Raw genomic sequence first — 57,671 nt, forward strand, 5'->3', positions numbered from 1 at the left:
AGGCCGTTACCCCACCAACTACCTAATCAGACGCGGGTCCATCTCATACCACCGGAGTTTTTCACACTGCACCATGCGGTGCTGTATGCTTATGCGGTATTAGCAGTCATTTCTAACTGTTATCCCCCTGTATGAGGCAGGTTACCCACGCGTTACTCACCCGTCCGCCACTCAGTCACTATGCTCTTCCTCCGAAGATTCAAAGCAAGGTGCTTCGTTCGACTTGCATGTGTTAAGCACGCCGCCAGCGTTCATCCTGAGCCAGGATCAAACTCTCGTTAAAAGTGTTTTCCCGTTCAAGAATCACTACTAGCAATTCTATCCCTTTTACTGTTTGGTTCGTCAGATCTCTCTGATTCGTTCTGTTTATTTCTCTTAGAAATTTTCAGGTTCGTTGTCTATTGTTTAATTATCAATGTTCTGTTTTTCTTTCGCTCTCTTGCGACAGCCATATTAGAATATCATATCCATTCTTCTTTGTCAACAACTTTTTTCATTTTTTTGAAATTTGTTTTTGACTTGTCTGCCCGTTTCTCGAGTGCTTGTCTATAATATCATCCCTTCCTGCATATGTCAACATCTTTTTTCATTTTTTTTATTTTTTTCAGTCTTACAAAAAACAGATACCGTAGTTACTCTAAATGAGAATTACATTACAACAAATATCTTTGCAGCCACTTCAAGTACATGACCGCAAAGACATCCCCATAATTAAATATTTCCCTACTTAAATAAATTGAACTGCTTCATTTATATTTTTCACACCGACAATTTCTATACCTTTGATATTATTTACAGACTCTAGGGATACTGCCGGAACTATGCACGTTTGAAAACCAAGTTTTTTTGCTTCAGACACTCTCTGCTCAGGCATACTGACTGCACGAACTTCCCCGCTTAGACCTACTTCTCCAAAAGCAATCACTTTATCACCGATAGGTTTATTCTTATAACTTGATACAATTGCCAATATAATTCCCAAATCAATGGCAGGTTCATTCATTTTAATTCCACCGGCTATATTTACATAAGCATCATAATTAAATAACGGAAGCCCCATTCTCTTTTCTAAAACTGCCATAAGCAGATTTACTCTGTTATAATCCGTCCCCGCCGCCGTTCTCCTTGGCATACCGAAGCCGCTCTGACAGACAAGAGCTTGGATTTCCAAAAGAATCGGACGTGTTCCTTCCATAGAACAAGCAACAACTGAACCCGACGCTCCCTCTGGTTTTCCGTTTAACATAAATTCCGAAGGATTTTTCACTTCCTGCAAACCGGATTGTCGCATTTCAAACACACCGATTTCGTTTGTTGAACCAAAACGATTTTTCACCCCACGCAAAATACGATAAGATGCGTGTCTATCTCCTTCAAAATATAGCACCGTATCCACCATATGCTCCAGCACTCGAGGACCTGCAACTGTTCCTTCTTTCGTTACATGGCCCACAATAAAAATAGAAATATTTAAACCTTTTGACAACTGCATCAAAACATTTGTAGACTCTCGTACCTGCGAAACACTCCCCGGAGCTGATGTGACGTCTTCACTGTACATTGTCTGTATAGAATCAATGATAACTATTTCCGGCTTACACCTTTCAATCACGCCGCGTATTATATTGAGATTTGTTTCACATAAAAGCGAAAGTTCATCTGTAAATTCTCCCATTCGCATCGCCCGTAATTTAATCTGTTTGAGAGATTCTTCCCCTGAAATATAGAGAACCTGATGTTTTTTTCCGGAAAGTTTTTGACAAACTTGAAGAAGAAGAGTTGATTTACCAATTCCCGGATCACCACCAACCAAAATAAGTGATCCTTGTACAATTCCGCCACCAAGCACCCTGTCCAATTCTGCTATCCCTGTTTGCGTCCTCTCTTCTGAATCTGTTTTCACGCTGGATAATGTAACAACATCCGCACGGCTGACTGTTTTTGAAAAACGCACACCCTCTGAAATTGTTTCCTCTACAAATGTATTCCATTCTTTACACATCGGACATTGACCGAGCCATTTTTTCTCCTCATGCCCACAATTTTGACAGAAAAACACACTTTTCTTTCCTTTTGCCATGTCTGTTCCTTTCTATATAAGAAAGAAGAGCCACAAATCGTCTTGCAACTCTTCTTTATAATTTCTTGTTATGCTCTTACTACCTTGATTTCTACCGGTATGTTTTCAGTAAGTTCTGTACTGATGCTTAATTTCCCACTTAAATTTGTTGTCATTCTTCCAACATTTGTGTCATCCATATACACTGTATATTCTGTATCTGCCTCTAGTTCTAACGTAAACTGTACGTCCTGTTTTCCCGAAACATTGAAAGACACTGTATCTTCTGTCACTTTCAAATGTTCTACTGCTGTTCCCGGCACAGATTCATATAGAAACATTCCGTTTCTCTCTAATTTTGTAATCTCTGCAAATGTCTTAACTTTATATAAATCTCCCTGAAACTCAAAATCTTCCAGTTTTGTCTTCTTATCCAGTGTGTAATCTCCAAAACTAAGTGTTCCGTCTTCTTCTACACGCAATAGTTCTTTCACCGCAGCCATTTTGTAAATCCTCCTATGGTATTCTTTTGTTGTTCCTCTATTATATAATAACTTCTATTCTTTTACCAGTTCTTTATCCGGTTTCACTATAAATTTTATTTCTTTTTTCGCCATTCCTACTTCTACCTGTGTGCCGGATTTAATTTCCCCATCCAAAATTGCATCTGCCATTTTATCTTCTAATATATTTTGCATTGCTCTTCTGAGCGGTCTTGCACCATATTTTAAATCTGTTCCCTGTTCTACAATTTCTTTTTTCACGGAATCGCGTATAATCAATTTAATATTTAACTGCTTTCTTACTCGTTCCGTAAGTTCTTTGCACATCAAATTGACAATTTTTTTCATTTGTTCCTTAGTCAAAGCATGGAATACAATAATCTCATCTATTCTATTTAAAAATTCAGGTTTAAACAATTGTTTCACTTCGTCCATTACATTGGATTTCATTTTTTTGTAATCACTGTCCGCATCTTCATTAGTGATAAATCCAAGTTTTTTCGGTTCTACAATCGCTTTCGCCCCCGCATTCGATGTCATGATAATCACCGTATTTTTGAAATCCACTTTTCTTCCCTGCGAATCTGTAATATGTCCGTCATCAAGTACTTGTAATAAAATATTGAACACATCAGGATGTGCTTTTTCAATTTCATCAAACAGAATGACAGAGTATGGATTACGGCGGACTTTTTCACTCAGTTGTCCTCCGTCATCATGTCCCACATACCCCGGCGGTGATCCGATCATCTTGGAAACACTATGTTTTTCCATGTATTCAGACATATCTACACGGATGAGCGCATCCTCATTTCCGAATAACGCCTCTGCCAACGCTTTTGATAATTCTGTTTTTCCTACTCCGGTAGGTCCTAAAAACAGAAACGAACCAATTGGACGGTTTGGATCTTTTAATCCCACTCTTCCTCTTTTTACTGCTTTTGTCACTGCTGTAACCGCTTCTTCCTGTCCGACAACTCGCTTGTGAAGTATCTTATCCAATTTTAGTAAACGTGCCGTTTCACTTTCCGCCAATTTCTGTACCGGAATTTTCGTCCACGCAGAAACTACTTCTGCAACAGCCGACTCAGTGACACAAATCTGTTTTTTCTTATTTGCACGCTGGAAACGTTTTCTTGCATTTTCCAGTTTTTCTCTTACGGCTCCCTGTTCATGATTTAAAAGAGATGCCTCCTGCATCTGACCATTTCTTATTGCATCTTCTTTTTCTTTCGCAAGATTTTCCAACGTTTCTTCCAGTTCGTGAATATGTTCCGGCACTTTAAATCCCGCAAGACTGACTTTTGAACACGCCTCATCCAAAATATCAATCGCTTTATCCGGAAGATTTCTATCTGTTACATAACGCTTCGATAATTCCACCGTCGCCTCAAGAGCCTCATTTTCAATATAGACCTCATGATGCGATTCGTATTTTGATTTAATCCCCTCCAAAATTGCCATACATTGTTCTTTTGTCGGCTCTTCTACCATGATAGGTTGGAAACGCCTTTCTAATGCTGCATCTTTTTCAATATATTTACGATATTCAGCAATGGTTGTCGCACCAATCAACTGAATTTCTCCTCGTGCCAGTGACGGTTTCAACATATTTGAAGCATCAATCGCTCCTTCCGCACCGCCTGCTCCAATGATTGTATGAACTTCATCCAAAAACAGAATGACATTTCCTACTGCCTTCACTTCCTGAATCAATTTTTTCATTCTGTCCTCAAACTCACCTCTATATTTTGAGCCGGCAACCATTCCCGCCAAATCAAGAGTTAAAATTTTCTTATTTTTCATTGCATCCGGAACGATTCCATTTGCAATACGAAGGGCTAGCCCCTCCACAATCGCAGTTTTACCCACGCCGGTTTCTCCAATCAAACATGGGTTATTTTTCGTACGCCTGCTTAAAATCTGCATAATTCTAGCGATTTCTTCTTCACGCCCAATGACCGTATCTAATTTTCCTTCCATTGCCTGACGGGTCAAATCCGTACTATATTGTTCCAAAATACCGGTCTGACTTTTCTCGCCTCCTTGAAACAATTTATACTCTTCCGGTTCTGCTCCAACCGCCTGCAAAATGTCTTCTATAATTTTCTGTGGTTGTATATTTAATGTGGCTAAAATTCTTGCTCCAACACACTCCGTATCTTCCAAAATCGCCAAAAGCATATGTTCTGTTCCGATTTCTCTTGCGTGCAGACGCATTGCCTGTGCCTTGCTATTCTCTAAAATATAACTCAATCTTGGACTTTCCTCAGGTTTCACCACTTCCTGTTTCTCTCCAATCGGCGAAACAAGTTCATTGACAACCTTAATCAAATCTTCCTCTTTCACCCCATTCTGAGCCAAAACCTGCCCTGCTACTCCGCGATATACTTTTCTCAGCGCCACAAGCAAATGTTCCGTCCCCACATACCTGTTGCCCATCTTCTTCGCCAATGTTTTTGCAGTCTTCAATACCTCTTCTGCCTGTTTTGTATAATAACCCTGCATTGCATTCTCCTATTCTTTCTATAATAATTAGCAATATTCTTTAAAAATCTCCTCCACAAGTTCATGCACTTCGTCCTTCGTAATATTTTTACATCGTCCCTTTGCTAAAATTATGCGAAGTTGATTTTTCATATCTTCCAGTGCCTGCATTTTATTCACATCTAATGAAATAACGGCGCCCTTCCTTCTGTCCAGTTGGATAAACCCCTCCTGCTTCAAAACAGAATACGCTTTATTTACCGTGTGCATATTTATCCCTATATTTTCGGCAAGTTGTCTGACAGATGGGAGGCTATCACCTTCCTGAATTTCTGCTGTTGCAATTCCCATAATAATTCTATTACGCAATTGTAAATAAATCGCCTCATCACTGTTAAAATCAATTTCAATCAGCATACACTCACCCTTTCTCTTTATGTATTTTCTGTTATATTCATATTATAACACAGGTACTCTCTTGTCAATCATTTATCCCTATTGACTTTTCTATTTCTATATGATATAACAAAGATAAACAAATTACTATGTTATGCAAAGTATTATGTTATATAAAGTAGGTGTTAAAATGTACGACAAGTCACAATTACTAAAAGGTTTACAAGAAGGATGCGTATTACAAATTATAAACACAAAGGATACTTATGGATATGAAATCGTTACTACACTGCAAAGAAAAGGTTTCCACTCCGTAAAAGAAGGAACAATATATCCTTTACTTCTCCGCCTAGAAAAAAACGGATATATTTCCTCTAGTTTTCGCGTTTCCGAAAGAGGACCTGCTCGAAAATATTATCAAATTACAGATTTTGGAAGGGAATATCTCGCTGAATTTGTTTTAGCATGGCAAGAGGTTACACAATTAGTTGATTTTGTTTTTTCCGATGAAAAAGGGGAAGAAAAATGACAAACGAATTAAAATTATTAAAAAAAGAAAACGTACTAAGGGCATCCTGTCTATCCGTACAAAGTCAGGATGCACTCCAAAAATGGCGGGAATATGCAAAACTTTCCGACATTAATCCTTATGACTTTGAACTTTGCTATAAAGAATTAATCGGAATCGCCTCCCAGAAAGAGTTAGAAGGAAGTAATCTAAAAGAATTTTTCGGCGAAAATATGCAGACGGTGACGGAGGATATTTTACAAAATTGCCCGAAAAAATATTTAAAAGACTATCTCCTATTCGACTTTAGAGATATGATGGGAAATCTTTGTATTGGTTTTACTCTTATGTACTTTGTCTGCGGAATACTTTGGAAAGAAATCACGCTTGCCAGTTTCCTTGGGCATATTATTCTCATCGGAATATGGTTCATTTATTTGAGATTTATCACCGGTGATAGACATAGAAGCGGATTTTTTACACCAAAACTAAATCAAAAAATCGTGAAAACATTTTCTGTTTATTTTATGTTCCTTGCCGTCACTGTAATTATTTCATACGGCATTACTAAACTGCTTTCTTTTGTTTCATTACACATACCAAATGCGTTTTTGTGTGTAATCTACGGCATGTTTTGGGTTGTACTCACTGTGTGGAGAAATAGGTACATTAAGGAAATGAGCATGCGGAAACGGTGGGATGATTAACAATCGGGGACGTAGTGTTTTTACATTTCACTACGTCCCCGATTGTACTTTGCCCTGTCCCTTTTCTTAGTTCCCCCTGTCCCCAATGTAAAAAACAGCCATTTTTATGGTCAAATTTAAAAAAGGGACACACTAAAACGCAATTGGGGACGTAGTATTTTCTAATTTTACTACGTCCCCAATTGCGAAAATCTACACCTCGTCGATCGCTTTTCCGATATCGTTTCTCTTATATTTATTCGCAAACTGTACCCACTCAGTTGCTTTATATGCGTTGGCTCTCGCCTCTTTTAAATCCGCACCTTTCGCAGTTACACCAAGCACACGTCCACCGTTTGTTACGATTTTACCATCTTGCCATTTTGTTCCGGCATGGAAACAATAGTAACCGTCATGTTTTTTGAATTCTTCTAAACCTGTGATTTCAAATCCTTTTTCATATGACAATGGGTATCCTTCTGATGCCAACACAACACAAACTGCCGCATTGTCTTCAAATTCCAATTCAATCGTATCCAGTGTTCCGTCAATACAAGCCTCAAATACATCAATAATGTCTGTTTTCATTCTTGGCAATACAACTTGTGTTTCTGGATCTCCAAATCTTGCATTGTATTCCAATACTTTTGGTCCATCCTCCGTAAGCATTAATCCGAAGAAGATAATTCCTTTAAATTCTCTTCCTTCTTCTCTCATGGCATCTACAGTTGCCTGATATACATATTTTTCACAAAATTCTTCTACCTCTTTTGTATAGAAAGGACTTGGTGAAAATGTTCCCATTCCGCCTGTGTTAAGACCTTCATCTCCGTCTTTTGCACGTTTGTGGTCCTGTGCAGATGTCATTGTTTTGATTGTTTTTCCGTCTACAAACGAGAGTACGGAAACTTCACGCCCTGTCATAAATTCTTCTATAACCATTGTGTTTCCGGCAGTTCCGAATTTTTTATCCATCATAATGGATTTTACACCGTCTTTTGCTTCCTCTAATGTATTACAAATCAAAACACCTTTTCCAAGTGCAAGCCCGTCTGCTTTTAATACAATTGGAAATTTTGCTGTTTCTAAATAAGCAAGTGCATCTTCCGGATTATCAAAATTTTCATATGCCGCTGTCGGAATGTTATATTTTTTCATTAAATCTTTTGAAAATGCTTTTGAACCTTCCAAAATGGCAGCCACTTTATTTGGTCCGAATACACGAAGTCCTTCTGCTTCAAAGGCATCAACAACTCCGGCTACAAGAGGGTCATCCATACCGATTACAGTCAAGTCAATTTCTTTTTCTTTTGCAAATTGCACCAATTTATCAAATTCCATTGCCCCGATATTTACACATTCTGCATATTCCGCAATGCCTGCATTTCCCGGTGCACAGTAAATTTTGTCTACTTTATCGCTTTTTGCCACGCTCCACGCAATTGCGTGTTCTCTTCCACCGCTACCAACGATTAATACTTTCATCGTATCCTCCTTATGATTCAATTTGAACCTGTCCATTTTCTACTTTTATTTTTCCATTTGCAATTAAATGTATTGCCTCAGGAAGAATTTTCCATTCCGCTTCTTCCATTACCCTGCGCTGAAGGATTTCAGGTGTATCACCCTGCTGAACCGATACCGCTTTCTGCAAAATAATTGGTCCTGTGTCCGTTCCCTCATCCACAAAATGCACTGTTGCCCCGACAACTTTTACCCCTCGTTCCAATGCTTTTTCATGCACCTTCAAACCGTAATATCCTTTTCCGCAAAAAGCAGGAATTAAGGATGGGTGAATATTAATAATCCTATTTTCGTACTGTTTTATCATTTCTTTCGGTATAACAACAAGAAAACCTGCAAGAACAATCAAATCCGGATTTAACCCGTTAAGTTCTTCAAGGAAAGCATCATTAAATGCTTCCCTTGTATCATAGTCCTTTGGAGAAATACATTTTGCAAAAATACCGTGTTGCTTTGCTCTCTCTAAAGCATATGCATTTTTGTTATTGCTGATTACTCCGATAATCTCCGTATTTGTAATTGTCTTCGCCTCGACTGCATCTATAATTGCCTGCAGATTTGTTCCTCCGCCCGAAACTAATACAACTACTTTTAGCATAAAGTTACTCCTTTATCGCCGGCTTCAATATGTCCGACTACATATCCTTCTTCTCCTGCTGCCTTGATTGCCTCCAATGTACTTTCTACATCTTTTTCATCTACTGCCACAATCATACCAAGTCCCATGTTAAATGTATTGTACATCATTTCTTCCGCAATATCTCCATGTTCTGCTAACATTGGGAAAATTGGCAACATAGGATAACTGTCTTTTTTCACTACTGCGTGTGTTCCCTCTTTTAACATACGAGGAATATTTTCGTAGAAACCGCCACCTGTAATATGGCTACAGGCTTTCACACGTACACCTGCATCTTTAATAGATTTAAGTGCTTTCACATAAATTTTTGTTGGAGCTAACAATGCTTCTCCAAGTGTGCAGCCCAATCTGTCATAATATGTATTTAATGATTCTTCGCTCATTTCAAACACTTTACGAACTAATGAAAATCCGTTACTGTGAACTCCTGATGATGCCATACCAATAAGTACATCTCCGGCTTTTAATTCCTGACCTGTAATCATTTCTTTTTTGTCACATACACCTACTGCAAATCCGGCAAGATCATAATCTTCTTCCGGCATAAGTCCCGGATGTTCTGCTGTTTCGCCACCGATTAAAGCCGCTCCTGACTGAAGACATCCTTCTGCCACACCACTTACGATTGTCGCAATTTTTTCCGGTTCATTTTTTCCGCAGGCAATATAATCAAGGAAGAATAACGGTTCTCCGCCTGCACAGGCAATATCATTTACACACATTGCTACTGCGTCAATTCCGATTGTATCATGTTTATCTAAAATCATTGCAAGTTTCACTTTTGTTCCGCATCCATCTGTACCAGATAACAGTACAGGTTCTTCCATTTCTTTAATTTTCTCTAAAGAAAATGCTCCTGAAAATCCTCCAAGACCTCCGAGTACTCCCGGACGCATTGTTTTCTTTACGTGTTCCTTCATCAGTTCTACTGATTTATAACCTGCTTCAATATCAACGCCTGCATTCTTGTAATCCATATTATACCTCCACTTATCTTCATCTCATTCGTAACTGTGTTTTACATTTGTTTTAAGTATTCTTTATGTCCTAATTTTTCAAGTTTTTCTGCTTTCGCCTGTACAGTTTCTTTCATTTCCTGTGTATAGGCTTTTAATCTTTCTAATAACTCTGCATCTGATGCAGCAAGAATTTTTGCAGCTAAAATAGCAGCGTTTGCTCCACCGTCAATTGCTACTGTAGCAACAGGAATTCCCGGCGGCATCTGTACGATAGAGTACAGCGCGTCTACACCGTCTAAGTTTTTGCTTGACATTGGAATCCCAATAACAGGCATTGGAAAGATTGCAGCACACATTCCCGGCAAGTGTGCAGCCATTCCCGCACCTGCGATAATTACTTTAAAGCCTTTTTCTTCCGCTGATTTCGCATAGTCATAAAATACATCCGGTTCACGATGTGCTGAAATAATAGTCATTTCATAATCTACGCCAAGTTTTTCTAACATATCGGCTGCTTTACTCATTACTTTCATATCTGAGTCGCTGCCCATCACAATTCCTACTTTTGCCATAGTTTTCTTCCCTTCTCTGTATTACATTATTTATAAGTTTTACAAATAAATCTTTTCTATTTATAAGTTATTTTACTTATACCCTTACGAGATGTCAACACATGAACGCCGAATTACTGATTATAAATACTTATAACAATTAATTCAGTTCAGCCAACGGTTCGTTCAACATTTCCGTTCCTTCGAGAACAAATCTTGTGTCTTTTAAAATCACGATTTTCTCTCCGTCCGGTTTCACAACAGAAATTTCTTCCAACTCCTCATATGGAATTGTAATATCTGTATGACACTGGAAATATGCTTTGCTTACATCTTCTTTTCTTAAAATGGAAACCGAATTATCTTTTGCTACGATTTCTTTTCCATTTTGATTGTAAATTCTGTTATCCTCGCTCCAACTGTAGCATGTATCTCCAACTGCAAAATGCGGTCCCATTTTTTCCGCAATCAAAATAGGCATTTTATCTTCAATTCCATATCTTTTAGCCACAACATACGCCGTTGTATTTGTGCCGATAGCAAATTCACCGAGAGGAAGTGTTTCGTGGTTAAACAAAATATTTGTATGAATATATTTTTTATTTTCTTCCTCCTCTGCAAAATTACTGCAAGTGTAATCCTGAATTTTTCCGTCTTTAAATTGAATTTCCAAATCTCTGTACTGAAGTTCGTTTAAATAAACTTTACTTACATATAAAGTTCCTTCTGTTCCCTCTAGTACAGGAGAGGTGAATACTTCTCCTACCGGAATATTGGCATCCGCCACACAGTTTTCAAAAATTGTTTCTTTCTCAGGATTTTCTAATTTGTGTAACTGTACTTTTAAATCTGTTTTATTTTCACCTTTTCCGAGAATATGAACATATTCGCCTTTATCAAGCGCATCAATAATTGTCTGCTGTACTTTCTCATAAAGACTTGCATCCAACGTATTAATACGGACAACTTCATCAAAAATTTCTTCATAATTATCTGCAATCTCCGGTACCGGATAAGCAATAATCGTAAATCCTCTTTCTTCGCCTTTGATGTATTCATTTGTAATCTGACCTGATTTGTTGTCATATAAAAGTTCCAACTGTTCTTGTTTTTCCGTTAAATGAACAGCATTCTTCTTGCTTTCCGGCGCAAACGGCGCTTCTCCAAATACCTCCATAACTGCCGGTCCCGCCATTTTTCCCGCCAGTTCTTTATGCTTCTCGTATGTGTTTTTTAATACGTCCAATTTGCGTTCCACAAATTTTTTATCTAAAAATAGTCCCGCATCTGCACCGTGGTCATACTCATACTGTTTGTTTGCGATTGCCCCATAATATCCTGTTTTAAAATGTTTACGTTTTGTCAGAACGCTGACGCCTGCACGGAAAATAACAGGCTTTAATCCCATTTTCTCAAAGTTTTCAATGGCTTTTCTGACAACTCTCTCAAATCCTAATGTATAACGTACATTTACCGAACCTTTCTTCGATAAATCTTTTCTTCCGTTTACAAAGCACATACGGTATCCTTCCGTATATGTGTCAGCCATTTTGCAAATAATTTCTTCTGAAAGTTCATTCATATGCTCTGCTGTTCTTCTCTCGTTTTCGGAAACATATTCCCCATATGAGTAAAGATAACGCAGGTCTTCCAAATCACTCTCCATAATAATGCGTGTTGCGAAATCCTTCTCCCAGTCAATCTGATCCACAATTCTGTCTGCCATAAATACGTCCGCATAATCACTTGCATACCAGTAAACAATCTCTTTTAACGATTCATAAGAAGGTTCTTCCCCTTCAAAACAGTTGTACATCTCAATAAATAATTCATTGCATATTGTCAGATATAATTGTTTTCTCTCAAAGACATAGGCTATTTCCCCACGCATTTCCGTATATAAGAAACTGAGTATCTTTCCATACTCCTCACCAAGCATTTCTACCGCATAGTCCGGATTTGCATAACTTTTCGCATAATTTTCAGGTAAAATGTCCTCATACAATTTTCTATTTTCTCTCTGCATTTCTTCAAATGACAAAGTTTTCCACTCATCATTTTTCAACAGTTGATTTACCCTGTCAATTTCTAAAAGAAATCCGGCAACTTTTACGAAAAAGTCCTGAAACTTCTCTCCCACTGTTTTCTCTGTTTCGATTTTTCTTATTCTTTCTATCGAAAGTGTGTAACGTTCCTGAATCTGTTCTTCCATTCTATAAAAAACCTCCTAAAAAGAATATCAATAAGCTTACTAAAAAGAATATATTTAATCCTATTCCTACTTTGCAGGTAAGATAATCTTTGTCACGTTCTTTAAGTCCACGAATTCCCTGCATAATTCCGGCTCCTGCAAAAAGCAAGGCACTCACACCAAGGCCTCCTATATATCCTGCCGCCTTTCCCTTATACAAATAGGTAATCACAACTGACGAAAGAATAACTACTGCAACTGCCCCCGCAATCACACAAGATATAATTCCTTTCTTGGAATGCTTTAATTTTGCCTGTCCGTATTTTCGATTTCCACGTTTTTTCTTATCCCTTTTTCTGTCCCGCTCTCTGTTCCTTTCTTTCGTTCTGTCATTTTTTCTGTCTTTTTCTCTATCTTTTCGCACTAAATTTTCTCCTTATTCTATCACATAGTATAAATAGCATATAACCCAGAACACTTCCGACTGTATTTAGCAACAAATCATCCACGTCAAAACTTCCTACTTTTATCACAAGTTGAAAAAGTTCTACGCATAAACTGATTCCGAACCCATAAAATGCAGTTGCAAGAAAACTTCTGAATCTACTCCCTATCGGCATAAAAAATCCGAAAGGAACAAAAATTAATACGTTTCCAAGCAAATTGCTCATCACCGCCATAACACCCAGTTGCTCTCTGTAATTCCAAAATCTTTTAATTTCTTTAAAAAGAACAAGGTTGTAGTGATATACTTTCAATTCCTGTCCTCGCCCGTACCAGTCCGAAAATAGAAGAAAATAAAAAATGAATATGATATATAGTATAAAGAATACTTTCCCAAACATTTTGATGCGTTTTTTATTTTTCGCTTTCAATCCCGTATTCCTTCTCTAAAACATTATTTTCTTTCTTCCTGCCAAAAGTCTTCCGCCGCCTACGATAGTAAGTACTCCTGCAACAACTCCTGTTACAATCATAATAATTCCAAGTGCAATGTTGCCCGCTCCGACAGTTCCTATTGTTTTATATAACTTTTCCATTCTCAACTTCCTTTCACTTATTTCGCACCATACTGTTCATAGTATGCGTCAATCGCTGCTTTTATTGTATCATCAATAACAATTTCTCCATTACACTCTCTATTATACAAATGTTCTACAACTTCAGCCATTGTAACAATTGCATTTGTCTTAAATCCATATAAGTCTTTTACTTCTTCCAAAGCACATTTTTCTCCGCCTTTTCCAACTTCCATACGGTCAAGTGAAACGATAAGCCCAACGATTTCCACATCTGCCGCACCTTTTACTTTCGGTACTGTTTCCTCCATTGATTTTCCTGATGTTGTTACGTCCTCAATCATAATGACACGGTCACCGTCCTGAAGTTTACTTCCAAGAAAACTTCCTTTATCTGCGCCGTGATCTTTCTCTTCTTTTCTGTCTGAACAATAACGTACTTCTTTTCCGTATAATTCGCTGTATGCGATTGCCGTTACAACTCCAAGTGGAATACCTTTGTATGCCGGTCCAAATAAAACATCAAAATCATCTCCGTATTTATCGTGAATTGCTTTTGCATAGTATTCTCCAAGTCTTTTCAACTGTGAACCTGTCACATATCCGCCTGCATTCATAAAGAATGGGGATTTTCTTCCGCTCTTTAATGTAAATTCTCCAAATTTAAGTACTTTGCTCTCTACCATAAAATCAATAAATTCTCTCTTATACTGTTCCATATTCTTAAAACCTCCATCTGTATATCATTATTTTCTTTTTATCTTGTATTATCCGAAGATACCTTTTAATCCTTTCAATTTTATCACAATTTTAAGGTTATTTCAATTAATGAAGAAAGGGAACTTTAAGGTTTTCACCCTAAGTTCCCTTGTGATTACTTTTATTATCTTTTAAATGTTTCTATCATCTGTTCTCTGTCACTGACTATGACTTTATCTTCCATGGAAATAAAAAAATCATTTCCCTACTGAATAAATTTTTCTAAAACAGTGCCTTTCTTTATTTTGATTTTTTTCTATCCCCAATAAGCAGCACCACTCCGATAACACCTGTTATCCCTGCAAGAACATAAAATACAGTTCCTCCTGTATTAAATATTTCATATTTCTCCTGATTCGCACCAATCCTTCCTGATGATGTGGATTGAAATTTCCCATTAATCATTATTCCCGTCGTTGCTCCTACTCCCTGCTGTTTTTTTGCTGTAGACTTGAAGACCCCTCCAAGTATCAGAAAACACACTGCCATAACCAACATACAATTTCTAATTACTTTCTTAGACATCTCTTCTCTCCCTTTCCTTTTAAAACTATTTTATTATTTTATAACAATATATTAGTAAAGATATTTACTAAAGTCAATAGTAAACTTCTTTACTATGATATGCTTAGCAAATGAAAGCAGAAAATCTAACCCATACTTATATATCACGAATAAGAAATTTAAGAGAAGACCATGATAAATCGCAACAGGAAGTTGCCGATTATCTTGGCACATCGCAGACTATGTATGCTCGTTATGAGAGAGGTGCTAATGAGATGCCTGTTCGTCATATTATCGCACTATGCAAGTATTATCATGTCAGCGCGGACTATATTCTCGGCTTATCCGATATAAAACAGCCGATTAATCATACAAAAAGTGACGTATGATTTCAAATATCATATGCCATAATATATTTAAACAAAGAATGAGATTATTCATTCCATGCAGATACCCACTTTCCGTTATCGGATTAAGTATAACAGCATATTACAGGGAGATTGCCTCACGACAATCTCCCTGTTTTTTATAAACTATATATTTATTTTCTTCTTCCACTGATTACTTTAACTGCTCCAAGCATTCCCGCTAACCAAAGAAGAATATGGAAATCGTCAGAAGTTTTCGGCACTTCCGTTCCATTACCATGACTATTTTGTCCGTCATTTATATTTCCCGAACCATTATTGTCACTGCCACTTCCATCATTGTTTCCGCCGTTATTTTCATGAGAACTGCCGTTTTGGTCTTCACCTTCATTGCCGTTATCCTCATTGTCGTTTCCGTCGGTTTCTTTCTCCTTAAGTTGCTTCATTGCCTCTTCTACACTTTGGATTGCCTGTTTTACTTCTTCCTCAGTAGCATCCTTATCTTCTACAACTTCCCATGCTTTTGCAAGTACATCGTTTAAAGCAGATACGGATTCATTTGTATATTTCCCTGATGCAGCCTTATCTTTTGCCTGTGTAATAACGTCTTTTAACGCCTCTTTGTCCACCTCAGGTTTTGTAGGTTCTTCTTTTACTGTTACTTCGACAACCGCTTTCAAACCATTTGTATTTGCTATGCCGTCAATTAAAACTATTTTTCCTGAAAGTCTGTATGTATTGGCCACATTTCCATTATATGAAGATGTATCCCACTGTACAGAAAGTGTTCTTTCTTCCTGATTATCTAACTGTACTTTTACCGTCTGTGGAAGTTCCAATTCTAATACAGTTGTTCCAAATTCCACTTCTTTATCAGAAATAGTTTCTACGGAAACGATTTCATTTACCTGAATTGGTTTTTCCGTTACCGTCAATACCGCTTCCTCTGTAATAGCCTGTTTTGTTTCCATGCCTTCTTTTGTATTTACAACAAGACATCTGAATTTCATTCCGTTTTCTTTTAACGATACATTTTCTTTTGTATAAGTCGGATTTGTCGCTCCCTCAATATTTTGCCAATCCGCACCGTCTTTTACCTGCCATTGATATGTAAGGTTGCCACCGTCATTTACCTCTGCCTCTACTGTAAACACAACATTTTCTCCAACCTCTACCGTCTGAGATTTTGGCTGAGATGTGATAACCGGAATTTCTGTATTTTTCTGAAGTTCAACAACAACTGTCGCATTTTTCTTGTCATCTGTCAATTTTACTCCGGAAATTTCTTCAAGAGTTCCTCTAACGATTACCTCTCCTTCTTTTATTTTGTTGTAGTCTGCCTCGTTCCATTTCACCGGAAGCGTAGTTTTAATACCGTCTTCCAGTACTACATCCACTTCTTTTGGCAACTGTAACTGCGCAAATTCTGTTCCTACGAAAGCGGTTACCTTGTCAACCGCTTTTACTTCTGCCACCTGACGTCCTGTCGGAACAGGTGCATACGCATCAAATAAACCAAATCCCTGCTCACTTGTTCTTTCTTTCGGAAGACGAACTCGGATATAACGTGCAGTTTCTTTTACAGATTCGTACGGTCTGATTGCATTTGTTCCTTCTTTACTTCTGTCTGCAATCGTTGTCCAATTCTTTCCATCTGTTGAAATGTCGATGAAATATTTATGTGTTTCTTCAGCATTCCATGTCATCTGTACATTATCAATGTCGTAAATTCCTTTTGTATCAATATACCACCATTCATCTCCCATTGTTGCCGGGTACCAATACCAGCCCGGAACACCATTACTTCCGTGTCCTGCTTCTGCGCCTTCTTTGCATGAAGATGCAAATGCTTCTTTTTCCCTTGACACGCTGGAAAGTGTGTAATCTACTTTTTCTCCGTATGCTTCGATTTCACATACTGCCGGCCATTGATTTGCCATATCTCTTGTTGTAATGTCCTGTATTCTCAAGTATCTTACATACTCATCGGAAGAAATTGTAACTTCTTTTCCGCATCCTTCTCCGTTTCTAAAATCTTTCATATCTGCATAGTGTTCTCCGTCTGTTGAACCCTGTACGACAAATTTATAAGCAGCATCCGCTTTTTCAAATGTCAGTTTTACTTCTGAAAGTTTGTAAGTATTCTTTAAGTCTACCTGTATCCAGTGATTTTTTGTGTTTGCTCCACCTTTTGCACACCACCATGTGTCTTTCTTTCCATCAACGGCATACTCTGCCTTTTCCACTTTGCCACCTTGACCTGTATTTACGGTACTTGCTTTTACCGGCTTGCCCAGTGCGATATTATCTGTTTCTCCTGTTCCCGAAACATCTCGCAATACTGCCCATTCTCTGTTAGTTGCCTCCGTAAATGTCACACGCACATAACGTCCCTTCACTTTTCCTTTTTCAAATGCCAGTTCTGTATCTGCACTTCCCTTGCTATTGTCCACCACAATATGTTTTTCGTAAGTTTCATCTGTCATCGGATTTTCTGAAACGGCTATTGTATAATGATAAGCACTTCCTGCTGTTTCAAACGACAATTTCATTGTATCTAAATTATATGATGCTCCTAAATCAACTTCCCACCACTGAGGATACGAACCGCTGTTTGCACACCATTTTGTATTATCGTTTCCGTCATTTCCGTTTTCTTTGACTTCATTTTTATTATTTGCCGTATTTTCCGTACTTGCTCTGGAAGATTTATTTAAGAAAATGTTGCTTTCCTGTGTTTCTTCCTGTGTTTTGTTATACTCGTATTCATCTGCATCTGAACCTTCCGCTGCTGCAGGCAAACCTTCTACTTTACTTGTAGGAATGGTAACTTCCGCAGTCTTTAATCCATCTGCTGATGCTTTTAATGTAATGTTGCCTTCGCCACGTTTACTTCTCACCCATACAGCCAGTTGTCCGCCTTTTGTTGTAATTGTTTTCGGACCAACCACAAGTCCCGGTCCTTCCACTTCCAGTTTTACATCCGTGTAAGCACTCGGTACAACTGTACCATTTTCATCTGTAATATCAACCCAAACCAGTTTCGCACTACTTCCGTCCAATGCAACTTTTGCGTTACTTTCCGGACGAAGTTTAATCTGCGATGCCGTTTCAGGAGATTTTCTTACATATTCCGCTACCTCTTTCCCTTTGATTTTTCCAATCGCTTTTAATTCGCCTTTTTCATATTTTTCTAAATCAAATGTAATCGGTGCATTTCTTATTGCATCTGCACTGATTTCTTTTCCTGAATTTGCTGAAGGATGTTTACTTGGATCTACATCTCCGTGAGGACCCCAAATTGTTTTGTCGTGTCCTTTTTCTCCCAGGCTCTTTCCATTTAAAAATAACTCTACAGTATCACAGTTACTGAAAATACGAACTTCCTTTTTCGCTTTTGAATCCCAAGTATTTGCAACATATACCATTGGTCCGGTTTTTATTCCGTACTCACTCATATCTATACTTGCATCTTTTTGACTCTGATAAAAATATGCGCTATGTTTTGGAATTCTGTGCACATCCACAACTCCGCAATATGTCAGCATACCTGCATCAAAACCTGCATAATCTGCATAATCCCAGTACATAGATGCACCCAACCAGTTTTTCCCGCGTGAACGAATTGTCTGTACGCTTTCCTGAGCGTTATCCGACTGAATTAGCATTCCTTCATCTCCGCCTTTTTTTCCGGCATCGTTTTTATCTTCTCTTGTTACACGGGTTGTAGAGCTTGAACCACCATATGTCCAGTCACCGTATTCAGCGATAATCATCGGTTTGTCTTTATATTTTGGATTTTCCGCACCTTCATTTCCAGTACCAAAAATACCTGCCTGCGGGGTAGAAAGTCCGATGTCCCACACATCCCACTGATAGCAACCTGCCGTGTAACCATATGACGCCTTGTCTTTTGGATACTCTTCTTTTACAATACGGTTCATCTCCGTTGCCCATTCTCTATTGTAACTGCTCTCATTCAAACTTGATTCCCAAGCAACGATAGACGGATGATTTCTTTTATGTCTGATGTCTGTCTTCAATTCTTTGTAAGTACTTTCTTTAAACGCCTGAGAATTACTGAAATACTGCCAACCTGATGCACACTCTACAATCATAACTCCATATTTATCGCAAGCATCATAATATGCCTGACGATGAGGATAATGGGACATTCTCACAATATCAAATCCATTTTCTTTAAAACGTTTTACTTCCTCATAAATGGCATTGTCCGGAATAGCATTTCCAAGCATATATGTTTCCGCATGGAGATTTGCACCTTCTGTTTCTGTCTTTTTATCATTGATATAAAGGCCATCTCTTCTCCACTCTACTTTTCGGATACCATATGTTGTTTCCACAACGTCTTTTACAACACCATCCGCTTTAACTGTAGAACGTACCGTATATAATTCCGGTGTGTCCGGTGACCATAATCTTGGATTTGTCACCTGTAAAGATTGATTAAAATATTTCTTTTCGCCACCGGCAATAGAAACTTTATCCTCTTGTGATGCAACTACTTCTCCGCTCTCACCCACGATTTCCGTAAGAAGTGTTGTTTCTTTGCTTTCTTTTCCCTCATTTTCTACATGAGTTTTCACTTTAACCGTTGCTCTGTCTTTGGCAACCTCAGGTGCGGTGATAAACACACCTCCTCCTGCTGTTTCATTTGCTTCCACTGCATCCGTAATGTGTAACTCATCTGTAACGGTAATATAGGAATTACCATAAATTCCTCCGAAATACTGGAAATCCGGTTTATCTTTTCCCGGTGCAACATTTCTGTCCGGACGGCTGTCAATTTTTACTGCGATTGTATTTTTTTCCCCATAATTTACCTTGTCCGTAATATCAATCACAAATGGAATATAACCGCCCGCATGGGTTGTCACTTTCTGCCCGTTAATATACACCTCTGCTTTTTGCATGGCTGCTTCAAATGTGAGCATCAATCTTTTTCCCTTTAAATTGTTATCCACCTGAAAATCTTTCCGATACCAACTAATTCCAAGATAAGCATCCTTATTCTCTGCCGTATAAAATGTTGTTGTGTGCGGAAGATTCACATATACCCATTTATCATCGGCAAAATCAACCTTTTCTCCCCCCGCTACATCTCCTTTTTTGTAATGCCAATCCGTATTGAAATTAATAACATTACGGTCCGTACTCTGCACACTCTCCCTTTCCATATTGACTTCCGGCGCTGCCTGCGTCTTCACAAGACAATACGGGCTGACAAGTCCGCCAATCAGACTTAAGGCAGTGAGCAGTGCTACTACTTTTCTTTTCATACCTCATGCCTCCCTTAAAATATACATTATCGTTTATTATTTTATCTCGGTCACGTATTAAAGTATGTAGTATTTTTTATCTTTTTGGTGCAATTTTTTACACAAAAAGTTGTGAAGAAAGTGTGAAAGGGGACGTAGTATTTTTCAATTTTACTACGTCCCCTTTCACACTTATTTCACAATTCCAACCATATCCTGTACGCTTTTAAAGCCATAACGTTCCATATATTTGTCAATACCCTCCGCAATTTCCATTGTAACCGAAGGATTAATAAAATTAGCAGTTCCGACCGCAACTGCTGTAGCGCCTGCCAAGATAAATTCAATTGCATCTTCCGCTGTTGCAATTCCTCCCATTGCAATTATCGGGAGTTTAATTGCATTCGCCGTTTGATAAACCATACGGACTGCAATAGGTTTGATTGCAGGACCTGATACTCCGCCTGTTTTATTTGCAAGTGCAAATGCTCTCTTATGTACATCTATTTTCATTCCTGTTAATGTATTGATAAGAGAAACAGCGTCCGCTCCACCCGCTTCTACCGCTCTTGCCATTTCTGTAATATCTGTTACGTTCGGACTTAATTTCATAATAACCGGTTGTTTTGCATATTTTTTGATTTCTCTTGTGATTGCCTCCGCCGATTTTGGATTTTGTCCGAAAGCAATTCCTCCTTCTTTTACGTTTGGACAGGAAATATTGATTTCCAGCATATCCACATCTTCGTGAGATAAACGTTCCACCACTTCACAATAATCTTCCGTCGTTCTTCCGCAAACATTTACAATAATTTTTGTGTCATACTGACGTAAAAATGGTATATCTCTTTTGCAGAAAACATCAATCCCCGGATTTTGTAAACCTACCGCATTCATCATTCCGCCATATGTTTCTGCGATACGAGGAGTCGGATTTCCTTCCCACGCAACATTTGCCACACCTTTTGTTGTCACCGCACCGATTTTATTTAAATCAACAAACTCGGCAAATTCCGCACCTGAGCCGAACGTTCCCGATGCTGTTGTTACCGGATTTTTCCATTCTACTCCCGCAATATTGATTTTTGTGTTCATTATAAATCCACCTCCGTTGCCAAAAAGACCGGACCGTCTTTGCAGATTCGTTTGTTATGTACATTTGTGTGATGGTCTTTTTCTTTTGATTTGCATACGCAGGCAAGACACGCACCAATTCCACACGCCATTCTTTCTTCCATAGAAATATAGCATTCGATATTATTTTCTTCTGCATATGCTTTTAATGCACGAAGCATCGGTGTAGGACCGCAAGCATAAATAATATCCGCTGTTAATCCATTTTCACGGATAGCGTCCAATACATTTCCTTTTGTTCCCGCACTTCCGTCTTCTGTTGCTACATAAACTTTTCCATTTTCAGAAAGTTCTTCTGTTAAAAACAACTCATCACGATAGCCAACAACAATCTTTTTCTCTGCGTCTAACTGTTTTGCTAATTCAAGCATCGGAGGAATACCGATGCCCCCGCCAATCAAAAACGCTTTCTTTTCTTTTAACGGAAAACCGTTTCCAAGAGGTCCTAAAATTTCAATTTCATCACCTGACACTAGTTTAGAAAATTGTTCTGTTCCCGTATTCTCTCCCGTAACTCTGTAAACAACCCGTAACTGTTTATTTTCTTTGTCAATTTCACAGATACTGATTGGACGAGGCAATAATTTTCCGCTGTCATTTGTATACATAGAAATAAACTGTCCGGCTTTTGCTGAAACGGCAGCCTCTGCACAAATCCATAAACTGTAAATATCCGTTGCTATCTTTTCCTGTGATACAACAACCGCTCTTTCTTTTTCTCTCTTTTCCATTTTCGTTCTCCCCTATCTGTTTTCCAACGCTCCGTTAATATCGGCAATCATTGTTTCAACTGCTTTTCTTGATGCATCTGCGAAATTCTCTTCTCCAAACTCAGCATATGCTTCCTGTTTATAAGCAGCAATAATTCCTCTTGAAGAATTTACGATTGCACCTAAACCGTCCTCATTGAAGAAGTGTACAAGGTCTTTTCCCTGTCCTCCCTGTGCACCATAACCCGGAACAAGAATATAAGATTTTGGCATAACTTTTCGGAGAACTTTTCCCATTTCCGGATAAGTTGCACCTACAACTGCACCGATATAACTGTATTCATCACCCATATGGTTTTCGCCCCACTGTGCTACTTTTTCTCCAACCAATTCATATAACGGTCTTCCGTCAACAAGTCTGTCCTGAAATTCTCCACTTGACGGATTTGATGTCTTCACCAAAATAAATAATCCTTTATTTTCTTCCTTACATACATCAATAAATGGATTAATTCCGTCTGAACCTAAATACGGATTAACTGTGGCAAAATCTTCGTCAAACGGAACATAAGATTTGCTTCCAACCTGTACATGACCAAGATGTCCTACAGCATACGCTGAAGAAGTTGAACCAATATCGCCTCTCTTAATGTCCCCGATTACTACTAAACCTTTTTCTTTACAATAATCTACTGTCTTTTTAAATGCAACAAGTCCCGGAATACCGAACTGTTCATACATAGCAATCTGTGGTTTTACCGCAGGAATTAAATCATATGTTTTATCAATAATTTCTTTATTAAACTGCCAGATTGCTTCCCCTGCTCCTTCTAGTGTTTCTCCAAATTCTGCAAACGCTTTCTTTTGAATGTGCTGTGGAATGTAATTTAGCATTGGGTCTAACCCCACTACGATTGGTGCTTTCGTTCTTTTAATGTTTTCTACTAATTTGTTAATCATGTTTTCTTCCTCCTAGTATGCTGTATTTTCATAAACCATTTTTCCGCCGACAAATGTATAACGCACGTCACCTTTTACCTCATAATTGTCAAACGGTGTGTTTTTCCCTTTTGAAAAGAATGTGTTTTTATCAATTCGATATTCTCGTTTTGGATCAAAAATAACAATATCCGCAACCATTCCCTCGGAAACCGAACCTTTTTCGTCAGCAATTCCAAGTATCTTTGCCGGATTATAACTCATTTTTTCTGCCATCTGCATCGGTGTTAAAATCCCCTTATCCACTAATTCCGTATAAGTAAGGGCAGCAGATGTTTCCAACCCTACGATGCCAAACATGGCGTCTTTCATGGATTTATTTTTTTCCTCAGCCGAATGTGGTGCATGGTCTGTGGCAATGACGTCCATAATGTTATTTTTCAAGCCTTCTTTTAATGCTTCCACATCCTCTCTGCTACGAAGCGGAGGATTCATCTTATAGTTTCCATCATCTTCCGGTATATCCTCTGTCGTTAATATAAAATGATGTGGGCAAACTTCAGCCGTCACAGGAAGTCCATCCTTTTTCGCTTCCGCAACCATTTTCACACTGTCCGCTGTGGAACAGTGACACAAATGTAACTGTACACCGGTTTCCTTGGCAAGCAAAATATCTCTCGCTACAATTACGTCTTCCACTGCATTTGTAATTCCTTTTAGACCTAATTCTTTTGCTTTCTCATCTTCATTCATCACTCCGCCTTCTACCATTGTGATGTCTTCACAGTGAGCAAAAATAGAAATCTCATTTTCTTTTGCCATTCTCATCGCCTGACGATAGAGCGAAGCATTCATCACGGATTTACCGTCTTCGCTGATTGCATGACACCCCGCTTTTGCCATACCTTCAATATCCGCCAACTCTTCACCTTTCTGTCCTACGGTAATTGCACCCAGTTGGATAACATTTACCGGTGATTCTGTCTTGGCACGGCGGTGTACTTCCGCAACTTGTTCTCCCGCATCCGTAACCGGTTTTGTGTTTGGCATTGCACAAATGGTAGTAACTCCTCCTCTTGCACCTGCCTGTCCACCCGTCTGCAATGTTTCCTTATATTCTAGTCCCGGATCTCTTAAATGAACGTGCAAATCAATAAATCCAGGCATAACATAGCATCCTGACGCATCAACTGTTTTGTCCGCTTCATCGGCAATATCCTTGTCTACTTTTACAATCCTTTCATTTTCAATCAACACATCGCAAATTTCGTCACGCTGTGTTTTCGGGTCTAATACATGACCATGTTTAATTAATGTTCTCATTATTTTACAACCTTTCTGCAAAATTACATATAGTTTTATTTTACCATAGGCTAACCAAAAAAGGAATGCAAAAATTTGCATTCCTTTCCGCTTACTGTTTCATTTTTTCTTTTAATACTTCCACAGCTTTCTCTAACTGATTATCTGCCTCTGCATTATTCTTATCATATTTATATTCTACCTCTACATCCGGTTTAATTCCTTTTCCATGGATATTTCTTCCATTAGGAGTAAAATATTCTGCAATAGTCAATTTCAGACAAGTTCCGTCTTTCAAGTCAAACAACTGTTGTACAACCCCTTTGCCGTAAGTTGTTGTTCCAACAAGTGTACCAGCCTTATGATCCTGAACTGCTCCCGCAAAAATCTCTGATGCGCTAGCGCTTCTGCCGTCCACTAAAACGGTCATTGGTATTTCCAGTTTATGTTCCTCGTCCGAAGTCATCACTTCACGTTTACCGTCTTTGTCCTCTGTATACACAATCAGCCCTTCCGGCAAAACATAATCCAACATCTGACATACAGTCGAAAGATTTCCTCCCGGATTTCCACGAAGGTCGATGACCATTCCTTTCATTCCCTGTTTCTTTAAATCCGTTATTGCCTCTACGAACTGATTATATGTAACCATATCAAATTCAGTAATACGAATATAACCAATCTGAGCTTCCTTCATCTCATACTCAACCGTATGCGCTTCCAGTTTTTCACGCACCGCTGTCGCCTCAAACTCTTTTCCGTCACGGAGAACCGTTATCGTTACTTCCGTTCCCTCTTCTCCTTTGATTTTATTGACAACTTTACTGAGATCTTCACTGGAAATATCTTTCCCATTAACCTTATAAAGAATATCGTTATTCTTAAACCCTGCCTTTTCCGCCGGAGAGTTTTCATATATATTCACCATTGTAATCACTCCGGTTTCAAGATTCTGGGACATTACCGCCCCAATTCCACTGTACTCTCCCTCCGTTGTTTCATACAGTTCTTTCGTTTCTTTTTCATTATAATATACGGAATAAGGGTCTTTCAAACCATTCACATAACCTTTCAGAAGATAATCAGACAAATCTTTATTCTTAATTTCATCTTCTTTCAGATAAGTTTCATCAATAAGATACCTTATCTTTTCTAACTTATGTGCTGTTTCTTTATCAATAGTTGTTCCATATCCGGCATTTTTCAAATATATGCCCGCTGCTCCCGCAATGACTAAAGTAACGAGGGTGCCACAAAGCACCCCCTTTAAAAATCCTTTTTTATTTCCCATATATGAGTCCTATCTATAAATATTTTCTTGGGTCTACTAACTTTCCGCTCGGCTCTTCCACAATAAAATGTAAATGAGGTCCGCTTACTCGTCCTGTTCTTCCAACCGTGGCAATATTCTGTCCTCTGCTGACTTTCTGTCCCTGTCTGACAAAAATGTCCGTGCAATGCTGATACCATGTCGTAAGACCGTTCGGATGTCTGATAACAACATAGTTTCCGCGAACCGCCTGATTTCCCGTGCGGATTACTGTACCTTCCGCTGCCGCATAAATAGGGGTTCCTGACGGTGCGCCGTAGTCGCGCCCTTCATGGAATGTACTTGCTCCCGGAACAGGAGCTTTACGCGGTCCAAACTCACTTGTAATTCTTCCCGCCGGACAAGGATTGGAAAGATAACCGTTTCCTCCCGTAATCACAGGACCTGTCGGTCTGTTTCCCGACGGTCTTTTATTTGTATTAGCCGCCTCCTGCTTTCTTCTCTCAGCCTCTTTCGCTTTTGCAATCAAATCATTCAGTGTTTTCATGTTCTCGCCGATTTGTGCGTCTAATTTCGCAATTTCCTCTTTCTTTGAATCAAGCAGTGTCTGTACTTCTTTCTGCTTTGTTTCCAAATCTTTCTGAAGAGAAACAAGACTTTCTTTTTCTTTCTTTAAAGCCTGTTCTTTCTTCTCTACTTCTTTTACCAGTTTTGCGAACTGTTCAAGCATCTTTCTGTCATATTTTGAAACCTGCTCCACATACTCTGTTTTATTGAGAAAATCTGCCATGCTTTCTGCTTCAAACAATATTTCCATCATTTCCGCATTACCATTTTCATATACATACTTAATGCGGATTAGCATACTTTCATATTGTTTGTTTTCTTTTATTTGTGCTTCTACAAGTTCATCTTCAGCCAATGCTATTTCATCTTCCTTTTTCTCAACATTGGTCTGTGCAGTCTGCATTTCCGTTATAATACTATTCAGACGTTCATTCAAAGATTCCTGCTCTTTTTGTGCTTGTTTTTTCTGTTGTTCCAACTGCTGTCCCTTTTTCTCTGCCGAATGAATACTGTCTGCATGAACCGGTTTAAAAATACTTCCTGCAACAAGAACTGTTACTAAAACTAAACTGATTGCTTTTTTACCTGCCATTCTATTACCTCTTACTTAAATTATACCTTTAAGTGTTTACGAATTGTTAAGAAACTTCCGACAAAACCGATTCCGATTCCCAGTGCAATACCGATTGGTAATAGCGTCTTATACACTTCTGTTACCGGAAGGAATGTAAGAAGGTTGTTTAATATTTTAAATTTAATCAGAATATATCCTACTGCCTTTTCATATAAGAAATAAAGTGCCGTAAGTGGAATAATAGCTCCCACAAGTCCGATCAGAAGACCTTCTATAATAAACGGCATTCTGACAAAAGCGTCTTTTGCTCCTATATATTTCATAATCGCAATTTCTTCACGTCTAATGGAAATCCCCATTGTAACCGTATTACTGATTAAGAAAATAGAAACGGCAAGTAAAATAATAATAATTGCTCCTGATACATATAAAATCAATTTGTTAATGCCTGACAATGTCTTTGCCACTGTGTCAGATTTATTTACCTGACGAACTCCTTCAAGTCCACTTACATATTTTACTAACGCTTTCTGCTTAGAAACGTCTTTCATGTATACTTGATAGTTATCGGAATTTACAAGTGGATTATCTGCGAAACCTTCTGCAAGGTATTCTTTATTGCCAAAATATTTCTTTTTATAACTTTCCCATGCTTCTTCACCGGACGTGTATTCTACTCTGGCAACTTCTTTTCTGTCTTTAATAAGATTACCTATTTCATCAATGCGTTTCTGTTCTAGTCCTTCATCGAAAAATACGGTAATTGCAACGCCTTCTTCTGCACTTTTTACGATATTCTGAAAGTTTACAATAATCGAGAAAAACAATCCGAACATAAAAATACAAGCCGACATCGTTGCAATAGATGCAAGGGAAAACATCTTATTTCTGCCAATATTTTTAACCCCTTGTTTCATTGTATATCCTACTGTACTTATTCTCATTTTTCTACTCGCCCTCTTTCTCGTCGCTGACAATGACTCCCTTTTGCATTGTAATGACACGTTTCTTCATTTCTGCTACAATCTCATGATTATGTGTAACTACGATTACTGTAGTACCTCTCTCGTTTGCCTCCTCAAGAAGTTTCATAATCTCCCATGCATTTGTTGGGTCAAGATTCCCTGTTGGTTCATCAGCAAGCAAAATCGCAGGTTCATTTACAACCGCTCTTGCTATAGCAACTCTCTGTTGCTCTCCACCTGATAACTGTTTTGGATAAGCTTTATATTTCTGGGCCAATCCTACAAGGGAAAGCGCTGCCGGAACTTTCTGTTTCAGCACACGTGTCGGAGTTTCAATTACCCTCTGTGCAAAAGCAATATTTTCATAAATATTTCTATCTTTTAACAAACGGAAGTCTTGAAATACAACCCCTAAATGTCTTCTGTATTTTGCAATATGTTTATGTTTCATTCTATTGAGGTTAATTCCATTTACAATGATTGTACCTGACGTTGGGTCTAACTCTTTCATCAAAAGACGAATTAATGTGGATTTTCCCGAACCACTGTCACCTACAATAAATACGAACTCTCCCTGTTCAATTTTCAAATTAATTCCGTTCAAGGCTGCAACGCCTTTGGAATATTCCTTTGTGACGTCCTTTAATTCAATCATATATTCCTCCTAAATTAACTACTAATACTCCAGTGTTTCCATATACTTCATGTATTTCACAACCATTAACGCAATTTTAAATGTAATGGCATCTTCAAACACTCTCAAATCCAGCCCTGTGCTTTTTTGCAGTTTATCTAATCTGTAAACAAGAGTATTTCTGTGAATGTATAACTGTCTTGATGTTTCTGATACATTTAGACTATTTTCAAAGAATTTATTGATTGTTGTCAATGTTTCCTCATCAAATTCGTCCGGAGATTTCCCCTCAAAAATCTCTCGAATAAACATCTTACAAAGAGGAAGTGGAAGTTGGTAAATCAGTCTTCCTATACCGAGTGTACTGTATGCCACAATATCTTTCTCGTTAAAGAAAATTTTCCCTACATCCAATGCAAGTTTCGCTTCTTTATATGATTTTGATACTTCTTTAATATCATTTACAATTGTTCCATATGCAATGTGAACTTCTTCTCCCTCTGCCTTTAAGATTTCCAAAATCTCATTGGCAACTTTCTCCATCTCAGGATAACCTTCATTGGCGCTAAGTTCTTTCACAATGATAATGTTTCTCTCATCAACTGCAGTCACAAAATCTTTTGATTTCATGCCGAGTAATGAACGGATATGTTCCATTGTACTCGTGTCTTTCTCACGCGCCGTTTCAATAACGATAATAACGCGTCTTACATCTGTTTCAATATGTAATTTCTTTGCACGGTTATAAATATCCACCAGCAAAAGATTGTCCAGCAATAAATTTTTAATAAAATTATCTTTATCAAAACGTTCCTTATATGCTACCAACAGGTTTTGAATCTGAAAGGCTGCAATCTTACCCACCATGTAAACATCATCACTACTGCCATTTACTACCAATATATACTCTAACTGGTGTTCATCAAAGATTTTAAAGAACTGATAGCCCTGAATAACCTGACTGTCTGCCGGTGACTCTACGAAAGAATCCAGCGAATTTTCATAATGCTCCTGTTCTACAAATGTGCTTGCCAATACTTTGCCGTCTGTATCCAGAATACATAAATCTATTCTTGTAATCGCCTTCAATCCTTCAATTGTGTTCTGAAGTATTTGATTTGATATCATACTTTTGCTCCTTATCTTTATTAATTTTAACAGTAGTTTCCCCATTAAAAAACTGTATATTCATTCTACATTTTAATACAATTAACCAAAAAAATAAAGAGGAAATAGTTTAAATTTATACATTTCCTCTTTTTTGTCTTTCTTTCTCCACTTCACGCTTGAGGAAACGTTTAATCATAAACTCCCTTATCGGCTTTTTCCCTTTCTTCTTTCCAAGCGGAAGAGGTGTATTTTTCCCTAATCCCAACCACATACGCGTATTTAACAAAATGCGATTTCTCACTACAAATGCTTCTTGAAACGGAGAAGAAATCATGGACAATACACAATCTGCTTCCGCACCGTTCACACTGTTTAAAATCATATCATCTGCCGAAGAATTTGTCGGAACAATCTCCTCACCTACTATCTGAATACCCTGATAATTTTCCTCCAAATATTCTTTCAGATGTCTTTTCTCTTCTTCTGACTCCGTCAATAAAAAAAGTCTGTGATGATTTTTATGAAAAAAGCGTAAAAGCATTTTCACAAAAAGCTGCGAACCTGCCTCTTGTAATTTCTTACGCTCCGTAACTTCCGCAACTTCCAATACTGCCTGCTCTCCTGCAAGAACTAAATCCGCCTGTGCAATATTGTCTTTAAGCGTTACATCATCTTTACTCTTTACCAGTGTATCTGCACTGATAATCTCAACAATATTCATCGGTTCAGTCTGCATATACTCCATAACTTTCTGCATGGCCTCTTTCGCCGTATTGTTATTCAATTCAATTTCTAACACATTTACTCTACTTTTCATAACCCTCTCCGTTATCTTCCTCAATTGAAGGATTATAGCAGACTTATCGTTATTTTTCAACCCACGTTACAAATTGTTCATATTTTCTCATTTATCCGATCATTTCTGCTGACGCTTTTTCTTTGTAATCAAACCTCCGATTCTTCCTGTTTCTTTCGATGTAAGAGAACGCCAGCCTTCCGATAGAACTTTGTCCAGAAGTCCGAGTTCTTCTGCAATTTCATATTTCAGTTTATCCTCCGGTTCAATCTCACTTAACACAATCGGTAATTTTTCTTTCTTTGCCATGATGATTACCCCTTTCTTCTTTATAAAATAAGGATTGCCCGGAATTTTCGTTTTATTCGGGGACGTAGTATTTTCTTATTTTACCACGTCCCTTTTTAAGTTTTACTGTGTCCCAAATCACCAAAAGGGGTGTCCCTTTTTTAGATATATCTATACAAAGCCTATAATACTGCGGTTTAGCAACATATTGATTAATTTTTCTTAAAATAGTCAACTATATTTGGAGATTTATAGCGTATTTATGGACTTTGCATTATGTTATTCATTTATAGTTTTACTTGTCCTAAAAAAAGGGACAGGGGATTTCTAGAAAAGGGACGGGGGAAATGCGAATTGGGGACGTAGTCTTTTTGTAAAAGACTACGTCCCCAATTCTACCTATCCGGAATAATAACCGCTGCCACAAAATAGCCAAAAATCATTGTGCCGAAACTACAACAAGTTGCAAGTACCATTCCCAAGCGTACTAACGTAGGATCAATATTAAAATACTCTGCTACTCCCGCACACACTCCGCAAATTTTACGGTCTGTTGCTGAACGATATAATCTCTTCATTTTTCTTACCTCCTGTCCTACTGACCAAATATAACATTTACTTTTCCTGTCGCACAATCAATTCCCATCTCTTTTACAGCATGATTGTTGATTGTTTTTTCTACTGCCAATCCCGAAAATTTTTGTCCGTCGAAATTTACCTCTCCTGCACCTACTTCAATTTCATAATTGTAATCTGCCTGTTTTCCTTTTGTTTCAAGATTTATCACACCGACTCCACACTCTAAATCTACATCTCTTTGTGTAGTTCCTTTTATATTTGCCACACCCTGTCCGCAAGAAACACTTAATTCTCCCGTTACAAAGTCTGTCGCTATGATTTCTCCTCTGCCTATTTCTAAATCCACTTCATTTGTCCGTATTCCATTTAGATTTATCTTTCCGTTACCATTTTGAATACTTATTTCCGGCAATTGTATATTTCTTGGAATATAAAGAGTCAATTTTCCCCCATTATTTATTCCTTTTGTATTTCCTGTCGCTTTAATTTCTATTGAATCCTCATCTTCATTCACCGCAAGTCCGACTTCTTTTGTTGTAGCATTTTCCATACGAACTGTTCCATCGTCTGTAGCAACAACTTCTACCAGTACTTTGTTGACTTCCACATCTATTCCTTTTGTATTTGAAAGTTCCATTGAATTTGTCACCTGAATATCGTCATGTTCCATTCTATCATCAAAATCATCATCAAAATCGTCATCACGAATAAAACCAATTCCTCTATGCACGGCACTTCTGACATCTTCGTCCGTTACCCCTACGGCAAATCCTGCAACACATAAAACAATTCCAATCCCTGCCAATACGGCACAAATAATTGCAAATATTTTCCAACCTTTTTTCATTATTTGTTCTCCTTTCCATGAACGAATCTTCTGAAAATGTTTACCAATCCTCTAAATAGAATCGGGAATACAATCATACACGCTTTTACCATTAACACTGTAGCAACAAGTCCTGCAACGAAAGCCAAAATTCCTCCCCCCATAACAACAAGCGCCAGTGCTGGAAAATGAAACATTTCCAATACACCGCATATTGTTACGAGAAATCCGCAAATCATTACAACAACCGCTAACAATACGAGTGTTCCCAAAATGGCAAATCCAGAAACGGCTATTGCTAATATAAGTGCAACTCCTGCCAACACAAGTGGAAAGACAATCGGTAAAGTACAAATGGCTATTGCGATAATAAGAAGAATTTTTAACAGACTGCTATTTTTCTTCGGTTTACTTTCTTCTCTGTTTTCTCTTTTTGCCAAAATTTCCTTCTCCTCAAATCTTGTATCTGTATACCCTGTTTCTCTGTATTCGCTACTTTCCTCTTCTTTTCCCCGAAGTCCCGCTTTTATTGTCTGGGCAACTTTTTTCGGACTTTCTAATTCCGCAATGATGTGCTGTTCGTTTTCCAGTCCCGCATCAGCAAAATAGTCCTCATAATATTGTATTGCTTCCCTACGTTCTTCTTCCGGTATTTCTTTTAGCAGCCTCTCCAGTTCCGTCATAAATTCTATACGATTCATACTGCTGCACCTCCCTCAAACATCTCACTAATCTTTTTTGAATAATTTTTCCATTCTATCCGATACAGATTTAACTGTGCCATTCCTTTTTCCGTTACTTTATAGTATCTTCGATTTCTCCCGTCAAACTGCATATCATAAACTTCCAGACATTCGTCTTTCTGTAACCGTCTAAGTACCGGATATAAAGTGGATTCAGAAACGTCCAACGCCTGACGTACGTCCTGAGTAATTTTGTAACCATACGTCCCCTGTTGTTCCCGTGAAACAACCGCCAATACAATCGCATCCAAAAGCGCTGCCCCTGTATTAAATACCATTTCTCCACTTCCTTTCCCAAATAATATTGTTTTGATAATCATATTATATGTCATATAATATTGTTAGTCAATATAATATTATTTAAGAAATTATGAAGATTTATTGCATTATTATTAAAGTATCATGTGGCATACGCCTCCTTTTCTTCTATAATAAATATAAAGACAAGTCAAAAAGGGCATAAACTTCTTATGTAGTTTATACCCTTTTAACTTTAGCATCTTATGAAATTGTAATTTCTTTCTGCAAAAACATAGAATAAATAATTTTCTCTTTTACTTTCTTTCCCGTAAGTCTTTCTAATGCCTCCCCGTAATATTTCAACTGACTTCCATATCGCTCTTTCAATTCTCCTGTCGTTTTTACTCTATCCGTCTTATAATCCACCACAGTAAGTCCATCTTCCTCTTCCATCCAGACATCAATAACTCCCTGAATAAGAAGCATCTCCTCTATTTCTTCCTCAGGATAAATCTCTTTTGCCGGTACACCTAGAACAAAAGGCTGTTCTCTAAAAAGTTTTCCATTCTCACTGCATTTTCTCATTCTCTTTGCAATATCCGTATTTAAAAAACAGAGTAAATCTTTAATACGCACACACTCTCGCATTTCATCCGAAATTCTTCCTTCTGCAACCAGATTTTCCAAATACTTTTTCAGGCTTTCATATGTATATTCCTTTGTAAACTCTAAAAGTTCCAACACTTTATGATAAGTTGTTCCCCTCAAAGCACCCTTTACTCCTTCTTCCTCCGTGAGAATTTTTGGCAGAATTGAAACAACCTCTTCTTCCTCTACGAGAAGTTCTCCCGCCTCTTCCTCAAGATTTCTTCGTTTTTTCAATTCGGATACCGTGAATTTTAGTTTTAAATGATTTTCATTCGCATATGGGTACTGATAAGAAAACTGTTCTTGCAACCTTTTTTTGAACTCTATCGCAAAACTCTGCTCCGTATCCCAATTCTGCAATTTTTCTTTTGTATATTCCGCACCGATTTCTTCTTGAACTTCCTTCTGCACAAGTTCTTCCAATTTAACAACATACACATTTCCCACCCGTTTATGTTCGGGATGTCGCAAAATAGCAGGGAGTACCCAATCAAAATAACTTTGTGCTCTTGATAGCATGGTAAACGGTAACTGTTTTTTCCTACTGTTCTCCAAAACCGCATATCCTCGCATTTTTTTATCTACCTGCGAAAGCGTTCCCGTCATAATCAGTTTCTCTTTCGCTCGGGTAAGCGCCACATAAAGAACACGAAGTTCCTCACCAATATTTTCCAACATAATTTCTTTCTGCATTACTTTTCTCAAAAATGTAGGCGATTTCATACGTTTTTTCAAATCGATTCTTTCTAAGCCGATGCCGAGTTCTGCGTGAGTCACAATTTCCCCCGTAATATCCTGTTTGTTAAACCTTTTATTCATTCCTGACACAAAAACAATCGGAAATTCCAATCCCTTACTTTTGTGAATACTCATAAGACGGACTGCATCCGCCTGTTCGTCAGCAATATTTGCCTCCCCATAATCTACATCATATTTTTTCAACTGCTCCATATAACGAACAAAATTAAACAGACCTTTATAACTTGTTCCCTCAAATGCTTTCGCTTTTTCCAAAAGCATTTCTAAGTTTGCTTTTCTCTGTTCACCCCCTGCCATAACGGCAACTTCATATCCATATCCCGTTTCTTCGATTACCCTCCAAAGCAATTCGTGTATAGCAGTATACGGTATCATTTCTCGGAAATATTCTATCTGTGCAAAAACTTTCTCCAAACGATTAGCCAGCAGAAGATTTTTTCCTTCCTTTATATATCTCCTCACACAACAATAAAATGGAACTTCCTTATCTAAAGTACGAATTTCTGCCAACTCTTCTCCCGAAAATTTTCCCATTCCTGATGTAAGAACGGAAGTTAACGGAATATCCTGATTAGGATTATCTAACACTCGCAGATAATTCAGCACGGTCTGTATTTCCTGTGTTTCAAAATATCCTTCTTTGCTTCCTGTATACGTTGGAATCCCTTCACGATTCAGCACACTCGCAAATACATCCGTCCATCCCTTTAAACTTCTTGTCAGAATAACAATATCTCTATATCGTATTTGTCTAAATTCTCCTGTTATCTTATCCTGCACCTGATATTCTGCCATTAATTCTTTAATCCTTCTTGCAACCGCCCTCGCCTCAAGTTCACGGACAGTTTCCCCCGCCTGTTCTTCGTCTTCCGTATCCATTTCCACATCGACGATAAGTACTTCTGTATTATTTCCTTCTTTTTCTTTATAATCTGCCCCCACATATAAAGCCGCCTTATCATCATACTCTACTTTTCCAAGACCTTTTGTCATAATCTGCTCGAAAATAAAATTAGTACTTTCCAACACTTCTCTTCTGCTTCGGAAATTTTTATGTAAATCAATGCGTTGTTTATCTCCGCCTTTTAAATCATATGTATCAAACTTTTCCATAAATAACTCAGGACGGGACAGACGAAAACGATAAATACTCTGCTTAACATCTCCAACCATGAAAATATTATTCTTTCCACAACCGACAGTTGACACACTTGTAAGAATAGCCTCCTGTGTTAGATTACTATCCTGATATTCATCAATCATGATTTCTTTAAATCTTTTCTGATACTCTTTTGCTACAGGGGATGGTAAAAGTTCACCTTCCTCTTCCACTGTAAGAATTTGCAGCGCCAAATGCTCCATATCTCCAAAATCAATCAGATTTCTGCTTCGCTTTGCCTCCGTATATAACCGTGTAAATTCTTTTACAAGAAAAGTTAATTCCTCAATCATTTCCTTTGTCTTTGCCATATCTGTCACCATTTCCTCAACAGGTTGGAAGAGATATGTTTTGACAATATCAGACAATATATCTTTTGTCTGTTTTCTTGCCTCTTTTACAAAATTAGTAAGGTCCTCCGATACATCTTTATCTCTGTTTGGTTTTAGTCTTTCCCCTTCGGGATATTTTCTTTTCTCATAAAACTCCGTCAGACTATCCGATTTCAGAAATGTTTTCCAGCCCTCTATTTCTTTTTCCAACGTTTCCTTATACATATACGGTCCTTCCGGATTTTCACAGGCTTCAACCCCTGTTTCCAATATAGCAATTGCATCAGAAGCATACCTTTTCATATTTTCAATCGCTCTTTTGCAGTAATCTGTATTCTCCAATTCTTCCAACGTTTTTACATCATAAGCATGCACACATTCATCAAGCCACTTTTCCCCATTTGGATAACTTCCCGAAAATGTATCTAATTGCAAAATAAATTCTTCCAGTTTTTTGTCATCTCTTCCGGTCGCAAAGCATTCTACAAAAGAAAGAAATTTTTCATTTCCCTCCGCATACTGCTCTTCCAATAACTTCTGCAAAACTTCCTTTTGCAAAAGTTTCAATTCTCCCTCCTCTCCAATACGGAAACTTGGATCTAAGTCTATCGTATGAAAATATTCTCTTATAACCGAAAGACAGAAACTATGAATAGTCGTAATCATTGCACCGTGAATGAGTGTAGACTGTTTCTGTAAATGTACGTCATCCGGATTTTCTTCTAGTTTTTTCTCAATCGCCGACAAAATCCTTTCCTTCATCTCTGATGCTGCCGCCTCAGTAAAGGTTACTATAAGAAGTTCGTCCACATTTATAGGCGGCTCGTCTTTTGTCAGCATCGTAATAATACGCTCTACTAAGACTGCCGTCTTTCCTGAGCCTGCCGCTGCCGACACAAGAATATTTCTATTTCGCAAAGAGATGACTTTCTCCTGCTCCGGTGTCCAATTCACTCCCATATTTACAGTTCCTCCATCATTCTTCTTAATACTTCTTCATCACTCAATTTTCTAAGTTTACGGTACTCACAGCCTTCAATCTTTTCATCAAAATGACACACTCCCTTAAACTGACAGAAATCACATCCATGGCTCGTCCCCAATTCATATGGTGCAACATTGATTTCCCCATCCTGCATTCTTCCTTCTATTTCTTTTACTTCCTTATCTACATATTTGGAAATAACAGAAAAATCTGCTTCTGAAAATGCTTTTGACGTTTTGGAAAGGCTTCCGTTTTTATTTTTTCCTACCGGAATTGCCAAAGAATTACCGGTAAATTTCTTATCCAAATGGTCTATAACTTCCTCATCTGCATTTACAATTCCATCCAAACGCAGTTTTGATAAAACCGTTTCTTCCCATTTATCATCTTCCACCTTATCAATAATCGGATCTTTCATCTGATAATAGAAAAGTCCTGCCGGAACAACTTTTTTCTCCGGCTGTTTTCTTCTCTCCAGTTCCACTGCCATATTCATATACATTGCCAACTGCAACTGCAATCCATGATAAAGTGATGCAAGACTAAATGTTTTTGTTCCCGTCTTATAGTCGATAACTTTTACATACACTTTTTCGTCTGTTTCATAAATATCAATTCGATCTATTTTCCCTTTTCCGAAGGAAACTTCATAACCACTCGGAACAAAATCTCCTTTTTCCAATTGTTTCGCCAACGCCCACACGGTACGTTTCATCATTCTTTTAATGCGGGTAATCATATATTCATTTCGTGCCGAACTGTAAAGAACCGTATTCCCATAATCCGTAATACTCACCTCTACACTTTCCTCTATCATTTCCTCCGCAGTTTTTTTCGGCAGTGTTGTCCATGTATATCCACTTTTTACGAGGTTACGCGAAAAGATTTCAATTGCACGGTGAAAAATATTTCCCAAATCAACCGCTTCAAAACGATACTCTTTTCTCTCTTTCAGACGAAGTCCGTAAGACAAAAAGTGTGCAAAAGCGCAGGCAGAAAATCTTTCTAATCTTGTTACACTTCCTTCTATCTTTTCACCGTAAAGTTTCTCCGCCATCTGTCTTGACAGCCTGTCCTCAGGCATTTTATAAAATCCTTTCTCAATCAGGTTATCGATAACGTTTTCCCACTCTTTGTCCCTTCGATAAGACATATATAATTCCAGCCATTCATCCGTAATCTCTTCTCTTCTTCTCTGTAAACCGGAAATAATATAGGAAATTCCCGATTTTTTTGTTAATTCCACTTCCGTAAACTTCTTCTCTTCTTCCTCACAAACCTGAAGCATAGGATATAGCCTTTTCAAATCCTGCAAAAAGTATGCTGGGCGGATTCCTTTACCTTCTCCACTTACTTTACTGTAAGAAATATATACTTTATCTCCCGGCTTCGTCAGGTTCATGTAAAGATAGAATTTCTGAATATAAATTTTTTCTTTTCCATTCGGTGCAAGAGGAACTTTCTGTGCCTCAAACACCTTTCTGTCCTGCTCGGAAAGAAGTCCGTTTCCTGTTTGATTTCCCGGAATAAATACATCATTCGCCCCGACAAAAAACAGAACTTTAATTTCTTTTAACCTTGTTCTTTCCATATCTCCCACAATAACTTCATCAATCCCCGGAGGAATTACACCGACTTTCGCTTCCTCAAATCCGGCATCAAGCAAATCACAATACTCTTTTAACGGCAAATATTCATCACCCAAAAGTTCAATAAATTTATCAAAAATTTCAATTACAATACGATAAATCTGTGCATACTCTTTCGCCAACGCCGGCTCATTTTTTTCCTGAAATCTTTCTTCATATTTTATCAGTTTTTCCTGTAACTTTTCCTGCATGAAGAAACTATGAAGAGCAAGAGTAATCTCTTTTACCGTTTTCCTTCTTTTCTTCAATACACTCATTACATTCTGTATTTTGTCCACAAATGCGCTTCGGATTTCATTAACTTTCTGCAAATCTTCTTCTGAAAATCCTTTATAAATCCGAATCCATTTTTCATCCCATTTTTTGTATCCCTTTATGCCCATAGCAATAACGTAATTTTCTAAAATATCTATATCTTCTCTCGAAAATTCGATAAGTCCTGTTCTGAGAAAACGAAATACACTTTCATAAGTCATATTTTTCTCTGCCATCACCAAAAGACTTCTAATATATTCCACAAATGAATTTAGCAGAACACTTCTCTTGTAATCCATAAAAATTGGAACATCATACATTCTCGCCATTTTTTCCATATAATCCGCATAAGTTGAAATATTTCCTGCAATCACGGCAATATCCCTATATCTGTATCCTTTTACACGGACTAAATGACGAATTTCCTGCATAACAAATGCCGCTTCATCTTTGGGCATCTTCGTACAATGAAGCGAAACGCTCTCCTGCTTTCCTGCAAAACTTTCTGTCGTATATCGGAATAGATGTTTCTCTAAAAACGCCATTGACGGATTTTCCCGAAAACGATACACAGGAGTTTGCGGCAGACAGATTGCCTCTTCAATTTCCACCCGCTCGTCTTTCGCCAACGATACCAATCCCGTCACCATACGTTTACTTAACGCAAACAGTTGGTATGGATGCGTAAATGTATATGGATTTTCTCTCTCATCTATTGTCACAGTCACGATAACTTTTTTACAGACACGAAGCAGTTCCTTCATAACTTTATCCTGTACAGGCGTAAAACCTGTAAATCCATCAAATGCGATAACACTATCCTTTAAAATCTTTGACTTTCCGATAACATTGCAAAGAACATCCAAAAGTTCTTCATTTGTAATATATTTATCCGAGAGATATTTGGAAAATCCTTCATAGACTTTCGCAATATCTTTTAATTTCCACTGAAAATAAGTCCCCTCTTCCACGGACTCTGCCAGTCTATCCAGCGTTTCCACACCTATATTATATTGTGCGAACTCGGAAAGAACGGACTTTACTTCTCCTATATAACCGTGTTTCTTTAAATTTCCGCGCAGTACTTTTAATTCGTTCTCGTTATCCCCCGCAATTTTTCGCAAAATCAGACTTTTCCCCGTATCATCTAAAATAATCCTTTGATTTCCACCTACTTCCTCAAAAATACGATGAGCAAGACGTCCGAAACTAAGCACATCAATATTCATAATTCCTTTTCGCTCATGTGCCATAACCAAATCTTTCTGCGTCTGCATTGTAAACTGTTCAGGAACAATCACAAAATAATTCCCTGTAGAATTTTTTACCGACTCTTCCACGATATATTTCTGCAAATAGTGGGATTTCCCCGCACCTGAACTGCCAAATATAAATTGTAATGCCATTACTTTCCTCCTATAGTTTTATAATTATCGCCGGAATAGGCGGATGATTTGGTCTATTATAATATTGGCTCACGATAACAAGATATTTTTTACTGTCCAACATATGTAAATATTGTAATATTCCGTCCTTTTCCTCAAATCCACTATCTCCGCCACTATAAATACAAAGACTCATCAATCCGCCTTTCTTTAGTAATGATAAACCTGTTTCTATTGCCGTTATGCTACTCTCCTTTTTTGTGGAAAGAGAATGATCTCCCCCCGGAAGATATCCAAAATTAAATACTATACAGGATACCTCTTCTCTAATTCTTTTTCCCATTTCCGTATGGCTCTTCAAAACAAGTTCCACACGTTCCTCCAAATCTTTTTCTTCCAATCTCTCCCTTGTCTTTTGCAATGCCTGCTCCTGTATGTCAAAAGCGTACACTTTCCCCGTTTTTCCTACAAGTTCCGCCAGAAGTAACGTATCATTTCCGTTTCCCGCCGTTGCATCGACACATATCTCTCCCTCTTTTACATGATTTTTTATAAAATGGTGACACCACTCTGTTATCTGATATTTTTTCATTTTTCTCTCCCATGATATAATGAACGGAGAATTCCTCTGAAATTCTCCGTTTTTCTTTTCTTATTGAATTTTACCGTAAATCTCCACAGGAACATAGGCTTTCACAAAAATTCCTTCTTCCCCATATTCTTCTGTAAGAAGTTCTCCATATTTTCTAATCAATTGAATTTTTCCTGCCTCAGCATATGGATAGACTCTCTCTACCATAACCTTCTGCTGACGCAATACTTCCTCAATTATTTCTAAAAGATTTTCCAGCCCTTCTCCCGTCTTGGCAGAAATTTTAACAATATAATCAGCCTTAAAATCTCTTATAATCATTTCACTGTCCGCCTTATCCTGCTTGTTAAAGGCAGTAATAATCGGTTTATTTACCACTTCCAACTGTCGTAACGTTTCATATACAATATGCATTTGCTCATCTAATTGCGAATTAGATGCATCCACAACATGCAGAATTATATCCGCATATTTCGCTTCTTCCAGCGTACTTTTAAACGCTTCTATTAAGTGATGAGGCAATTTGCGGATAAATCCAACCGTATCGGTCAATAAAATCTCCTGTTTACTCTGTAACTTCAATCCTCTCGTTGTCGGGTCTAACGTTGCAAAAAGTTTATCTTCCTCAAGTACAGACGCTCCCGTCAATTTATTTAACAAAGTGGATTTTCCTGCATTCGTATATCCAACAATGGCAACTACCGGAAGATGATTGCGATTTCTCTGCTCCCTTGTCACTTCTCTATGACGTTTCACTTCTTTTAGTTCTCTGTTCAACTGGGCGATTCTTCCTTTGATTAAACGTCTGTCCATCTCCAGTTTCTTCTCTCCCGGTCCTCTCGTTCCAATTCCACCGCCAAGTCTTGAAAGTGATTTTCCAAGACCTACAAGTCTTGACTGACGATATTTTAACTGAGCAAGTTCAACCTGAATTTTCCCTTCACTTGTTGATGCACGCTCCGCAAATATATCTAAAATAATAAGAGTTCTATCCATTACTTTCGTATCCAGTGCATCCTGAAGATTTCCAAGTTGTGCCGGCGACAATTCATCATCACAGATAATCCCTGTTGCCTCTGTTTCCCACAACATTTCTTTAATCTCGTCTATTTTACCTTTTCCTACATAAGTGGCAGGATGAATCTGCTCCCTTTTTTGAATAACTCTTCCAACAGTTACTGCTCCGGCAGTTCTTGCGAGTTCTTCCAACTCATCCAACGATTTCTCCGTGTCATCATTTTCTTCTACACTGACACCGACTAAAATAACTTTTTCAATTTCTTTTGATAATTCTATCATTTCCGCCATACTTCTATCTCGTTTCCAAAAATTCTGCTTCTTTTTTTGCTTTCTCATCATCAGGATATTTCTCTACATACGCTGAAATTTTTGCCTTAGCACTGCTCCAGTCATGAAGTTTTTCATAGGCTATAATTTCATTGTAAGACATCTCCTGTAACTGTTTCTCATTAAGTCCGTCACAACTCATCCCTTTCAGATAATACGAAATGGCTTCCTCGTAGTTTTCCAATTTCATCTCGCAATCACCTAAAATCTGATACACCGTCGATGTAGGTTTTCCTTTTTCTTTCAGGCAATTTAACATTGCCTCTTTTGCCTTGTCGTATTCTTTTAGTTCCCAATAAGCAATTCCCTGTCCATGATATGCATCCGCAACCTGCTCTCCTTCTTTAATTGCTTTATCAAAATTTTCAACTGCTTCTTTGTACTCTTTTTTTTCTAAATGTTCTATCCCCTTATCCATTTTTCCCGCACAGCCTGTTAATAAAAATGTACATACTACGCACAACAATACCATTGTTTTTCTTTTCTTTATCATTATGTTTCTCCTTATTCTGAAATATGCTCCATTCCCTGATTTAAAATCGTCTGAATATGTCCGTCCGCCAAAGAATAAAATACTGTTTTTCCCTCTCTTCTATTCTTGACTAACTTTGCCTGTTTTAATACGCGAAGTTGATGAGAGATAGCCGACTGGGTCATTTGCAACACTTCCGCCAAATCACACACACACATTTCTGACTGTAGTAATACATACAAAATTTTTACACGGGTAGAATCGCCAAATACTTTAAAGAAATCCGCCAAATCCGTCAGTGTTTCCTCTTTCGGCAGATGTTTCTCCACCTGATGAATTGTTTTTGTATGAATATGTGTCGAGTCACAACACTCTACTTCTATTTTTGCCATGTAATACTTCCTTTCTAAACACTCTAAACTTATTATAACGGATTTCTATTATCGGTCAAGTTTTTCTCACAAATGTAAAGGGTTTGTAAAACTGTGTTAAACCTCCGTAAGTTCTCTTCCAAATCAAATTTCATCTGCTATAATCCCGCTTGTAAACAAACAAATAAATGCAAAAAGAGAGGAATTTGAACATGAATATGAAAATGAAAATCGGTGCAGTAACTCTTGCCTGTGCCATTACTATCGGAAGTACACCTTTTTCTGTTATAGCTGCCGCCATCCCTCAGAAAAAAGAACCTTTAAAAATCGGCGTAATGTCAGACACCCACTATTTTTCTAAAAGTCTATACAGAAACTGTGAGGATTTCACAACCGCAATGAATTCTGACCGAAAAATGTTGAAAGAAAGTGATGCCATACTGACAGGTACACTAAATCAAATGATAAAGGATGAACCTGATGTAGTCATGATTTCCGGTGACCTGACAAAAGATGGGGAACAGGTAAATCATGAAGCAGTCGCTCAAAAATTAAGCGAAGCAAAAGAAAAGTTAGCGAAAAAAGGGGTTGATACAAAATTTTTCGTTATCAATGGTAACCATGATATCAACAATCCCCACGGTAAAGATTTCTCTTCTAAAACAGCACAGGACGCAGACAGAACAACAGTAGAAGAATTTAAAAAAATCTACAAAGAATTTGGATATGATAAAAATACAGTTCAATACAATCCTGACAGCAATCGAGGCGGAAGTCTTTCTTATGTTACTCAGTTAGCGGAAGGATATACCTTAATCGCTGTTGATACAGGTAAATACAGCAGTGACCAAACAAGCAGCAAACAAGATTTGCAGGAAACCGGAGGAGTAATCAGTCCAAAACTTTTAGACTGGGTAACTGAGCAGGCTGAAAAAGCAAAAGCAAAGGGCGATACCGTCATGGTTGTACAACATCACGGCGTTATTCCTCATTTTGAACAGGAGCAGACATTAATGGCTGACTACCTTGTCGATAACTGGGAAGAAGTACGCGAAGCATATGCAGACGCTGGTGTAAGTTATGTTTTCACCGGACATATGCACGCAAACGACATCGCTTCTTATACATCTAAAAAAGGAAATACATTGTATGACATTGAAACCGGTTCACTTGTAACTTATCCTTCTCTATTCCGCAGCATCATTGTGCAGAGCGGAACAGAGAACACAAAAGATGGAAATACGTTTACAACAAAAATGGAAACACCGGGGACTATTTCCTATGAAGATTTTGATACAGGAAATATACAACAAATCGAAAATTTAACGGAATATGGTAAAACACTCACATTATCTAATGAAGTTATCCGCACAATGATTACGGAAGGAGTCCTTTCTCCTATGATCGATTCCGCTCTTGCAAACGGCGGAAGTAAAACGCTTGTAGCAGATTTATTAAAAATAAATCCTGAACAGACAAGCCAGACTCTTGTAGCAATGCTTACACAACTGCTGCCAACAGAAAAAGAAAATGGTTTACCTATCAGTGTGTCAGGATTCAACTTCCGCATTTACTATGATGTAAACGAAAAATGTATCCGCATCAGTCAGGATACATCCAAAATCATTTCCGATAAATCGAAAGGCATATTGGAAATTCCACTTGAAAGCGGAAGAACTCTTTCTATTGAATTACCTGAAGAAATTCAGAACACTTTAAAAGAAAGAATACAAACTGCTGATACAGTTGAAGAAAAAGCAATGACAATCGAACTCCTTGTTTCTGATACAAAACTTGCTAACTTTTTCGATCAATTATTCACAGATGTAGACACTCATCTTCTCGGAGATAAAGATGCTCTTTTCTCCATTGTAGAAACATTCATAAATCAAATTTTAGACAGTAAAATAGATGATACACATAATGTATTTGACTTAGTGAACTATGTATATCAACTTCACTTAGCCGGAAACGAATCTTGTGAGCCTTGGGCTGAAACTGCAATTCAAAAAATACAGCAAGGAGAGTTGCTTCCGAATATTTTGACAGAAAGTATAAAAACGACACAGCCAGTAATTAAAAATGTACTTTCTAAAATCAATATTGATTTAAAAACAATTTTAGATAAAGGAAATAGCAGCCTGACAACAAATTTAGTATATGGTGTTATTACAGGAATGATTAAAAATGCCGGGGATATTGTAGATATGATTGACTTAAGCCCACTTCTTCCTGACAATATTCTTAGTGAAATAAATACTCTTGCATATAACGCTGCTTACTCAATGTCACACGATGTAAATTATCAGGAAGATTTAGATACTTCGATATTAATAGAAGGAAAACAAAAATGGGAAGATTCTGAAACACCGGAAGTTCCGGAAACCCCAGAAACAATTCCTCCACAAAAACCAGACACTCCTGCACCGCAGAAACCACAGACACAACAACCACAAAACTTACCAACAAAAAAACCTGCACAGCCAGTAAAAACAGGAGATACGTCTGAAATTTCACTTACATTACTTATGCTTGCACTTAGTACAAGCGCTATCGGATTACTCCGCAAAAGACGATAATATGCAAACAGACACCTCATATTAATGAAGTGTCTGTTTTACTTTATTCCTTATTTCTTATATAAAATTCGTATTGCATTTAACACACAAAGCATTGCTACTCCCGTGTCTGCAAAAACTGCCAACCACATATTTGCAAACCCTAAAAGTCCAAGCACCATTACAAGTGCCTTTATCGCCAAAGCAAACACCACATTCTGCATGGCAATTTTCCCTGTCTGTTTCGCAATGCGAATAGATGTTGGTATCGCTTCCACAGATGAACTCATAAATACAACATCCGCTACTTCAATGGCAACATCCGCCCCATTTCCCATTGCCGCTCCTACATCCGCTCCCGCAAGTACAGGTGCATCATTGATTCCATCACCTACAAACATAACCGCACCTTTTTCCTTACGAATTTGCTGTAATTTTTCCAACTTATCCTGCGGAAGAAGTTGTGCATAAACATTCTCAATTCCAACCTCTCTCGCAATAGCATCTGCACTTTTTTTAGCATCTCCGGTCAGCATTGTAATATCCACATTTTCTTTTTTTATCTGACGCACGGCTGAAACCGCATCTTCTTTAATCGTATCCGCAATAACAAGGTAACCGATAAATTTTCCATTTAAAGCAACCAACACTTCCGTGCCATATGATTTTTTTTCATATTCCCCTAAATCTATCTGATTTTCTTCCATTAAAGAACGATTTCCACAGAGGACCTCTCCCTCTTTTAATACCGCACGAATACCTTTACCGGAAATTTCTTCCGCTTTATGCGGACGTTCTAACTTAATTTCTCTTTCTTTTCCCGCATTGACAATGCTATTTCCAATTGGATGAGTAGAAATCATCTCGCAATTTCCTGCCAAACGAAGTAAATCTTCCTCTGTTCCTTCCATAACAACACATTTCTGTAATGCAAAATTCCCTTCAGTTATCGTTCCCGTTTTATCTACAACAACCTGTTTTACATCTTTTAACGCCTCTAGCGCCAAACCTCCTTTAAATAAAATTCCTCTCTTAGAACCTGCACCAATTCCCGAAAAAAATGCAAGCGGAACACTTAAAACTAATGCACAAGGACAACTAATAACAAGGAATGTAATTGCCGTATAAATCCAATGTTCCCAATTTCCTGTAAATAACGATGGTATAATTGCTGTTGCTAATGCAAGTGTAACGACAAATGGTGTGTATACTCTCGCAAATTTTGTAATAAAACGATCAATCTTCGGTTTGCTTGAAGCTGCATTTTCCACAGAATGTAAAATTCGACTTACCATGGAGTCTTCCAAAACTTTTTCTACTTTTATTTTCAGCACTCCGGTTAAGTTTACACAACCTGAAGTTACTTTTTCACCTGCTTTTACTTCTATCGGGACAGGTTCACCCGTAACGGCCGAAGTATCAATCTGACTCTCACCTTCCACAATAACACTGTCCAATGGAATTCTGTCGCCAGCACGGACAAGAACAATATCTCCTACCTGAGCCTCTTCTGACGGAATTATTTCTACATTTTCACCTATTACTTTATTTACTACTTCCGGACGTAAATCCACCGCCTCCATAATCTGTGAACGACTTCTTTCTACTGCAATGTGTTCAAATAGTTCTCCAATGCGATAAAAAAGCATAACTCCTACCGCCTCTGAAAATTCTCCTATAACAAAAGCAGCTAAAGTTGCCAGACTCATCAAAAAGTTTTCATCAAAAATTCTTCCTTTCAAAAGATTTTTCCCCGCGGTAAGAACAATTTTTCCACCTAGAATAAGATAAGAAAGGACAAATAGAACAGAGGGCAGCATTTCTATTTTATCATCTAAAATTATTCCGGCGAAAAATAAAATCGCCCCCATTCCAATGCTAATTATCTCGCTCTTTTTACTCTCCTTCTTTTTCTCTTCACGAATTTCTTTTACACTCTGCTTTTTTTCTCTAATCACAACTCCGTCTTCCACAGAATCGCAGGCTTTTTGTAGTAACGGAAGTAAATCTTTTTTAGAATTAGAAGCCACCTGTAATTGTTTCGTGGCAAATATAAGAATTGCTTCCTCAACTTCCGGCAACTCATTAATTTTCTTCTCAATTTTACTTGCACAGTTTGCACAATCTATATTTTCTATTGTATATACTATTTTTTTTGCATGACTCGTTAATTCTTTTTTCTCTTCTTCACTATGATGATGTTCATGTTCACAACAACAATCATGGTGGGAATGTTCTCCCTCATGTGCATGGTGGTCATGTTTTTCATGGTGGCCACAACATTCATGATGATTATGATGGTCATGACCACAGTTACATTTCTTTATCTGGTGTTCAGCCATATTTGTTCCTCCTTAATATGAATAATTGTTCATACGTTCATGTAACCACTTTTTTATAGTTTTGTCAATAGAAAATAACAAACAATTTCTATTTTCCTTAAAATATTAAAAATGATATACTGTCATTACAGAATTTCAATTAAACAGGAGATGTGACAATGGAACTAAGAAAATATAATGCAAACGACTGTAAAGAATTAGCACAACTCTTTTATGACACAGTTCATACAATAAATGCCAAAGATTATACAAAAGAGCAATTAAATGTATGGGCAACGGGACAGATAGATTTTGAAAAATGGAACGCCTCCTTATCCGAAAATTATACCGTTATCGCTGTAGAAAAAAATGTGATTGTCGGATTTGGTGATATGGACAAAACGGGGTATCTCGACCGGCTGTTTGTACATAAAGATTATCAGAGAAAAGGTATTGCCACCGCTATCTGTGACAAGTTGGAGAAAACTTTCCCCCCATCTTACACTACACACGCAACCATTACGGCAAAACCTTTTTTTGAAAAAAGAGGGTATGTGATTGTGAGAAAGCAACAGGTAAAGAGAAACGGCATTTTTCTTACCAATTTTGTAATGAAAAAAATATTTCCCCATAAAAGCAAAAATCACTGCCATTTTCTTGACTGTAAACCTTATTTATAGTGTATTTTATGAGTATACCAACAAGAAAGAAGGGATTTATATGAACATAAGAGAAGTTGAAGAACAAACCGGTCTGCCACGTTCCAACATTCGTTTCTATGAAAAGGAAAATTTAATTCTTCCACTGCGAAACGAAAAAAACGGATATCGCGTATACTCTGAAAAAGATGTTGAAAATATCAAAAAAATTGCTTACCTAAGAACTCTCGGACTTTCTGTTGAAAATATCCGAAATATTATAGAAGAAAAAATTTCTCTACAGGAATCCATCCAACAACAGTACTCTCTTTTGGACAAGGAATTAAAAGAGCTGGAGAATGCTAAGATTTTATGTGAAAAAATGCTTTCTACTCCAAACATAAATTATGACACACTGAATGTCCAAAAATATGTCACGGAACTGCCGGAGTACTGGAGTGCAAACCGCTCTGTATTCAAATTAGATTCTGTCAGTTTTTTGTATATTTGGGGAAGTTTTATTACATGGGCAGTTATTACAATGCTCTGCCTGTCCATAGGCTTATTATTTTATCCGAAACTCCCGCCGGAAATTCCTATACAATATAGTCACGGTTCCGCAACATCCTTCGCAAACAAACATTTTATTTTTGCTTATCCGATAATTTGTATCCTCGTACGTTACATATTACGTTTTTGCATCTATGCGAAATTCCAAATGAATAATGCATACAACAGTATTATCGCTGAGTATTTAACAAATTTTATATGTTTCATTGTATTATCCGCAGAAGTCTTTTCTATTCTGTTTATCTATCATATCGTCAAAAATATTGTATTTCTCTTATTTATAGATACTGCCGTATTTATTTTAATATTGATTATAGGTCTTACTAAATTAAGTTTGAACGAAAAATAAAGAGAGGGATTCCCCTCTCTTATCTACTCTCTATCTGCCAGTCAATCGGCTCGACTCCATGCGCCTTCAAAAATTCATTTGTTTTACTAAACGGTTTGCTGCCAAAAAATCCACGGTACGCCGATAGTGGACTCGGATGTGGCGCTTCCAAAATCAAATGTTTTGGATTTGTCAACATAGACTTCTTCGCCTGCGCAGGTTTTCCCCACAAAATATACACAATCGGTCTGTCCTGTGCATTCACCGCACGGAGTGCCGCATCTGTAAACTCTTCCCATCCAATTCCCCTGTGAGAATTTGCCTGATGCGCTCGCACTGTCAAAACCGTATTGAGCATAAGCACTCCCTGCTTTGCCCATTTTGTCAAATATCCGTGATTTGCAATCTCGCATCCCAAGTCATCATGTAGTTCCTTGTAAATATTTACAAGTGACGGCGGAATTTCCACCTCCGGTTTTACAGAAAAACAAAGTCCATGTGCCTGATTTACATTATGATACGGGTCCTGCCCCAATATAACCACCTTTACATTTTTCAATGGTGTTAAATGAAATGCGTTAAAAATATCATCTGCCGGTGGAAAAATAAGATGTGTATGATATTCTTCCAATACTTTTTTATGCAGCTTAGCATAGTATGGCTTCTTAAACTCATCTTTTAACGCATCCAGCCAGTCATTATTAATTGCTCCCATGTCGGTATCTCCTTCTTTACTTCCTTATTTCAAATCCAATTCCATAAAAAATTCTACACCGTTATCATAATTCTTCACACCATACTCTTTATGGAAAGATTCCATAATCGCCTTGACAATGGAAAGTCCAATACCATTTCCTCCGTACTCTCTCGTGCGCGCTTTATCTACTTTGTAAAATTTATCCCAAATATGTCCTATATCTTCTTCCGGAATCGGAGAACCTGTGTTGAATACGGAAACTCTCACCGTTTCTTCTTTCTTCACAATCTTAATTTCAATTATATTCTCTCCCGTCACATGATTCAAGGCATTACTTATATAATTTCGGATAACCTGCTCTGCCTTAAACTCATCTGCCCAGACATAAACCGACTCTTCCATAACAAAATTGATTTTCACACCTTTTTGTTGAATTAGAATATCACAAGACTGGATAACTCCCCGAACCAATTCCACAATGTCAAACCGTTCAAATGTAATTTCTTCTTTACCGAATTCCAACTGATTTAACGTCAAAAGATTTCTTACCATTTGGTTCATCTTATTTGCCTCGTCCATAATGACATCACAATAAAACTCACGGCTTTCTATATCATCACTAACGCCTTCTTTCAGTCCTTCCGCATATCCTTGAATTAATGCAATCGGAGTTTTCAACTCATGAGAAACATTTCCCAAAAATTCTGTACGCATTGTTTCAATCTGTTCCTTTTGTTCAATATCCTTCAGCAATTCATTGTTGGCGCTTTTCAATTCAGAAATCGTTGTTTCCAATTTTTCCGACATTTTATTAAAATTGCAGCCTAAAACCCCTATTTCATTTTTCCCGCCACTCGTATATTTTGCATCAAAATCCAAGTCTGCCATTTTCTCCGAAAGTGTTGCCAATTCTAAAATCGGGTCGGTAATCTTCTTTGAAAAATACCAGATAATCGCAATGCTAATAAGGATAACGCCAACTCCGATATACATAAGAAAACGGTTGAAAATAACAACACTTTCCCGAATACTTTCCAGAGGCGTTCTAAATAAAAATACATACCCATTAGAAAAATTCCCCCACATCTCCAAATATTCCATTTTATTGCGAGGGTCTTTCGCTTTCCTAAGTTCATAATATTCCTTATTTTCAAGAAGTTTACTTTCTTTCTGATTGATATTAAAACGGTAACCTACTAAACGGGTTTTTAACTCTTCGTTTTCCGCATCCGTACGCATTTTAATTCTTATACTTCCGGTAGCATCCGTTACAATGAGGGATACATTGCTTTTTTCTACCATAGGTCCTAAAGTCTTATTCAGATTTTCCGAATCTATCCCCACATCTTCTTTCAAAAAGTTATCGAGAGAATTATATATATTTGTTAATACCTGCATTTTATTCTGCACATAGTATTCTTCCAAAAATCTGCCATTCATAATAAAAACAGCTAAAAGAATAAATATAACAATCCCTATGAACACAGTTGCCATCTGACGTTTAATTGAATATTTCATTACGACACCTCAAATTTGTACCCCATACCCCAAATGGTTTTAATATAATCTCCTTTATCTCCCAGTTTACTTCTCAATTTTTTCACATGAGTATCAATTGTCCTCGCATCACCAAAATAATCATAATTCCATACATTGTTCAATATCTTCTCTCTCGAAAGTGCAATCCCCTGATTTTCCACAAAATATGCCAGCAATTCAAATTCTTTATAACTCAAATCAATCGGCTTATTGTCAATCGTAACAAGATGCGCTGTCTTGTCTATAACTATCCCGCCTGCATCAACAGACTCTTCGGAAAACAATACATTAGTCCTTCTTAAAATTGCTTCAACTCTAGCCACCAAAATCTTTGGACTGAACGGTTTGGAAATATATTCATCTACGCCCAAATCAAATCCCTGCAACTCATCTCTCTCATCTGCTCTTGCTGTTAGCATAATAATCGGAACTTGAGAAATCTGACGTACTTCCCTGCATACCTGCCAACCATCCATCTTCGGCATCATTACGTCCAAAATCAAAAGGGCAATATCCTTATGTTCATAAAAAACATCCATCGCCTCAAGGCCGTCCCCTGCCTCAAGCACATTAAATCCGTCCCTCTCCAAAAAGTCTTTCACTAACTTTCTCATTCTGCTTTCATCATCTACTACTAATATCTTCAATCGCTCCATAATTTCTTCTCCTTGTCACTTATCTCCTTTTATCCTATCAAAGAAATATGTTTCTTTTGTGAAAATTACAGATTTTCCCTTACCGGTTCTACATTACTCTTTAATTTTTCTCCGTCACTTGTGAAAATAACAGTTCCCTGTTCATCTGTCCGAAATAATTTTATTTTCCTTTTTCGCACTCGTTTTAAAACAGCACTATGCGGATGCCCAAAAGGATTTTCTTTTGCACAACACACTACGGCATAATTCGGTGAAACTTCTTTCAAAAATTTCATGGAATTTGTATCACTGCTGCCATGATGATTTAACTTTAATACATCTGACTTCAAATATACTTTTGTTTTCAACAGCCTTTTTTCCATTTCTTTACTGATGTCCCCACAAAACAGAAAACTGTGCTTTCCATTATAAATCCTTAAAATAAGCGATGAATCATTGATATCCTCATAAATTTTATTTGGATTTGGAGAAAGAAATATCATTTTTGCTTCCCCAAACTCCCTTACCTCTTTCCAGTCCGGCACTGTTATCGGAATATTTTTCGCTTTCGCCGTTTCTCGAATATCAATATATGTGTGTGTTCTATATGTCTGTTTCGGTAAAAATAGTTCACCGACTTCAAAATTATATAAAACCGCATCAATTCCACCGATGTGATCTTCATGACCGTGAGTCCCTATGACATAATCGAGATAAGTTATCCCCTCTTTACGAAGATATTCTACCACTTTTCCACCTGACGCATTCGTTCCGCCGTCAATCAACATATTTTTCCCACCGGACTGTATCAAAATGGCTTCCGATTGCCCCGTATCCATAAAATGTACTCTTAATTCCCCTGACGCATCCTGTAAAACTTTTTTTGTTTCCCATTTCTCCTGAAACCGTAAGAAAATGGCGGTCAGACAAACTATAATAATCGCAATACTTATCCGGTGGACTTTCCTTTTCTTGTTCATGTTGCACACCTCTTTTTTTCAGTAGTGTGCCACATTTTGATACAATTTATAAAAGAGCGAGTAATCTTCCCGCTCTTTTTCTTACATACTTCTTCCGACAACCTCTGCAACTACTTTACATTTATCAATCATTGTTTTAAATTTCTCCGGTTTCAATGACTGAGCCCCGTCGCTCCATGCACATTCAGGATTATCATGTACTTCCACAATCAGACCATCCGCTCCCGCTGCTACCGCCGCAAGACTCATGGATTCCACAAGTTCCCAATCTCCCGTTGCATGAGAAGGATCAATAATAATAGGCAAATGACTTTTTCGTTTGATTATTGGCACAACACTTAAATCCAAAGTATTTCTTGTATATTTTTCAAATGTACGAATTCCCCTCTCACATAGAATAACCTGATCATTTCCGCCCGCCATAATATATTCTGCAGACATCAGCCACTCCTCAATTGTATTTGCCAATCCTCTCTTTAACAAAATAGGTTTACGAATTTTTCCTAATGCTTTAAGCAAATCAAAGTTTTGCATATTTCTCGCACCTACCTGAATTAAATCGACATTTTCTACAAATTCATCAATTTTATCCGCACTCATAATTTCAGATACTATCGGAAGACCTGTGCGTCTTCTCGCCTCAACCATTGCCTCAATTCCTTCCGTTCCAAGTCCCTGAAACGCATATGGCGATGTACGTGGTTTATACGCCCCTCCGCGAAGCATATCCGCTCCTGCATCTTTAACTTTTTGTGCCAAATCACAGATTTGATCTTTTCCTTCCACAGAACATGGTCCTCCTATGACAACCACTTTCTCCTTTCCACCGATTTTCACACCCGCTACATCAACTACACTATCCTCCAGATGAAAAAGGCGGTTCACTTTTTTATAAGGCGCTCCGATTCTTGTAACATCTTCAATCCATTTATTTGCACGAATTTTTCTCTCGTCAACAACAGTTGTGTCACCGACAATACCAAAAACATTATAATTTGCACCCTGAATAAAATTTACTTCTAATCCCTGCTCTTCAAAACTTCTTACAACTTTATCTACTTCTTCTTGTGGCGCATTTTTCTTACATGTAATAATCATATCTTATTCCCTCTCAAACTTTCTATTTCTATCGGGAGAAGTTTTGCCTCTCCCACTTTATCTACCTGTACAACAGTAACATATTTTCCATTTGCTTTTTTATCTTTTTTTATAAAATGTATCACTTCTTCCACATCATACTCGGCAGATAAAGGTACATTTAATTTATACAAAACTTTTCGGAGTCGCTCACGAATTTCTTCATTTTCCAAAATCATCATCATTCCAATGCCGACACATTCCCCGTGATAATATCCTTCTAAGTGATAAATACTTTCGATTGCGTGTCCGATTGTATGTCCGAAATTTAAAATCTTACGCAGATTTTCTTCTTTCTCATCCTGTTCCACTACATTTTTCTTCACCTTCAAAGCACGAATGATAATCTCTTCCAAGTCCTTTTCTATATCTTCAGTCTTTTCAAACAGTTCAAATAATTCCGCATCCCCAATCAATCCGGCTTTCACTGCCTCGACAAGCCCGTTATGATAATGTCTTTCCGACAAAGTCGCTAATGTATTCAAATCAATCAACACTGCCTCCGGATGATAAAATGTACCGACAACATTTTTTACCTCTCCCATATTTACCGCTACTTTTCCACCTATACTGGAATCAATCTGCGAAAGTGTCGTTGTCGGAATAGACGCAAACCGCATCCCTCGTTTAAATGTTCCTGCCACAAATCCGCTCAAATCGCCGATCACTCCGCCGCCGAGAGCGATAACTAAATCTTTTCTTGAAAAATCCAACTCAAGCAGCCTCTGTAAAATCTGTTCATAAACTCCCAGACTTTTCGTTTCTTCCCCCTGCTTTGCAATAAACAGATAACCTTCTTTACACTGTTTCAGCACTTCCTCGTGATATTGTTTTGGTACACCTTCATCGGTAATTACCATAACTTTACAGTCTAAAGAAATATATTTTTCCAAATGCAGACGACAATCTTTTTCAATATAAACTCGGCTTGTCTTCTCTGCAAGTTGAATATTCATTTCCATTTTCTCTCACCTCATTTTCCTCTATCTTAACTGGTTATGTATCGTTGTCAATATAAAATCCAACTCTCTCACATCAATTTGCCCCGGAGCAGATGTTTTTCCTACAGCCCCGAAGGTAAGTGCCGAGCCTACAAGTTCCCCTGCCAACCTACTTATCACTCCCTGCCCAGACATTGACATTGTCACAACAGGCTGTTTTGCATATAGTCTGCTCATCTCTTCCGTTGCAGTCAAAAGTTCTAACACATCTTTTGCTGATTGAGGCATTACTGCCATTTTTACAATATCTCCCCCCATATCCTGCATTTTACATAACCGCTTTATCATCTCGTCTTTTGATATGGTCTTTTTAAAATCGTGGCTGGAAACAATTACTTTCATTCCCTGTTCTTTCAGTTCCTTTATAAGTCTGTCCGCATTTTCAAATACAAATCCCTCGATATCAATCATATCTGCCAGTTGCGTTTTGGCTATGTTTATATTTAATTCTCTGTATATTTCCTGCGAAACCTCTTTCTCTCCGCCCTCTCCTGCCGTGCGAAAAGTAAATAAAACAGGAATCTCCCCTGCAAACTTCCGCAGCCTGTGCAATGCATCTTTCACTCTTTCCCAGTCAAAAATACCGTCAAACCAGTCACCGCGCCACTCTAATATATCTGCCTTTTGATGCAGTATTTTCTGAACCTGCTCTTCTATTTCTTCCTCAGTTTTGGCTACAATCGGCACGATAATCTTCGGTTTTCCCTCTCCTATGACTATTTTTCTCACTCTCACTCTGTTCATGTACCGCCTCCAAAATAACTAAATTATACTTATATTACCACACTTTCCCCCTCTACAAAAAGTATTTTCTTGACTTCTTTTTAAAAGGGTTTTAGTCTATAAAAATATAGGAGGGTTTTACGATGAATAATGAAATTGACGGACACACCATTTTAACGGGTCTACTAGGCAGCCCTGTTTCCCACAGCATTTCACCACTTATGCACAACGAATCTTTTCGCCAACTAGATTTAAATTACATTTACCTTGCATTTGACGTAAAAACTGACAAACTACAGACAGCTGTTGAAGGTTTGCGTGCATTAAACGTACGCGGTTTCAACCTGACCATGCCAAACAAAAATGAAATGTGTAAATTGTGTGACAGACTATCCCCTGCGGCAAAAATCAGCGGGGCGGTAAACACAGTTGTAAATGATAACGGCATCCTCACCGGATACACGACAGACGGTATAGGTTATATGCAGTCATTAAAAGAAGCGGGGCATAATGTCATCGGCAAAAAAATGACTCTGCTCGGCGCTGGCGGAGCATCCACCGCCATACTTGTACAAGCCGCTCTTGACGGCGTAAAAGAAATATCTGTTTTCAACAACAGAAGTTTCTCTTTTATCCGCATGGAAAAGGTAATCGAAGAATTAAAAACGGTATCGGATTGTGAAATTCACTTATACGATTACTCTGATGAAAAAATACTTAGACGGGAAATTTCTGAAAGCATCCTGTTGACAAACGGAACATCTGTCGGCATGGCGCCACACACTGACGCTTCTATCATTACAGACTGTAGTATGTTCCACAAAGATTTAATTGTTTCTGATGTCATTTACAACCCACGGGAAACAAAACTTCTTCAGATGGCAAGAAACTTCGGATGCCCGACACTCAACGGACTTTATATGCTTTTGTTTCAAGGTGCAGAGGCCTTTAAATTGTGGACCGGAAAAGAAATGCCTGTGGAAATGGTGAAAGGGAAATATTTTTTGGGGACGTAGTGAAATTCAGTTTTGTGGCGTCCCGAATTAACTTTTAGTGTGTCCCAAAATATAAAATGCCCTGTCTCTTTTTGAAAATATACCATAAAATTTGATGGTAAAACAAAAAGGGACAGGGCATTCTGTAAAAAGGGACATAGATACTTGCAAAACGGGACGTAGTTTTCTTAAAGAAAACTACGTCCCGTTTCACAGTTTCTTCACATTTAAAATTCTATTCCTTCTTCCGTAGCATTATTCAAATACACAGTAAGTTCATCAATCTTCCGAATCATTTCTTGCTTTTCTTCCCATGCACTCCCCTGCATTTCTTTATTTACTAAACAGGTTTTGATATGTTTTAATTCGTCTATTAATTCTTTATTCATGACAAACCCCTCCTTTGTATTTTACTAATTGTTATCTACATACTACTCCTCTTATTCTAATTTGTCTATAGAATTTATAGACATTTTCTTCATTGT

The 57,671-nt window shown here is 37.7% G+C and carries 53 protein-coding genes and 1 rRNA gene (1 of these 54 running past the window's edge); 7 read left to right on the plus strand and 47 right to left on the minus strand.

The features are described 5' to 3' along the window. The 5 genes from ACYPXO_RS08160 to ACYPXO_RS08180 all read right to left on the minus strand — a co-directional run. Positions 1-283 (minus strand): 16S ribosomal RNA (locus ACYPXO_RS08160); the annotation flags it as partial. Between the two features lie 444 nt (positions 284-727). Beyond that, entirely contained in the window at positions 728-2,080 is a 1,353-nt protein-coding gene (gene radA / locus ACYPXO_RS08165; protein ID WP_459640093.1) for a DNA repair protein RadA, read from the minus strand. 68 nt (positions 2,081-2,148) lie between these two features. Continuing rightward, positions 2,149-2,562 carry an endosialidase gene (locus tag ACYPXO_RS08170; protein ID WP_459640094.1) on the minus strand — a complete coding sequence of 138 codons (414 nt, stop codon included), beginning with the start codon at positions 2,560-2,562 and terminating at the stop codon, positions 2,149-2,151. Positions 2,563-2,616: 54 nt separating this feature from the next. Next, complete coding sequence (locus ACYPXO_RS08175) at positions 2,617-5,070, minus strand: ATP-dependent Clp protease ATP-binding subunit (protein ID WP_459640095.1); 2,454 nt, start codon at positions 5,068-5,070, stop codon at positions 2,617-2,619. Between the two features lie 27 nt (positions 5,071-5,097). After that, positions 5,098-5,466 carry a GntR family transcriptional regulator gene (locus ACYPXO_RS08180; protein ID WP_459640096.1) on the minus strand — a complete coding sequence of 123 codons (369 nt, stop codon included), beginning with the start codon at positions 5,464-5,466 and terminating at the stop codon, positions 5,098-5,100. Between the two features lie 169 nt (positions 5,467-5,635). On the opposite strand from ACYPXO_RS08180, the gene ACYPXO_RS08185 reads away from it, so the two are divergent. Then, complete coding sequence (locus tag ACYPXO_RS08185; protein WP_459640097.1) at positions 5,636-5,974, plus strand: PadR family transcriptional regulator; 339 nt, start codon at positions 5,636-5,638, stop codon at positions 5,972-5,974. Further along, on the plus strand, positions 5,971-6,660 hold the full coding sequence (locus ACYPXO_RS08190) for a hypothetical protein (RefSeq protein ID WP_459640098.1): 690 nt from the start codon (positions 5,971-5,973) through the stop codon (positions 6,658-6,660). The genes ACYPXO_RS08185 and ACYPXO_RS08190 overlap by 4 nt, the downstream gene beginning before the upstream one ends. 192 nt (positions 6,661-6,852) lie before the next feature. On the opposite strand, the gene purD is transcribed toward ACYPXO_RS08190, so the two are convergent. The 10 genes from purD to ACYPXO_RS08240 form a co-directional block, all read right to left on the minus strand. Continuing rightward, positions 6,853-8,124 carry a phosphoribosylamine--glycine ligase gene (purD, locus tag ACYPXO_RS08195; RefSeq protein WP_459640099.1) on the minus strand — a complete coding sequence of 424 codons (1,272 nt, stop codon included), beginning with the start codon at positions 8,122-8,124 and terminating at the stop codon, positions 6,853-6,855. 10 nt (positions 8,125-8,134) lie between these two features. Beyond that, positions 8,135-8,761, minus strand: a complete 627-nt coding sequence (gene purN, locus ACYPXO_RS08200) for a phosphoribosylglycinamide formyltransferase (RefSeq protein ID WP_459640100.1) — start codon at positions 8,759-8,761, stop codon at positions 8,135-8,137. Continuing rightward, positions 8,755-9,780 (minus strand): phosphoribosylformylglycinamidine cyclo-ligase, encoded by a 1,026-nt coding sequence (gene purM / locus ACYPXO_RS08205; protein ID WP_459640101.1) that lies wholly within the window; start codon positions 9,778-9,780, stop codon positions 8,755-8,757. The genes purN and purM overlap by 7 nt, the downstream gene beginning before the upstream one ends. 41 nt (positions 9,781-9,821) lie before the next feature. Beyond that, positions 9,822-10,334: a 5-(carboxyamino)imidazole ribonucleotide mutase gene (purE, locus tag ACYPXO_RS08210; RefSeq protein ID WP_459640102.1), complete on the minus strand. Its 513-nt coding sequence runs from the start codon at positions 10,332-10,334 to the stop codon at positions 9,822-9,824. A gap of 139 nt (positions 10,335-10,473) precedes the next feature. Further along, the gene (locus tag ACYPXO_RS08215) at positions 10,474-12,525 is read right to left on the minus strand and encodes an aminopeptidase (protein WP_459640103.1); all 2,052 of its coding nucleotides are present in this window, start codon (positions 12,523-12,525) and stop codon (positions 10,474-10,476) included. Position 12,526: 1 nt separating this feature from the next. Then, positions 12,527-12,928 (minus strand): DUF6142 family protein, encoded by a 402-nt coding sequence (locus ACYPXO_RS08220; RefSeq protein WP_459640104.1) that lies wholly within the window; start codon positions 12,926-12,928, stop codon positions 12,527-12,529. Further along, positions 12,915-13,379, minus strand: coding sequence for a VanZ family protein (locus tag ACYPXO_RS08225; RefSeq protein ID WP_459640105.1), 465 nt, complete (start codon positions 13,377-13,379; stop codon positions 12,915-12,917). Before ACYPXO_RS08225 ends, ACYPXO_RS08220 begins: the two co-directional genes overlap by 14 nt. Positions 13,380-13,394: 15 nt before the next feature. Then, complete coding sequence (locus ACYPXO_RS08230) at positions 13,395-13,544, minus strand: hypothetical protein (RefSeq protein ID WP_459640106.1); 150 nt, start codon at positions 13,542-13,544, stop codon at positions 13,395-13,397. Between the two features lie 17 nt (positions 13,545-13,561). Beyond that, positions 13,562-14,242, minus strand: a complete 681-nt coding sequence (pyrE, locus tag ACYPXO_RS08235; RefSeq protein ID WP_459640107.1) for an orotate phosphoribosyltransferase — start codon at positions 14,240-14,242, stop codon at positions 13,562-13,564. A gap of 280 nt (positions 14,243-14,522) precedes the next feature. Then, the gene (locus tag ACYPXO_RS08240) at positions 14,523-14,807 is read right to left on the minus strand and encodes a hypothetical protein (RefSeq protein WP_459640108.1); all 285 of its coding nucleotides are present in this window, start codon (positions 14,805-14,807) and stop codon (positions 14,523-14,525) included. A 110-nt stretch (positions 14,808-14,917) separates the two neighbouring features. On the opposite strand from ACYPXO_RS08240, the gene ACYPXO_RS08245 reads away from it, so the two are divergent. After that, positions 14,918-15,175, plus strand: coding sequence for a helix-turn-helix domain-containing protein (locus ACYPXO_RS08245; protein WP_459640109.1), 258 nt, complete (start codon positions 14,918-14,920; stop codon positions 15,173-15,175). Between the two features lie 152 nt (positions 15,176-15,327). Here ACYPXO_RS08245 and ACYPXO_RS08250 read toward each other — a convergent pair whose 3' ends face one another. From ACYPXO_RS08250 to ACYPXO_RS08355, 22 genes are all read right to left on the minus strand, one after another. Continuing rightward, positions 15,328-20,454 carry a galactose-binding domain-containing protein gene (locus ACYPXO_RS08250; RefSeq protein WP_459640110.1) on the minus strand — a complete coding sequence of 1,709 codons (5,127 nt, stop codon included), beginning with the start codon at positions 20,452-20,454 and terminating at the stop codon, positions 15,328-15,330. A gap of 171 nt (positions 20,455-20,625) precedes the next feature. Beyond that, on the minus strand, positions 20,626-21,528 hold the full coding sequence (locus tag ACYPXO_RS08255; protein WP_459640111.1) for a dihydroorotate dehydrogenase: 903 nt from the start codon (positions 21,526-21,528) through the stop codon (positions 20,626-20,628). Then, positions 21,528-22,298 (minus strand): dihydroorotate dehydrogenase electron transfer subunit, encoded by a 771-nt coding sequence (locus ACYPXO_RS08260; RefSeq protein ID WP_459640112.1) that lies wholly within the window; start codon positions 22,296-22,298, stop codon positions 21,528-21,530. Before ACYPXO_RS08260 ends, ACYPXO_RS08255 begins: the two co-directional genes overlap by 1 nt. Positions 22,299-22,310: 12 nt before the next feature. Next, complete coding sequence (gene pyrF / locus ACYPXO_RS08265) at positions 22,311-23,237, minus strand: orotidine-5'-phosphate decarboxylase (protein ID WP_459640113.1); 927 nt, start codon at positions 23,235-23,237, stop codon at positions 22,311-22,313. Between the two features lie 12 nt (positions 23,238-23,249). Continuing rightward, complete coding sequence (locus ACYPXO_RS08270) at positions 23,250-24,539, minus strand: dihydroorotase (RefSeq protein ID WP_459640114.1); 1,290 nt, start codon at positions 24,537-24,539, stop codon at positions 23,250-23,252. 91 nt (positions 24,540-24,630) lie between these two features. Then, entirely contained in the window at positions 24,631-25,809 is a 1,179-nt protein-coding gene (locus ACYPXO_RS08275) for a S41 family peptidase (protein ID WP_459640115.1), read from the minus strand. 13 nt (positions 25,810-25,822) lie between these two features. Beyond that, on the minus strand, positions 25,823-26,947 hold the full coding sequence (locus ACYPXO_RS08280; RefSeq protein ID WP_459640116.1) for a murein hydrolase activator EnvC family protein: 1,125 nt from the start codon (positions 26,945-26,947) through the stop codon (positions 25,823-25,825). Between the two features lie 20 nt (positions 26,948-26,967). Continuing rightward, on the minus strand, positions 26,968-27,873 hold the full coding sequence (ftsX, locus tag ACYPXO_RS08285; protein ID WP_459640117.1) for a permease-like cell division protein FtsX: 906 nt from the start codon (positions 27,871-27,873) through the stop codon (positions 26,968-26,970). 4 nt (positions 27,874-27,877) lie between these two features. After that, entirely contained in the window at positions 27,878-28,549 is a 672-nt protein-coding gene (gene ftsE / locus ACYPXO_RS08290) for a cell division ATP-binding protein FtsE (protein WP_459640118.1), read from the minus strand. 21 nt (positions 28,550-28,570) lie between these two features. After that, positions 28,571-29,656, minus strand: coding sequence for a PucR family transcriptional regulator (locus ACYPXO_RS08295; protein ID WP_459640119.1), 1,086 nt, complete (start codon positions 29,654-29,656; stop codon positions 28,571-28,573). A 115-nt stretch (positions 29,657-29,771) separates the two neighbouring features. Further along, positions 29,772-30,455, minus strand: coding sequence for a WecB/TagA/CpsF family glycosyltransferase (locus ACYPXO_RS08300; RefSeq protein WP_459640120.1), 684 nt, complete (start codon positions 30,453-30,455; stop codon positions 29,772-29,774). A gap of 99 nt (positions 30,456-30,554) precedes the next feature. After that, complete coding sequence (locus ACYPXO_RS08305; RefSeq protein ID WP_459640121.1) at positions 30,555-30,743, minus strand: small, acid-soluble spore protein, alpha/beta type; 189 nt, start codon at positions 30,741-30,743, stop codon at positions 30,555-30,557. A 374-nt stretch (positions 30,744-31,117) separates the two neighbouring features. Continuing rightward, complete coding sequence (locus ACYPXO_RS08310; RefSeq protein WP_459640122.1) at positions 31,118-31,300, minus strand: PspC domain-containing protein; 183 nt, start codon at positions 31,298-31,300, stop codon at positions 31,118-31,120. A gap of 17 nt (positions 31,301-31,317) precedes the next feature. Further along, complete coding sequence (locus ACYPXO_RS08315) at positions 31,318-32,148, minus strand: DUF4097 family beta strand repeat-containing protein (RefSeq protein ID WP_459640123.1); 831 nt, start codon at positions 32,146-32,148, stop codon at positions 31,318-31,320. Continuing rightward, positions 32,148-32,828, minus strand: coding sequence for a DUF1700 domain-containing protein (locus ACYPXO_RS08320; RefSeq protein WP_459640124.1), 681 nt, complete (start codon positions 32,826-32,828; stop codon positions 32,148-32,150). The genes ACYPXO_RS08315 and ACYPXO_RS08320 overlap by 1 nt, the downstream gene beginning before the upstream one ends. Further along, positions 32,825-33,148, minus strand: coding sequence for a PadR family transcriptional regulator (locus ACYPXO_RS08325; RefSeq protein WP_459640125.1), 324 nt, complete (start codon positions 33,146-33,148; stop codon positions 32,825-32,827). Before ACYPXO_RS08325 ends, ACYPXO_RS08320 begins: the two co-directional genes overlap by 4 nt. 223 nt (positions 33,149-33,371) lie before the next feature. Continuing rightward, positions 33,372-36,968: a helicase-exonuclease AddAB subunit AddA gene (gene addA / locus ACYPXO_RS08330; RefSeq protein WP_459640126.1), complete on the minus strand. Its 3,597-nt coding sequence runs from the start codon at positions 36,966-36,968 to the stop codon at positions 33,372-33,374. A gap of 2 nt (positions 36,969-36,970) precedes the next feature. Beyond that, positions 36,971-40,303 (minus strand): helicase-exonuclease AddAB subunit AddB, encoded by a 3,333-nt coding sequence (addB, locus tag ACYPXO_RS08335; protein WP_459640127.1) that lies wholly within the window; start codon positions 40,301-40,303, stop codon positions 36,971-36,973. Positions 40,304-40,313: 10 nt separating this feature from the next. Further along, the gene (locus ACYPXO_RS08340) at positions 40,314-40,874 is read right to left on the minus strand and encodes a tRNA (mnm(5)s(2)U34)-methyltransferase (RefSeq protein WP_459640128.1); all 561 of its coding nucleotides are present in this window, start codon (positions 40,872-40,874) and stop codon (positions 40,314-40,316) included. 60 nt (positions 40,875-40,934) lie between these two features. Further along, the gene (hflX, locus tag ACYPXO_RS08345) at positions 40,935-42,182 is read right to left on the minus strand and encodes a GTPase HflX (RefSeq protein WP_459640148.1); all 1,248 of its coding nucleotides are present in this window, start codon (positions 42,180-42,182) and stop codon (positions 40,935-40,937) included. 4 nt (positions 42,183-42,186) lie between these two features. Continuing rightward, on the minus strand, positions 42,187-42,714 hold the full coding sequence (locus tag ACYPXO_RS08350; RefSeq protein WP_459640129.1) for a tetratricopeptide repeat protein: 528 nt from the start codon (positions 42,712-42,714) through the stop codon (positions 42,187-42,189). Positions 42,715-42,725: 11 nt separating this feature from the next. Further along, positions 42,726-43,085 carry an ArsR/SmtB family transcription factor gene (locus ACYPXO_RS08355; protein WP_459640130.1) on the minus strand — a complete coding sequence of 120 codons (360 nt, stop codon included), beginning with the start codon at positions 43,083-43,085 and terminating at the stop codon, positions 42,726-42,728. Positions 43,086-43,276: 191 nt separating this feature from the next. Here ACYPXO_RS08355 and ACYPXO_RS08360 point away from each other — a divergent pair, with 191 nt between their 5' ends. After that, entirely contained in the window at positions 43,277-45,643 is a 2,367-nt protein-coding gene (locus ACYPXO_RS08360) for a metallophosphoesterase (RefSeq protein ID WP_459640131.1), read from the plus strand. A gap of 50 nt (positions 45,644-45,693) precedes the next feature. Here the strand turns inward: ACYPXO_RS08360 and ACYPXO_RS08365 are convergent, their stop codons facing one another. Beyond that, positions 45,694-47,964 carry a heavy metal translocating P-type ATPase gene (locus ACYPXO_RS08365; RefSeq protein ID WP_459640132.1) on the minus strand — a complete coding sequence of 757 codons (2,271 nt, stop codon included), beginning with the start codon at positions 47,962-47,964 and terminating at the stop codon, positions 45,694-45,696. A 158-nt stretch (positions 47,965-48,122) separates the two neighbouring features. On the opposite strand from ACYPXO_RS08365, the gene ACYPXO_RS08370 reads away from it, so the two are divergent. Then, on the plus strand, positions 48,123-48,623 hold the full coding sequence (locus ACYPXO_RS08370) for a GNAT family N-acetyltransferase (protein ID WP_459640133.1): 501 nt from the start codon (positions 48,123-48,125) through the stop codon (positions 48,621-48,623). A 40-nt stretch (positions 48,624-48,663) separates the two neighbouring features. Then, positions 48,664-49,500 (plus strand): MerR family transcriptional regulator, encoded by an 837-nt coding sequence (locus tag ACYPXO_RS08375; protein ID WP_459640134.1) that lies wholly within the window; start codon positions 48,664-48,666, stop codon positions 49,498-49,500. A gap of 19 nt (positions 49,501-49,519) precedes the next feature. On the opposite strand, the gene ACYPXO_RS08380 is transcribed toward ACYPXO_RS08375, so the two are convergent. The 7 genes from ACYPXO_RS08380 to aroD form a co-directional block, all read right to left on the minus strand. Then, complete coding sequence (locus ACYPXO_RS08380) at positions 49,520-50,194, minus strand: uracil-DNA glycosylase (protein WP_459640135.1); 675 nt, start codon at positions 50,192-50,194, stop codon at positions 49,520-49,522. 24 nt (positions 50,195-50,218) lie between these two features. After that, positions 50,219-51,694: a sensor histidine kinase gene (locus ACYPXO_RS08385; protein ID WP_459640136.1), complete on the minus strand. Its 1,476-nt coding sequence runs from the start codon at positions 51,692-51,694 to the stop codon at positions 50,219-50,221. Further along, positions 51,694-52,371, minus strand: coding sequence for a response regulator transcription factor (locus ACYPXO_RS08390; protein WP_459640137.1), 678 nt, complete (start codon positions 52,369-52,371; stop codon positions 51,694-51,696). Before ACYPXO_RS08390 ends, ACYPXO_RS08385 begins: the two co-directional genes overlap by 1 nt. A 65-nt stretch (positions 52,372-52,436) precedes the next feature. Further along, positions 52,437-53,330, minus strand: coding sequence for a ComEC/Rec2 family competence protein (locus ACYPXO_RS08395; RefSeq protein ID WP_459640138.1), 894 nt, complete (start codon positions 53,328-53,330; stop codon positions 52,437-52,439). An 81-nt stretch (positions 53,331-53,411) separates the two neighbouring features. Continuing rightward, positions 53,412-54,428 (minus strand): 3-deoxy-7-phosphoheptulonate synthase, encoded by a 1,017-nt coding sequence (gene aroF, locus ACYPXO_RS08400; RefSeq protein ID WP_459640139.1) that lies wholly within the window; start codon positions 54,426-54,428, stop codon positions 53,412-53,414. Further along, positions 54,425-55,429, minus strand: a complete 1,005-nt coding sequence (gene aroB, locus ACYPXO_RS08405) for a 3-dehydroquinate synthase (protein ID WP_459640140.1) — start codon at positions 55,427-55,429, stop codon at positions 54,425-54,427. The genes aroF and aroB overlap by 4 nt, the downstream gene beginning before the upstream one ends. A 21-nt stretch (positions 55,430-55,450) precedes the next feature. Next, complete coding sequence (aroD, locus tag ACYPXO_RS08410) at positions 55,451-56,212, minus strand: type I 3-dehydroquinate dehydratase (protein ID WP_459640141.1); 762 nt, start codon at positions 56,210-56,212, stop codon at positions 55,451-55,453. Between the two features lie 122 nt (positions 56,213-56,334). On the opposite strand from aroD, the gene aroE reads away from it, so the two are divergent. After that, complete coding sequence (aroE, locus tag ACYPXO_RS08415; protein WP_459640142.1) at positions 56,335-57,207, plus strand: shikimate dehydrogenase; 873 nt, start codon at positions 56,335-56,337, stop codon at positions 57,205-57,207. Positions 57,208-57,413: 206 nt separating this feature from the next. Here aroE and ACYPXO_RS08420 read toward each other — a convergent pair whose 3' ends face one another. Further along, positions 57,414-57,575, minus strand: a complete 162-nt coding sequence (locus ACYPXO_RS08420; RefSeq protein WP_459640143.1) for a hypothetical protein — start codon at positions 57,573-57,575, stop codon at positions 57,414-57,416. 51 nt (positions 57,576-57,626) lie between these two features. After that, positions 57,627-57,671, minus strand: partial view of an MATE family efflux transporter gene (locus tag ACYPXO_RS08425; RefSeq protein WP_459640144.1) — the final stretch only. The gene runs 1,329 nt beyond the window's last position; 45 of the gene's 1,374 nt are visible here — the last part of the coding sequence; its start codon lies off the right edge, out of view; it ends in the stop codon at positions 57,627-57,629.

This window comes from Faecalimonas canis (assembly GCF_054601575.1).

What these genes read in the sequence shown, in the direction of transcription:
- radA (WP_459640093.1), bottom strand. Translation starts at nt 2,080, where the DNA reads ATGGCAAAAGGAAAGAAAAGTGTGTTTTTCTGTCAAAATTGTGGGCAT.
- ACYPXO_RS08170 (WP_459640094.1), bottom strand. Translation starts at nt 2,562, where the DNA reads ATGGCTGCGGTGAAAGAACTATTGCGTGTAGAAGAAGACGGAACACTT.
- ACYPXO_RS08175 (WP_459640095.1), bottom strand. Translation starts at nt 5,070, where the DNA reads ATGCAGGGTTATTATACAAAACAGGCAGAAGAGGTATTGAAGACTGCA.
- ACYPXO_RS08180 (WP_459640096.1), bottom strand. Translation starts at nt 5,466, where the DNA reads ATGCTGATTGAAATTGATTTTAACAGTGATGAGGCGATTTATTTACAA.
- ACYPXO_RS08185 (WP_459640097.1), top strand. Translation starts at nt 5,636, where the DNA reads ATGTACGACAAGTCACAATTACTAAAAGGTTTACAAGAAGGATGCGTA.
- ACYPXO_RS08190 (WP_459640098.1), top strand. Translation starts at nt 5,971, where the DNA reads ATGACAAACGAATTAAAATTATTAAAAAAAGAAAACGTACTAAGGGCA.
- purD (WP_459640099.1), bottom strand. Translation starts at nt 8,124, where the DNA reads ATGAAAGTATTAATCGTTGGTAGCGGTGGAAGAGAACACGCAATTGCG.
- purN (WP_459640100.1), bottom strand. Translation starts at nt 8,761, where the DNA reads ATGCTAAAAGTAGTTGTATTAGTTTCGGGCGGAGGAACAAATCTGCAG.
- purM (WP_459640101.1), bottom strand. Translation starts at nt 9,780, where the DNA reads ATGGATTACAAGAATGCAGGCGTTGATATTGAAGCAGGTTATAAATCA.
- purE (WP_459640102.1), bottom strand. Translation starts at nt 10,334, where the DNA reads ATGGCAAAAGTAGGAATTGTGATGGGCAGCGACTCAGATATGAAAGTA.
- ACYPXO_RS08215 (WP_459640103.1), bottom strand. Translation starts at nt 12,525, where the DNA reads ATGGAAGAACAGATTCAGGAACGTTACACACTTTCGATAGAAAGAATA.
- ACYPXO_RS08230 (WP_459640106.1), bottom strand. Translation starts at nt 13,544, where the DNA reads ATGGAAAAGTTATATAAAACAATAGGAACTGTCGGAGCGGGCAACATT.
- pyrE (WP_459640107.1), bottom strand. Translation starts at nt 14,242, where the DNA reads ATGGAACAGTATAAGAGAGAATTTATTGATTTTATGGTAGAGAGCAAA.
- ACYPXO_RS08240 (WP_459640108.1), bottom strand. Translation starts at nt 14,807, where the DNA reads ATGTCTAAGAAAGTAATTAGAAATTGTATGTTGGTTATGGCAGTGTGT.
- ACYPXO_RS08245 (WP_459640109.1), top strand. Translation starts at nt 14,918, where the DNA reads ATGAAAGCAGAAAATCTAACCCATACTTATATATCACGAATAAGAAAT.
- ACYPXO_RS08250 (WP_459640110.1), bottom strand. Translation starts at nt 20,454, where the DNA reads ATGAAAAGAAAAGTAGTAGCACTGCTCACTGCCTTAAGTCTGATTGGC.
- ACYPXO_RS08255 (WP_459640111.1), bottom strand. Translation starts at nt 21,528, where the DNA reads ATGAACACAAAAATCAATATTGCGGGAGTAGAATGGAAAAATCCGGTA.
- ACYPXO_RS08260 (WP_459640112.1), bottom strand. Translation starts at nt 22,298, where the DNA reads ATGGAAAAGAGAGAAAAAGAAAGAGCGGTTGTTGTATCACAGGAAAAG.
- pyrF (WP_459640113.1), bottom strand. Translation starts at nt 23,237, where the DNA reads ATGATTAACAAATTAGTAGAAAACATTAAAAGAACGAAAGCACCAATC.
- ACYPXO_RS08270 (WP_459640114.1), bottom strand. Translation starts at nt 24,539, where the DNA reads ATGAGAACATTAATTAAACATGGTCATGTATTAGACCCGAAAACACAG.
- ACYPXO_RS08275 (WP_459640115.1), bottom strand. Translation starts at nt 25,809, where the DNA reads ATGGGAAATAAAAAAGGATTTTTAAAGGGGGTGCTTTGTGGCACCCTC.
- ACYPXO_RS08280 (WP_459640116.1), bottom strand. Translation starts at nt 26,947, where the DNA reads ATGGCAGGTAAAAAAGCAATCAGTTTAGTTTTAGTAACAGTTCTTGTT.
- ftsX (WP_459640117.1), bottom strand. Translation starts at nt 27,873, where the DNA reads ATGAGAATAAGTACAGTAGGATATACAATGAAACAAGGGGTTAAAAAT.
- ftsE (WP_459640118.1), bottom strand. Translation starts at nt 28,549, where the DNA reads ATGATTGAATTAAAGGACGTCACAAAGGAATATTCCAAAGGCGTTGCA.
- ACYPXO_RS08295 (WP_459640119.1), bottom strand. Translation starts at nt 29,656, where the DNA reads ATGATATCAAATCAAATACTTCAGAACACAATTGAAGGATTGAAGGCG.
- ACYPXO_RS08300 (WP_459640120.1), bottom strand. Translation starts at nt 30,455, where the DNA reads ATGAAAAGTAGAGTAAATGTGTTAGAAATTGAATTGAATAACAATACG.
- ACYPXO_RS08305 (WP_459640121.1), bottom strand. Translation starts at nt 30,743, where the DNA reads ATGGCAAAGAAAGAAAAATTACCGATTGTGTTAAGTGAGATTGAACCG.
- ACYPXO_RS08310 (WP_459640122.1), bottom strand. Translation starts at nt 31,300, where the DNA reads ATGAAGAGATTATATCGTTCAGCAACAGACCGTAAAATTTGCGGAGTG.
- ACYPXO_RS08315 (WP_459640123.1), bottom strand. Translation starts at nt 32,148, where the DNA reads ATGAAAAAAGGTTGGAAAATATTTGCAATTATTTGTGCCGTATTGGCA.
- ACYPXO_RS08320 (WP_459640124.1), bottom strand. Translation starts at nt 32,828, where the DNA reads ATGAATCGTATAGAATTTATGACGGAACTGGAGAGGCTGCTAAAAGAA.
- ACYPXO_RS08325 (WP_459640125.1), bottom strand. Translation starts at nt 33,148, where the DNA reads ATGGTATTTAATACAGGGGCAGCGCTTTTGGATGCGATTGTATTGGCG.
- addA (WP_459640126.1), bottom strand. Translation starts at nt 36,968, where the DNA reads ATGGGAGTGAATTGGACACCGGAGCAGGAGAAAGTCATCTCTTTGCGA.
- addB (WP_459640127.1), bottom strand. Translation starts at nt 40,303, where the DNA reads ATGGCATTACAATTTATATTTGGCAGTTCAGGTGCGGGGAAATCCCAC.
- ACYPXO_RS08340 (WP_459640128.1), bottom strand. Translation starts at nt 40,874, where the DNA reads ATGAAAAAATATCAGATAACAGAGTGGTGTCACCATTTTATAAAAAAT.
- hflX (WP_459640148.1), bottom strand. Translation starts at nt 42,182, where the DNA reads ATGGCGGAAATGATAGAATTATCAAAAGAAATTGAAAAAGTTATTTTA.
- ACYPXO_RS08350 (WP_459640129.1), bottom strand. Translation starts at nt 42,714, where the DNA reads ATGATAAAGAAAAGAAAAACAATGGTATTGTTGTGCGTAGTATGTACA.
- ACYPXO_RS08355 (WP_459640130.1), bottom strand. Translation starts at nt 43,085, where the DNA reads ATGGCAAAAATAGAAGTAGAGTGTTGTGACTCGACACATATTCATACA.
- ACYPXO_RS08360 (WP_459640131.1), top strand. Translation starts at nt 43,277, where the DNA reads ATGAATATGAAAATGAAAATCGGTGCAGTAACTCTTGCCTGTGCCATT.
- ACYPXO_RS08365 (WP_459640132.1), bottom strand. Translation starts at nt 47,964, where the DNA reads ATGGCTGAACACCAGATAAAGAAATGTAACTGTGGTCATGACCATCAT.
- ACYPXO_RS08370 (WP_459640133.1), top strand. Translation starts at nt 48,123, where the DNA reads ATGGAACTAAGAAAATATAATGCAAACGACTGTAAAGAATTAGCACAA.
- ACYPXO_RS08375 (WP_459640134.1), top strand. Translation starts at nt 48,664, where the DNA reads ATGAACATAAGAGAAGTTGAAGAACAAACCGGTCTGCCACGTTCCAAC.
- ACYPXO_RS08380 (WP_459640135.1), bottom strand. Translation starts at nt 50,194, where the DNA reads ATGGGAGCAATTAATAATGACTGGCTGGATGCGTTAAAAGATGAGTTT.
- ACYPXO_RS08385 (WP_459640136.1), bottom strand. Translation starts at nt 51,694, where the DNA reads ATGAAATATTCAATTAAACGTCAGATGGCAACTGTGTTCATAGGGATT.
- ACYPXO_RS08390 (WP_459640137.1), bottom strand. Translation starts at nt 52,371, where the DNA reads ATGGAGCGATTGAAGATATTAGTAGTAGATGATGAAAGCAGAATGAGA.
- ACYPXO_RS08395 (WP_459640138.1), bottom strand. Translation starts at nt 53,330, where the DNA reads ATGAACAAGAAAAGGAAAGTCCACCGGATAAGTATTGCGATTATTATA.
- aroF (WP_459640139.1), bottom strand. Translation starts at nt 54,428, where the DNA reads ATGATTATTACATGTAAGAAAAATGCGCCACAAGAAGAAGTAGATAAA.
- aroB (WP_459640140.1), bottom strand. Translation starts at nt 55,429, where the DNA reads ATGGAAATGAATATTCAACTTGCAGAGAAGACAAGCCGAGTTTATATT.
- aroD (WP_459640141.1), bottom strand. Translation starts at nt 56,212, where the DNA reads ATGAACAGAGTGAGAGTGAGAAAAATAGTCATAGGAGAGGGAAAACCG.
- aroE (WP_459640142.1), top strand. Translation starts at nt 56,335, where the DNA reads ATGAATAATGAAATTGACGGACACACCATTTTAACGGGTCTACTAGGC.
- ACYPXO_RS08420 (WP_459640143.1), bottom strand. Translation starts at nt 57,575, where the DNA reads ATGAATAAAGAATTAATAGACGAATTAAAACATATCAAAACCTGTTTA.